The sequence below is a fragment of the Fulvimarina manganoxydans genome (assembly GCF_900176465.1).
Classification (GTDB): Bacteria; Pseudomonadota; Alphaproteobacteria; order Rhizobiales; family Rhizobiaceae; genus Fulvimarina; species Fulvimarina manganoxydans.
The window spans coordinates 1-56,866 of record NZ_FWXR01000007.1 but is presented as its reverse complement, the minus strand read 5'-3'; the positions used below and the strand labels follow the sequence as shown (position 1 = coordinate 56,866).

The 56,866-nt window shown below is 61.8% G+C and carries 48 protein-coding genes, 1 tRNA gene and 2 pseudogenes; 20 read left to right on the top strand and 31 right to left on the bottom strand.

Translation table 11 applies throughout. From position 1 onward, the window contains the following. Positions 1-360: 360 nt before the first annotated feature. From lepA to B9A15_RS22930, 3 genes are all read right to left on the bottom strand, one after another. On the bottom strand, positions 361-2,172 hold the full coding sequence (gene lepA, locus B9A15_RS09800) for a translation elongation factor 4 (RefSeq protein ID WP_425292953.1): 1,812 nt from the start codon (positions 2,170-2,172) through the stop codon (positions 361-363). A gap of 132 nt (positions 2,173-2,304) precedes the next feature. Beyond that, complete coding sequence (locus B9A15_RS09795) at positions 2,305-3,738, bottom strand: GMC oxidoreductase (protein ID WP_084409881.1); 1,434 nt, start codon at positions 3,736-3,738, stop codon at positions 2,305-2,307. Continuing rightward, positions 3,735-3,902 (bottom strand): hypothetical protein, encoded by a 168-nt coding sequence (locus B9A15_RS22930; protein ID WP_170923235.1) that lies wholly within the window; start codon positions 3,900-3,902, stop codon positions 3,735-3,737. The genes B9A15_RS09795 and B9A15_RS22930 overlap by 4 nt, the downstream gene beginning before the upstream one ends. A gap of 181 nt (positions 3,903-4,083) precedes the next feature. On the opposite strand from B9A15_RS22930, the gene B9A15_RS09790 reads away from it, so the two are divergent. Next, the gene (locus B9A15_RS09790; RefSeq protein WP_084409880.1) at positions 4,084-4,551 is read left to right on the top strand and encodes a CYTH domain-containing protein; all 468 of its coding nucleotides are present in this window, start codon (positions 4,084-4,086) and stop codon (positions 4,549-4,551) included. A 73-nt stretch (positions 4,552-4,624) separates the two neighbouring features. Beyond that, positions 4,625-5,614 (top strand): CHAD domain-containing protein, encoded by a 990-nt coding sequence (locus tag B9A15_RS09785; protein WP_170923234.1) that lies wholly within the window; start codon positions 4,625-4,627, stop codon positions 5,612-5,614. A gap of 98 nt (positions 5,615-5,712) precedes the next feature. Here the strand turns inward: B9A15_RS09785 and B9A15_RS09780 are convergent, their stop codons facing one another. After that, positions 5,713-6,375, bottom strand: coding sequence for an outer membrane protein (locus B9A15_RS09780; RefSeq protein WP_084409878.1), 663 nt, complete (start codon positions 6,373-6,375; stop codon positions 5,713-5,715). 412 nt (positions 6,376-6,787) lie between these two features. On the opposite strand from B9A15_RS09780, the gene uvrC reads away from it, so the two are divergent. Continuing rightward, positions 6,788-8,848, top strand: coding sequence for an excinuclease ABC subunit UvrC (uvrC, locus tag B9A15_RS09775; RefSeq protein ID WP_139798309.1), 2,061 nt, complete (start codon positions 6,788-6,790; stop codon positions 8,846-8,848). 153 nt (positions 8,849-9,001) lie between these two features. On the opposite strand, the gene B9A15_RS23365 is transcribed toward uvrC, so the two are convergent. Both B9A15_RS23365 and B9A15_RS23815 read right to left on the bottom strand, forming a co-directional pair. Next, on the bottom strand, positions 9,002-9,778 hold the full coding sequence (locus tag B9A15_RS23365; protein ID WP_244556881.1) for a sensor histidine kinase: 777 nt from the start codon (positions 9,776-9,778) through the stop codon (positions 9,002-9,004). A 108-nt stretch (positions 9,779-9,886) separates the two neighbouring features. Beyond that, positions 9,887-10,162, bottom strand: a pseudogene (locus B9A15_RS23815) (PAS domain-containing protein); the annotation flags it as partial. Between the two features lie 645 nt (positions 10,163-10,807). Between B9A15_RS23815 and B9A15_RS09765 the strand changes: the two are divergent. Further along, positions 10,808-11,491: a L,D-transpeptidase gene (locus B9A15_RS09765; protein ID WP_084409876.1), complete on the top strand. Its 684-nt coding sequence runs from the start codon at positions 10,808-10,810 to the stop codon at positions 11,489-11,491. A 72-nt stretch (positions 11,492-11,563) separates the two neighbouring features. Here the strand turns inward: B9A15_RS09765 and msrB are convergent, their stop codons facing one another. After that, complete coding sequence (gene msrB, locus B9A15_RS09760) at positions 11,564-11,983, bottom strand: peptide-methionine (R)-S-oxide reductase MsrB (protein WP_170923233.1); 420 nt, start codon at positions 11,981-11,983, stop codon at positions 11,564-11,566. Positions 11,984-12,238: 255 nt separating this feature from the next. On the opposite strand from msrB, the gene B9A15_RS09755 reads away from it, so the two are divergent. Next, the gene (locus tag B9A15_RS09755; protein WP_084409874.1) at positions 12,239-12,460 is read left to right on the top strand and encodes a hypothetical protein; all 222 of its coding nucleotides are present in this window, start codon (positions 12,239-12,241) and stop codon (positions 12,458-12,460) included. A 121-nt stretch (positions 12,461-12,581) separates the two neighbouring features. On the opposite strand, the gene pncA is transcribed toward B9A15_RS09755, so the two are convergent. Both pncA and B9A15_RS09745 read right to left on the bottom strand, forming a co-directional pair. Further along, on the bottom strand, positions 12,582-13,229 hold the full coding sequence (gene pncA / locus B9A15_RS09750; RefSeq protein WP_084409873.1) for a bifunctional nicotinamidase/pyrazinamidase: 648 nt from the start codon (positions 13,227-13,229) through the stop codon (positions 12,582-12,584). 282 nt (positions 13,230-13,511) lie between these two features. Beyond that, positions 13,512-13,856: a hypothetical protein gene (locus tag B9A15_RS09745; protein WP_084409872.1), complete on the bottom strand. Its 345-nt coding sequence runs from the start codon at positions 13,854-13,856 to the stop codon at positions 13,512-13,514. 326 nt (positions 13,857-14,182) lie between these two features. Here B9A15_RS09745 and B9A15_RS09740 point away from each other — a divergent pair, with 326 nt between their 5' ends. Then, complete coding sequence (locus B9A15_RS09740; protein WP_139798308.1) at positions 14,183-14,659, top strand: hypothetical protein; 477 nt, start codon at positions 14,183-14,185, stop codon at positions 14,657-14,659. A gap of 339 nt (positions 14,660-14,998) precedes the next feature. Next, on the top strand, positions 14,999-15,511 hold the full coding sequence (locus B9A15_RS09735) for a hypothetical protein (RefSeq protein WP_084409971.1): 513 nt from the start codon (positions 14,999-15,001) through the stop codon (positions 15,509-15,511). Between the two features lie 198 nt (positions 15,512-15,709). Here B9A15_RS09735 and B9A15_RS09730 read toward each other — a convergent pair whose 3' ends face one another. From B9A15_RS09730 to B9A15_RS09710, 5 genes are all read right to left on the bottom strand, one after another. Continuing rightward, positions 15,710-16,228 carry a hypothetical protein gene (locus tag B9A15_RS09730; RefSeq protein ID WP_084409870.1) on the bottom strand — a complete coding sequence of 173 codons (519 nt, stop codon included), beginning with the start codon at positions 16,226-16,228 and terminating at the stop codon, positions 15,710-15,712. A 97-nt stretch (positions 16,229-16,325) separates the two neighbouring features. Continuing rightward, positions 16,326-18,179, bottom strand: coding sequence for a succinate dehydrogenase flavoprotein subunit (gene sdhA / locus B9A15_RS09725; protein WP_084409869.1), 1,854 nt, complete (start codon positions 18,177-18,179; stop codon positions 16,326-16,328). Between the two features lie 3 nt (positions 18,180-18,182). Continuing rightward, positions 18,183-18,563: a succinate dehydrogenase, hydrophobic membrane anchor protein gene (gene sdhD, locus B9A15_RS09720; protein WP_084409868.1), complete on the bottom strand. Its 381-nt coding sequence runs from the start codon at positions 18,561-18,563 to the stop codon at positions 18,183-18,185. A gap of 11 nt (positions 18,564-18,574) precedes the next feature. Next, positions 18,575-18,967 (bottom strand): succinate dehydrogenase, cytochrome b556 subunit, encoded by a 393-nt coding sequence (sdhC, locus tag B9A15_RS09715; RefSeq protein WP_084409867.1) that lies wholly within the window; start codon positions 18,965-18,967, stop codon positions 18,575-18,577. A gap of 219 nt (positions 18,968-19,186) precedes the next feature. After that, the gene (locus tag B9A15_RS09710; protein WP_084409970.1) at positions 19,187-19,699 is read right to left on the bottom strand and encodes a GNAT family N-acetyltransferase; all 513 of its coding nucleotides are present in this window, start codon (positions 19,697-19,699) and stop codon (positions 19,187-19,189) included. 476 nt (positions 19,700-20,175) lie between these two features. Between B9A15_RS09710 and B9A15_RS09705 the strand changes: the two genes are divergently transcribed. Continuing rightward, positions 20,176-21,339, top strand: coding sequence for a GGDEF domain-containing protein (locus tag B9A15_RS09705; protein ID WP_084409866.1), 1,164 nt, complete (start codon positions 20,176-20,178; stop codon positions 21,337-21,339). A gap of 191 nt (positions 21,340-21,530) precedes the next feature. Here B9A15_RS09705 and leuC read toward each other — a convergent pair whose 3' ends face one another. Further along, a complete protein-coding gene (leuC, locus tag B9A15_RS09700) occupies positions 21,531-22,946 on the bottom strand; it encodes a 3-isopropylmalate dehydratase large subunit (RefSeq protein WP_084409865.1) in 1,416 nt (471 codons plus the stop codon). 372 nt (positions 22,947-23,318) lie between these two features. After that, a complete protein-coding gene (locus B9A15_RS09695; RefSeq protein WP_084409864.1) occupies positions 23,319-24,167 on the bottom strand; it encodes a helix-turn-helix domain-containing protein in 849 nt (282 codons plus the stop codon). Positions 24,168-24,328: 161 nt separating this feature from the next. Here B9A15_RS09695 and B9A15_RS09690 point away from each other — a divergent pair, with 161 nt between their 5' ends. Then, positions 24,329-24,541 carry a DUF2061 domain-containing protein gene (locus B9A15_RS09690; RefSeq protein ID WP_084409863.1) on the top strand — a complete coding sequence of 71 codons (213 nt, stop codon included), beginning with the start codon at positions 24,329-24,331 and terminating at the stop codon, positions 24,539-24,541. Positions 24,542-24,642: 101 nt separating this feature from the next. Here the strand turns inward: B9A15_RS09690 and rplS are convergent, their stop codons facing one another. Together rplS and B9A15_RS09680 are read right to left on the bottom strand one after the other, a co-directional pair. Further along, positions 24,643-25,101 carry a 50S ribosomal protein L19 gene (rplS, locus tag B9A15_RS09685; RefSeq protein WP_084409862.1) on the bottom strand — a complete coding sequence of 153 codons (459 nt, stop codon included), beginning with the start codon at positions 25,099-25,101 and terminating at the stop codon, positions 24,643-24,645. Positions 25,102-25,288: 187 nt separating this feature from the next. Next, positions 25,289-26,803, bottom strand: coding sequence for a L,D-transpeptidase family protein (locus B9A15_RS09680; protein WP_084409861.1), 1,515 nt, complete (start codon positions 26,801-26,803; stop codon positions 25,289-25,291). A 531-nt stretch (positions 26,804-27,334) separates the two neighbouring features. Between B9A15_RS09680 and B9A15_RS09675 the strand changes: the two genes are divergently transcribed. Next, positions 27,335-27,598 (top strand): DUF3297 family protein, encoded by a 264-nt coding sequence (locus B9A15_RS09675; protein ID WP_084409860.1) that lies wholly within the window; start codon positions 27,335-27,337, stop codon positions 27,596-27,598. Between the two features lie 300 nt (positions 27,599-27,898). Here B9A15_RS09675 and B9A15_RS09670 read toward each other — a convergent pair whose 3' ends face one another. From B9A15_RS09670 to B9A15_RS09640, 7 genes are all read right to left on the bottom strand, one after another. After that, positions 27,899-28,174, bottom strand: a complete 276-nt coding sequence (locus B9A15_RS09670; protein WP_084409859.1) for an HU family DNA-binding protein — start codon at positions 28,172-28,174, stop codon at positions 27,899-27,901. Between the two features lie 168 nt (positions 28,175-28,342). Next, positions 28,343-30,766 (bottom strand): endopeptidase La, encoded by a 2,424-nt coding sequence (gene lon / locus B9A15_RS09665; protein WP_170923232.1) that lies wholly within the window; start codon positions 30,764-30,766, stop codon positions 28,343-28,345. Between the two features lie 282 nt (positions 30,767-31,048). Beyond that, on the bottom strand, positions 31,049-32,317 hold the full coding sequence (gene clpX, locus B9A15_RS09660) for an ATP-dependent Clp protease ATP-binding subunit ClpX (protein WP_084409858.1): 1,269 nt from the start codon (positions 32,315-32,317) through the stop codon (positions 31,049-31,051). 219 nt (positions 32,318-32,536) lie between these two features. Then, positions 32,537-33,172 carry an ATP-dependent Clp protease proteolytic subunit gene (locus tag B9A15_RS09655; protein ID WP_084409857.1) on the bottom strand — a complete coding sequence of 212 codons (636 nt, stop codon included), beginning with the start codon at positions 33,170-33,172 and terminating at the stop codon, positions 32,537-32,539. 348 nt (positions 33,173-33,520) lie between these two features. Beyond that, complete coding sequence (locus tag B9A15_RS09650; protein WP_139798318.1) at positions 33,521-35,896, bottom strand: mechanosensitive ion channel domain-containing protein; 2,376 nt, start codon at positions 35,894-35,896, stop codon at positions 33,521-33,523. Positions 35,897-36,155: 259 nt separating this feature from the next. Next, positions 36,156-37,520 carry a trigger factor gene (tig, locus tag B9A15_RS09645; RefSeq protein WP_084409855.1) on the bottom strand — a complete coding sequence of 455 codons (1,365 nt, stop codon included), beginning with the start codon at positions 37,518-37,520 and terminating at the stop codon, positions 36,156-36,158. A 74-nt stretch (positions 37,521-37,594) separates the two neighbouring features. Further along, positions 37,595-37,679: transfer RNA gene (locus B9A15_RS09640), tRNA-Leu, on the bottom strand. A 665-nt stretch (positions 37,680-38,344) separates the two neighbouring features. On the opposite strand from B9A15_RS09640, the gene B9A15_RS09635 reads away from it, so the two are divergent. Together B9A15_RS09635 and trmFO are read left to right on the top strand one after the other, a co-directional pair. After that, complete coding sequence (locus B9A15_RS09635; RefSeq protein ID WP_084409854.1) at positions 38,345-38,488, top strand: DUF1127 domain-containing protein; 144 nt, start codon at positions 38,345-38,347, stop codon at positions 38,486-38,488. Between the two features lie 911 nt (positions 38,489-39,399). Then, the gene (gene trmFO, locus B9A15_RS09630) at positions 39,400-40,830 is read left to right on the top strand and encodes a methylenetetrahydrofolate--tRNA-(uracil(54)-C(5))-methyltransferase (FADH(2)-oxidizing) TrmFO (RefSeq protein WP_084409853.1); all 1,431 of its coding nucleotides are present in this window, start codon (positions 39,400-39,402) and stop codon (positions 40,828-40,830) included. 28 nt (positions 40,831-40,858) lie between these two features. Here trmFO and ribB read toward each other — a convergent pair whose 3' ends face one another. Continuing rightward, the gene (gene ribB, locus B9A15_RS09625) at positions 40,859-41,989 is read right to left on the bottom strand and encodes a 3,4-dihydroxy-2-butanone-4-phosphate synthase (RefSeq protein ID WP_084409852.1); all 1,131 of its coding nucleotides are present in this window, start codon (positions 41,987-41,989) and stop codon (positions 40,859-40,861) included. Between the two features lie 297 nt (positions 41,990-42,286). Here ribB and B9A15_RS09620 point away from each other — a divergent pair, with 297 nt between their 5' ends. The 4 genes from B9A15_RS09620 to B9A15_RS09605 all read left to right on the top strand — a co-directional run bounded on the left by B9A15_RS09620 (position 42,287) and on the right by B9A15_RS09605 (position 49,433). Further along, a complete protein-coding gene (locus B9A15_RS09620; protein WP_244556879.1) occupies positions 42,287-43,603 on the top strand; it encodes an efflux RND transporter periplasmic adaptor subunit in 1,317 nt (438 codons plus the stop codon). After that, complete coding sequence (locus B9A15_RS09615; RefSeq protein ID WP_084409850.1) at positions 43,603-46,740, top strand: efflux RND transporter permease subunit; 3,138 nt, start codon at positions 43,603-43,605, stop codon at positions 46,738-46,740. The genes B9A15_RS09620 and B9A15_RS09615 overlap by 1 nt, the downstream gene beginning before the upstream one ends. 80 nt (positions 46,741-46,820) lie before the next feature. Then, positions 46,821-47,951, top strand: a complete 1,131-nt coding sequence (locus B9A15_RS09610; RefSeq protein ID WP_084409849.1) for an anhydro-N-acetylmuramic acid kinase — start codon at positions 46,821-46,823, stop codon at positions 47,949-47,951. A 195-nt stretch (positions 47,952-48,146) separates the two neighbouring features. Further along, positions 48,147-49,433, top strand: coding sequence for a UDP-N-acetylglucosamine 1-carboxyvinyltransferase (locus tag B9A15_RS09605; protein ID WP_084409848.1), 1,287 nt, complete (start codon positions 48,147-48,149; stop codon positions 49,431-49,433). Between the two features lie 92 nt (positions 49,434-49,525). Here the strand turns inward: B9A15_RS09605 and B9A15_RS22925 are convergent, their stop codons facing one another. Next, positions 49,526-49,687 (bottom strand): hypothetical protein, encoded by a 162-nt coding sequence (locus tag B9A15_RS22925; protein WP_170923231.1) that lies wholly within the window; start codon positions 49,685-49,687, stop codon positions 49,526-49,528. 288 nt (positions 49,688-49,975) lie between these two features. On the opposite strand from B9A15_RS22925, the gene B9A15_RS22920 reads away from it, so the two are divergent. Next, positions 49,976-50,137, top strand: a complete 162-nt coding sequence (locus B9A15_RS22920; protein ID WP_170923230.1) for a hypothetical protein — start codon at positions 49,976-49,978, stop codon at positions 50,135-50,137. A 92-nt stretch (positions 50,138-50,229) separates the two neighbouring features. On the opposite strand, the gene B9A15_RS09595 is transcribed toward B9A15_RS22920, so the two are convergent. Next, on the bottom strand, positions 50,230-51,012 hold the full coding sequence (locus B9A15_RS09595; RefSeq protein ID WP_084409846.1) for an enoyl-CoA hydratase: 783 nt from the start codon (positions 51,010-51,012) through the stop codon (positions 50,230-50,232). Beyond that, positions 51,009-52,244 (bottom strand): NAD(P)/FAD-dependent oxidoreductase, encoded by a 1,236-nt coding sequence (locus tag B9A15_RS09590; RefSeq protein WP_084409845.1) that lies wholly within the window; start codon positions 52,242-52,244, stop codon positions 51,009-51,011. The genes B9A15_RS09595 and B9A15_RS09590 overlap by 4 nt, the downstream gene beginning before the upstream one ends. 188 nt (positions 52,245-52,432) lie before the next feature. On the opposite strand from B9A15_RS09590, the gene B9A15_RS09585 reads away from it, so the two are divergent. After that, positions 52,433-53,191 carry an SIMPL domain-containing protein gene (locus tag B9A15_RS09585; protein ID WP_170923229.1) on the top strand — a complete coding sequence of 253 codons (759 nt, stop codon included), beginning with the start codon at positions 52,433-52,435 and terminating at the stop codon, positions 53,189-53,191. A gap of 101 nt (positions 53,192-53,292) precedes the next feature. Here the strand turns inward: B9A15_RS09585 and B9A15_RS09580 are convergent, their stop codons facing one another. Then, positions 53,293-53,670: a hypothetical protein gene (locus B9A15_RS09580; RefSeq protein WP_084409843.1), complete on the bottom strand. Its 378-nt coding sequence runs from the start codon at positions 53,668-53,670 to the stop codon at positions 53,293-53,295. Between the two features lie 349 nt (positions 53,671-54,019). On the opposite strand from B9A15_RS09580, the gene B9A15_RS09575 reads away from it, so the two are divergent. Both B9A15_RS09575 and B9A15_RS09570 read left to right on the top strand, forming a co-directional pair. After that, on the top strand, positions 54,020-55,024 hold the full coding sequence (locus B9A15_RS09575; protein ID WP_084409842.1) for a carbon-nitrogen hydrolase family protein: 1,005 nt from the start codon (positions 54,020-54,022) through the stop codon (positions 55,022-55,024). A gap of 241 nt (positions 55,025-55,265) precedes the next feature. Continuing rightward, positions 55,266-56,157, top strand: a pseudogene (locus tag B9A15_RS09570) (substrate-binding domain-containing protein). Between the two features lie 267 nt (positions 56,158-56,424). Here the strand turns inward: B9A15_RS09570 and B9A15_RS09560 are convergent. Further along, positions 56,425-56,619 (bottom strand): hypothetical protein, encoded by a 195-nt coding sequence (locus tag B9A15_RS09560; protein ID WP_139798307.1) that lies wholly within the window; start codon positions 56,617-56,619, stop codon positions 56,425-56,427. Between the last annotated feature and the right edge of the window lie 247 nt (positions 56,620-56,866).

Below are 56,866 nucleotides of genomic sequence, written 5' to 3'. Positions count from 1 at the left end.
ATGCCGATCGGCGAAAACCCTGATATCGCAGAAAATATCCCCCTCATCCGCCCTTCGGGCACTTTCTCCCCCGGGGGGAGAAGTCGTCGGCGCTTGCTGCCGGCTACCGAGACAGATCACCAAGGTCAGTGTCATGACAATGGTCGATCGCAATCCCCGTAATACCGGCCCTTCGCAGGATGTGTGAATGTCGTAGGGACAGAGCCCGAGAATGATGATGCGTCGAAGGAATCGGCCTTTGGACCAAGTCGCAGACTGCGCTCCTGAGCGAAGTGTCGCGCACTATGGATCCTGATTCATCGCCCGACTGTTGAAAGCGAAACGCGATCAATCAGACACGCCATTTTGCCTTGAAGGTCGTCAGCTATCCATCTTCAGCGCAGCGATGAAGGCTTCCTGCGGGATTTCCACCTTGCCGAACTGACGCATCCGCTTCTTGCCTTCCTTCTGTTTCTCCAGAAGCTTGCGCTTGCGGGTCGCGTCGCCGCCATAGCATTTGGCGGTCACGTCCTTGCGCAGGGCCGAAATGGTCTCGCGGGCGATCACCTTGCCGCCGATCGCCGCCTGGATGGGGATCTTGAAGAGATGCTGCGGGATCAGCTCCTTCAGCTTCTCGCACATGGCGCGGCCGCGCCGGTCAGCCTGGGACCGGTGAACGAGCATGGACAGGGCGTCGACCGGCTCGGCATTGACGAGAATGCTCATCTTCACGAGGTCGCCCTCGCGATAATCGGTCATCTGATAGTCGAAGGAGGCATATCCCTTCGAAATCGACTTCAACCGATCGTAGAAGTCGAAAACGACTTCGTTGAGCGGCAGCTCATAGGCCACCATCGCGCGCTTGCCGACATAGGACAGGTCCACCTGAATGCCGCGCCGCTCCTGGCAAAGCTGCAGGATATTGCCGAGATAGTCGTCCGGGGTCAGGATCGTCGCCTTGATCCAGGGTTCCTGGATATGATCGATCCGCACGACGTCGGGCATGTCGGCGGGATTATGCAGTTCGATGTCCGACCCATCGGTCATATGGATCTTGTAGACAACCGACGGGGCAGTTGCGATCAGATCGAGATCGAATTCGCGCGACAGACGCTCCTGGATGATCTCCAGATGAAGAAGGCCAAGGAACCCGCAGCGGAAACCGAAGCCGAGCGCGGCAGACGATTCCATTTCGAACGAGAAGGACGCGTCGTTCAGACGAAGCTTGCCCATGGCGGCCCGAAGATCGTCGAAGTCGGCGGCGTCCACCGGAAAGAGACCGCAGAAGACGACAGGCTGGGCGGGCTTGAAGCCCGGCAGCATCGTCTTCGTCTGGCGCTTGTCCTCGGTAATCGTATCGCCGACGCGAGTGTCGGCGACCTCTTTGATCGAGGCGGTGATGAAGCCGAGCTCACCAGGCCCGAGCGCGTCCACCTGCACCATTTTCGGGGTGAAGACGCCGACCCGGTCGACCGGATATTTAGCGTCCGTTCCCATCATGCGGATCGTCTGACCCTTTTTCAGCTCACCGTCGATGACGCGGACGAGAACGATGACGCCGAGATAGGCGTCGTACCAGCTATCGACCAGCATCGCCTTCAAGGGCGCCGAGCGATCGCCCTCCTTCGGCGCGGGCAAACGATGAACGATCGCCTCCAGAACGTCCTCGATGCCGAGGCCGGATTTCGCCGAGATCATCACCGCTTCGGAGGCGTCGAGGCCGATGACCTCTTCGATCTGCTCCTTCACCTTGTCGGGTTCTGCGGCAGGAAGATCGATCTTGTTGAGGACAGGGACGATATCGAGATCGTTGTCGAGGGCCAGATAGACATTAGCGAGCGTCTGGGCCTCGACCCCTTGCGCCGCATCGACGACGAGAAGCGCTCCCTCGCAGGCCGAAAGCGAGCGCGAGACTTCATAGGCGAAGTCCACATGGCCCGGCGTGTCGATCAGATTGAGAACGTAGGTCTGCCCGTCCCGCGCCTTATAATGCAGGCGCACGGTTTGGGCCTTGATCGTGATACCGCGCTCGCGCTCGATATCCATCGAGTCGAGGACCTGGTCCTTCATCTCACGGGTATCGAGGCCGCCCGTGTTCTGAATCAGACGGTCGGCGAGCGTCGATTTCCCATGATCGATATGGGCGACGATCGAAAAATTGCGGATCCGCTCAAGCGGAGTATCGGCGGGCATGGTGCTCATGGCCCGCCGATATAGAGATTTCATTCATTCTATGGAAGCGTCAAGGCACGGGTATGAACGGTCTCGCGCCATCTTCACGCTTATCGACCGGAGGCATTCCGCCGCAAGCGGATCATCGCAAGCTCAGGCAGCGGCCTTGGAGGCCAGATGATAGCCCAATCTCAGAGCCAGAGCGGTGATGGTCGTCGTCGGATTCGCATGGCCCGATGTCGGGAAAACCGAAGAGCCGGCTATATAGAGATTGCGTATCCCATGCACCTTGCAATCGGCATCGACGATGCCGCGTTTTGGGTCGAGATTCATGCGCGTGCCGCCCATATGATGATGGCCGGCGAGCTCGGCATCGTCCGGATAGGTGCGCTTGTCGACCCAATCGGCGAGGCGAAGACGCCCGGCATCGACCGCGGCGAGCGAGCGGCCGAAAATGCGAAGGCCTTCGGACAGGGTTCGATAGTCGATGTCGTTTTTCTTCCAGCGAAGTTCCGTGCGCGGCACGCCGGCCACATCGCGCATGTCGTTAGACAAGGTGATGCGATTCTCACGATCGGGCGCCTGCTCCCAGCCGACGGAGACATGACCGCCACAGACCAGATGAAGTCCAGCCTTGGCCGAAAGCCATTCGGTCGCCGACGGCGCGAAACAGGCTAGATCGGCAAGGGTCTCTTTCGTGCCCGAATAGGGTTTTGCGATCAGCCGAACGCCGAAATTGAGGATGCCGGCCTCTTCGATCGCATTGAAGGAGGGGGAAAAGAACGCCTCGCCCTGCGCGTCGAGCGGAAAGGCGTCAGGCGCCATCAGAACCACATCGGCCGCGATGAATTGCGGATGCTCCATCCAATAGCGCCCGAGGGCGGCGGCATGCGGCACGACGCCGCCATTGGACCGCTCGTTCGACCACAAAAGCAGGCGCGAATTCTCGATTCCGCCCGTCGCCACGACGAAGAACGGCGAATCGTGGTCATGAACCTTGCCGTCGGACAGAATGCTCGCACCGGTGACCGCCGTGCCGTCACCGGCAAGCTCGGTCACATAGGTGTCGAGGACGAGCGCGATGTTGCGGCTGTGAGCGATATCGGAGCGATACTTCTTGGCAAAGCGCACCGCCGGGCTTTTGATCAGCTGGATGAGCGAGATGTCTTCGGTGATCGGCTTGTCGTCCTCGAAAGGTACGAGATCGAGAATGTCGTGGACTTCGCTGAGATAAGGCTCGATCGCATTGCGTCCGATCGGCCAACCCGTGTCCGGGACCCAGTGTTTCGCCTCGAAATCCATCGCATCGATCGCGCGGCACCAGCCGGCCCAGTGGTTCGAAGAGCCACCGAAATAGCGAAGCCGGGTCGTGTCGAGGGTAAAATACGGATCGCCGAAGGTCTCGCCCTCGTAGATCTCCTGGGACTCGGCGGTGATGTCTTCGCCGCCCGCTTCGAATATGGCGACGGGAATACCCATTTTGGCGAGTGTGCGGGCAATGGTGATGCCGGCCGGGCCGCTGCCGACCACCGTGACGCGAGGCAGAAAGCCTGACTCCTTGAGGGCGGCGTAGGTCGAGAAGATCATTCGACGTCGCTCCGCTTGAGGATCCAGCCACCGCGCTCGACGAAGCCGCTCCGCTCGATCCGCTTGAAGCGGCCGAATGGCAGGAGAAAGAGGCTCGATACGAGGCCGAACAGGACGCCGCGACGCGATGCACGTGCCTTTCGGACACGGCTCGCGCCGGTCATTGCTTTCATTTCAGGCGGCATGACACAATCTCCGAACCGACAGTCTTTGCCGGTTTCCGCAGGAGGCCATATTGCCGTCTGATCGCTTTCCAAACTGTTCCCGGCTGACAATCATTCCGTCCATTCGCCGCTCGATCGATTGCAGACACCCGGGCAGGCAGCGCAGAGGAGCCTTTTTGAATTGGCACGCGAGATCGAGCGCAAGTTCCTGGTGCGGAACGATGAATGGCGAAGGCTGGTTGAGGGGGCGGGCGCGAGGATACGCCAAGCCTATTTCTTCGTGGGCGAGGACCGCTCCTGTCGCATCAGGATCATCGATGAGACGACGGCGCGCCTCACCATCAAGACCGGACGCGGGATCGATCGGGGAGAATTCGAATATGAAATTCCCCTGCAGGATGCGGAGGATCTGGCGGCCGAGCGGATCGGCTCCTTGATCGAGAAGCGGCGCTACCGCATTGCCCATGGCGATCACGTGGTCGAGCTCGACGTCTTCGAAGGCGAATTGGCCGGTCTCGTCCTCGGTGAGATCGAGCTTTCCAGTGCCGATACGCAAATGGCGCTTCCAGACTATTTCGGAGAGGAAGTCACGGACAATCCGGCCTACACCAATGCGCGGCTCGCCCTGAACGGATTGCCGAAGAATTGAAGGGCAGACGATTGGCGAATGCGATCGCCATCATCCCCTTCACGAATGAGAGATCCCCAAGGAGTGTTTCGACGTGGCCTACAAGATCGACCCGGCAAAGCCTCTGGATGCGCAGCTTCGCCATGTGGCGATCCAACAAATCGACCGGGCCGCTGACACGCTCTCGGCGCTTGGCGACGACCCGCATGAGGCAATCCACGAGGCCCGGAAGCGCTTCAAGAAACTGCGCGGGCTTATCCGCCTTTTGCGGCCGGCCGACGAGCAGCTCTATAAGAGCCTCAATGCACTTTTCCGCGATGCGGCCAAGGGTCTTTCCGACGTGCGCGACAAGGCCGCTCTTGTCGAGGCGATCGACAAGCTCGAAGCGCACTTTGCAGGCGAAGTGGCGACGGACGCCTTCGGGCCGGTCCGAGCCAAACTGACCGCCGATCGGGACAAGGCGATGGAAACGAGCGCTGCCCATCAGGGCGAAGCGGTGGAAACTGCGCTTGTGAACCTCGCCAAAGCCAAGACCCAGATGGAAGGTTTCGTCATCGGCGACGGGCGAAGGAAGGTCAAACGTGAGGTGCAGCTCATCGCCGAGGGGATGGCGCAGACCTATGGCCGAGCGCGCAAAGCGCACAAGACGGCGAAGCGCTCGCGCCAGGCCGACGACCTTCACGAATTGCGCAAGCGCATGAAATATCACTGGATGCATTTGAGGCTCGTGTCACCGCTCTGGCCGGACGGCTTTGAGCCTGCGATCAAGCTCGCCAAGGCGATTGCGGACGATCTCGGCGACGATCATGACTATGCGGTCTTCAGGGCCGGCTTGACCGAGACGCCGGAATCCTTCGGCGATCCGCAAAGCCTGTCGGTTGTCCTGGCCCTCATGGATCGGCGTCAATCCGAGCTGCGACAAGGCTCACTGGACGCGGCGCGGCGCCTCTTGATCGAGCGCGAAGACGCTTTCGAAGAGCGGATCGAAGGCCTTTATCGTCATGGCGCCGAGATCGCCTCGCGCGATACCGGCATGCCGGCCGAGGCGCCGGATCTTGCCGAACGTCGCAGGGCATCCGCCTAAGCACGAAAAGGCGATGCGGGCCTCAAGCGAAGGCGTCATGCACGCAGGAGGCCAGCCTTTCCGCGAATTGACGACAAGGCGCAAAGAAAACCCGAAGGTTAGAATTTCAGGGCGACACCGGCCCGAACCGAATGCTCGTCGAAACCGGAGGACACCGCCGTATTGCCGAGGTCGTAATCAGCATTGCCATAGTCGGAATAGCGATATTCCAGACGTGTGGTGACGCCGTCGAAGACCTGGGCCTCGATGCCGGCGCCGACGGTATAGCCGATATTGGTCTCCGTGTCGGAAAAGCCGGAACGCGACAACTCGCTATCTGCAACGGCAAGACCCGCCGTGCCATAGACGAGGAACGGGTCTAACGCCACGCCGGCCCGGCCGCGAAGCGAACCGAAGACGTTGCTTTCGCCGCTATAGCCTTGCGCTCCCGCCCCGCGAGCATCGGACGCATCGAAGCCCGACCCGCCGATATCGGCCTCGATACCGAAGACGAGATTGCCGCTTTGCAGATTGTAGCCGCCATAGACACCGCCGACGAAGCCTTCGCCGTGCAAGGAGGCACCAGCCAGATCGTCGAAATTCGACACGTTGTAACCGACGAAGGTCCCGGCATAGGGCCCAGACCAGATTTCAACCGGCGGCGCGGCGGGCGGCTCCGCGACCCGCGCCTCTGGAAAGCGCGGCACAGCATCGGCCGCAAAGGCGGGCGCTGTCCAAAGGCCGAGCGGCCCGATCAACAGAAGGGTTCTGGCGATCCGCATGGGTTCGACTCCGAGATCCTCTCGTCCGGCTCTTGTACGTCTCCTGCAACCTTCAAGGCCGCTCGCCGAAGGGCAGGTGTCCATTTGCCGGCCGCCGCTTCGACCTTTTGTCATTCTACACGATGGAAGATGGTGGCGCAGGGGCCAGACGAAAGGTGCCGCTAGGCCTTAAGCGACACGATGGGCGAATAATCGCTGATCGTTGCGGCCCAGCAACAGTCACTGTGCGGGCGCGATGCCCGCCCTCGATGCCACGAGAAAACACGGTGAACATCGCCGGCCGGGCGGCCTATATGATGCCATGGACAAGACAGGACGCAGGCCCGGTCGGCGCCGCTCCCGCACGCGGTCGCAATCGGCTTCGCGCCACACCGGCCGCGCTCTGATGCCTCGCGCCGACATACAGGACGACATGACAGACATTCCCGAGGACGACGATTTCGAATCCGAGACGGCGGCCGAAGCCGAGCCCGACGCCGAGGCACGCGCCGGCCTCATCGCCGCTATTGATTGGGCTGATGCCGGGAAGGCCGAGACCGGTGACCTCGTCGGCGCCGATCTCATAGCCGCGCTCGTGAAGCGTCTTCCGAACCAGCCCGGCGTCTATCGTATGATGAGCGAGGATGGGGAAGTCCTCTATGTGGGCAAGGCGCGCTCTTTGAAAAAGCGCGTCTCAAGTTATGCTCGGCTCGGCGGCCACACCCAGCGCATCGCCCGCATGATCCGCGCGACACGGCAGATGGAATTCGTCCTCACGCGAACCGAAACCGAGGCGCTGCTTCTCGAAGCCAATCTCATCAAGCGGCTGAAGCCGCGCTTCAACGTCCTCATGCGGGACGACAAGTCCTTCCCCTATATCCTTGTAACCGATGATCATTCCGCGCCCGCGATCGTGAAGCATCGTGGCGCGCGATCGAGAAAGGGGAGCTATTTCGGTCCGTTTGCTTCGGCGGGCGCCGTGGATCGGACGATCAACGCTCTCCAACGCGCCTTCCTCATTCGAACCTGCACCGACTCCGTTTTCGAAAGCCGCAGCCGGCCTTGCCTTCTGCATCAGATCAAGCGCTGTGCCGGCCCATGCACGAATGAGATCCCGGAGGCCGACTACCGCGCGCTGGTGAGCGAAGCCAAAGCGTTCCTGTCCGGCAAGTCCGGCCAAGTGAAGCAGTCCATGGCGAACCAGATGGCGGCCGCCTCGGACGATCTCGATTTCGAACGCGCCGCTCTCTTCCGCGATCGCCTCGCGGCCCTCTCCCATATCCAGAGCCACCAGGGCATCAATCCGCAAGGAGTGGAGGAAGCCGACGTCTTCGCCATTCATCAGGAGGGTGGCCTGACTTGTGTCCAGGTCTTTTTCTTCCGCACTGGCCAGAATTGGGGGAACCGGGCCTATTTCCCCAAGGCCGATCCTTCGCTGGAGCCGGGTGAGGTGCTGGGCGCGTTCCTGTCGCAATTTTATGACGACAAGCCGGCGCCCCGGCTCGTGCTCTTGCCCGAACGGCTCGAGGATGCGGCCCTTCTCGCCGAGGCTCTCGCAGTCCGTGCCGGCCGCAAGGTGCGCATCGAAGTCCCCGCGCGCGGCGAAAAGCGCGATCTCGTCGATCACGCGACCTCCAATGCCCGCGAAGCGTTGGGCCGCCGCCTCGCCGAGACGTCCTCACAGGCGCGCCTTCTCGAAGGGTTGCGGGAGACCTTCGGCCTTGAGCGCACCCCTCGCCGGATCGAGGTCTATGACAACTCCCATATCATGGGCACGAATGCCGTTGGCGCGATGATCGTCGCGGGGCCCGAAGGCTTTGTGAAGGGCCAATATCGCAAGTTCAACATCAAGAGCACGGACATCACGCCCGGCGACGATTTCGGCATGATGAAAGAGGTGATGACCCGCCGCTTCTCACGTCTGATGAAGGAGCATGGCGACGAAGCCCCTGGCGCGGTAGAACTTGACGACGCACATACGAAGGCGGCGGGCGATGAGATCGAAGCCGAGGATGCAGCGGATCTGCCCTTCCCGGCCTGGCCCGACCTCGTCCTCATCGACGGCGGCAAAGGGCAGATTTCGGCCGTCCGCTCGATCCTCTCCGAGCTGGGCATTGCCGAAAAGGTCGTGACGATCGGCGTCGCCAAAGGTGTCGACCGGGACGCCGGTCGCGAACGCTTCGTGACCGGCGCGAAAGAGCCCTTCAGCCTGCCGCCGCGCGATCCAGTTCTCTATTTCGTCCAGCGCCTTCGCGACGAGGCCCATCGCTTCGCGATCGGCAGTCACCGGGCCAGGCGCAAGAAGGAGATGGTCAAGAACCCGCTCGACGAGATCGCTGGGATCGGCCCCTCGCGCAAGCGAGCGCTTCTCCATCACTTTGGGACCGCAAAGGCCGTGTCGCGAGCCGGCCTGACCGATCTCACCGAAGTGGAAGGCATCTCCGAGGCCATGGCGCGCCAGATCTATGAGCATTTTCACGAAGGACGCGGATAAGGGCCTTCGGCGCCGGCCCTGCTCTCCTGCTGCTATTCCGTCGGGCGTATGAACTGCCCCGAAGGGCGGCGCCCAAATCCGGCACCGGACTGGGACGCTGCTCGGGCTGTCGGGCGCCCAACGAAAGCTCGGCAACACCAGAGGCCATTGGCATCAGGACACTTGCGACGACAGGGCGGTGCCGTGACGATGGATAGACGTGGCGGAGCGCTCATGCGCCGATCCCGCCACCGGCAACCAGAGCATGACCGACGTGCCCTGCCCCGGCTGGCTGTCGATCCGAAAATGACCGTCGCTCCCCTCGACGAAATCACGCGTCGTGGCAAGTCCGAGACCCGTCCCTCGGCCGAGGCGTTTGGTCGTAAAGAAGGGTTCACCAGCCCTTCGCAGCGTCTCGGCGTCCATCCCTCGCCCGGTATCCCTTACACAAAGGGCGACGAAAGCGTGCCGATCGACCAAGGGATGACCCGCCGTGTCAGGCGGCAAGTCCTGCTCCGACGCTCTTATCTCGATCGAACCGTCTTCGGTGATCGCGTCGCGCGCGTTGAAGATGAGATTCAAGATCGCCGCTTCGAGCTGGCAGCGGTCACCGCGAACCAAGGGTAAATTCGGCGCGATATCCACCGACAGGCTGATGCAATCGGGAACCGCGGTGCGGATCAGCTCGACGATATCGGAGACGAGATCGCCGATGGCCAGATCCTCGGCAATGGATCGTCGCCGCCGCCCGATGGCCGAAAGCTGCTTGACGAGGGCCGCGCCCTGATGGGCGCCTGAACGGGCATTCTTGACGAGGCGCGCCAGTCTGAGATCATCGGCGGGAAGCTTCGTCTGCAATAGATCAAGATTGCCGAGAACGGCCGTCAGCACATTGTTGAAGTCGTGGGCGATGCCACCCGTCAACTGACCGAGCGTCTCGACGCGTTCCATCAGCACTTTCTGAAAGTCCGTGCATCCGTTCGCTTCAGGACAGCGGGCTTGAACGACCACCGAATAGCCGATGAAATCGCCGGCTGCCGAATGGACCGGGCGCAATGTCTGTTCCGCCTCGATACCCTGACCACATTCATGGCGGAATTGTCCGGAGTGCCGATGCACGCCGTCTCGCGCGGCACTTTGAAGAAAGCTGTCCGGAAGACCATTCCGACGATCATCTTCGAAATACAGGATCGACTGGTCCTGGCCGAGCATCCGATCACGCCCATAGCCGAAAAGCGTCGTCGCACCCGCGCTCCATTCGACGACGGTTCCGCGGCTGTCGACCCAGAAGATCGCCTGGTCCACCAGCGAATCCAAGAGGAGCCGGCACCGCATCGCTTCCTCTTCAGTCGCTCGCTTGGCCTCGACTTGCCGCATCCAGCCGCCCCCCACTTCCAGCTTCTTATAATAAGCTTACTTTTAACCATGCGCAATAAAGTGAGCGACTATATCACCGCACAGGTTGTGGGGGACAAGATCGGTAGCCATCTGTCTAGGCTTCAAATCCGCAGGCGGCAGAGGGATCGCTACCTGAAAGAGCGGCGCCGTTTTGATTGCCGCAATGGCAGGTGAGCGAAGAGTCTTGGAATACTCTGCTTTCCACTTGCCTTTCGACACCTGAGACGCTCAACGTCGCAGCGAACTGACCCTGAATCGTCCTCGCCACGCGGGCCAATGTGTCTTCGGCCGAGCCCTATCCGCATGCCAGTCGACGCGGACAATGGGGCCCTGTCTTACCCAAGGCTGTCGAGATCACAGAACTGCTGTTGCCGGCCCGTCACAAGACGGCGCCGAAACCGCGTTTCCCGTCGGCATCAGGGTTGCGGAAGCGCGGGAGGAGTGCGCACAAACGGGGTCGGTTTTCTCGGCTCTCTCCCGGCTGCGCCGCCGCGTATCTCCGCCGATGGCGGATTTATGGAGGCCCTTCATCTGCGGCGACCGAGGCGATCGAAGAACGGACATATCCGAAGGACTTTGCCGATGATCACCCGACGGTCACTCTTCCTGGGGCTTCTCGCCGGCTGCGCGCTGCCCCTATCCGCCTGTTCCAGCGTGGGTGGTCCGACGGGGCGGGTTCTTGGCTACGCTTTCGGCGAAGAGGGACTGTACGGATCCTTCGAGGACAATGGGCGCGTCGTGCCGGCCGTGCCCGCCTCCGTCCTGAAGGAGCGCAACATTCGGCGCGAGGTCGCCTGGTCCGGCTCCGAGAAGACCGGAACCATCGTGGTCGACCCGGAGAACCACTATCTCTTCCTGATCACCGCCCCTGGTCGGGCGATGCGCTATGGTGTGGGCGTCGGCAAGGCAGGCTTTGCCTTCTCCGGCACCGCGACAATTCGGCGCAAGGCGGATTGGCCCGGCTGGACGCCTACACCGAACATGATCCGGCGCGATCCCGACCGCTATGGGCCTTATGCCAGCGGCCTTCCGGGCGGCCTGGGTAACCCGCTCGGCGCTCGTGCGCTCTATCTCTATCGCGGCGGCAAAGACACCTATTACCGCATTCACGGCACAAACGAGCCTCACACGATCGGCCAATCGGTCTCCTCCGGCTGCATTCGTATGATGAACCAGGACGTGATCGATCTCGAAAGTCGCGTCCCGGTCGGAACGACGGTCATCGTCCGGCGCGGGGCGGCGGACATGGCTGAGGTCGTGGCCTAGCTTCGAGTTCGCAAAGACCGATGCGGCTCCGCAAAAGCATGACGGAGACGCATCGATCAGACCGCAAAGGGGTCAGCTCTCGGCGGGCTCGAAATTCATCGCCACGCCATTAATGCAGTAGCGCAGCCCCGTCGGCGGCGGGCCGTCGGGAAAGACGTGCCCCATATGGCTGCCGCATTGGCTGCAATGGACCTCGGTGCGCACCATGCCGTAGCTGCGATCGACGGTTTCTTCCAAGGCACCTTCGATCGGCGTATCGAAGCTCGGCCAGCCGGTTCCGCTCTCGAATTTCGTGCCAGAGATGAAGAGCGGCTGCCCGCAGCCGGCGCAGGTGAAGGTGCCGGCACGTTTTTCGGCTAGCAGGGCGCAACTCCCGGGCCGCTCCGTGCCATGTTCGCGCATCACGGCATATTGCTCCGGGGTCAGCATCTGGCGCCACTCGGCATCGGTTCGCGTGACTGGAAAATCGGCGTCTTCGCTTCTCATATCCATCGTTCTCGTCTCCCGTCGAAAATGGGCTCCTGCGTCCGGGCCTCGCTTCGGCTCCGGCGCAGCGCTCCTTATGCTGTCCTGTCGATGCCTGTCGCCTCTATGTGGCGAGCCCTCCGCGCACCACAAGGCGTCGAATGGGATCGGCACGCGGAACGCAGACCGGGTTCGGCTGGTTTGTGAAGAAAGGGCTCATCGCCATCCTGTGTCGGAGCGACCGGGAAAGCGCCCTGATCGAGCAAGCAAGAGGACGACATTATGAGTAACGCGCCGGATAAGTTCGACAATCAGCAGAACCAGTCGGATGTGCAGGATCGCGATCAGGATCTTGGCTATCGCAAACAGGCGCCGAAAGCCCGCCCGAGCCAGGACAATGCCTTCGACCGCCCTGGCAGCGTCGACCCGCAGGGCGCCGAGATCGAGCGTCGGCCAGCCGAGGCCATGGAGGCGGGTGACGAGAGCGATCAGGGCCGGTCGTAAGAGAAGTGTCCGGTTAAGAAGTCTTCTCGGGAGAAGCTTTGTCCCTTCAATCGGAGCCGGTGCGCGAAGTCTGCATCGGCTCCGTCAGCGTTCATTCAAACGCTTCGTCTTGCAGCACGGCTCAGGCCGAGGCGGCACCTTCAATCTCATCGATCGTTAGAAAATGACAGCCGGCAGCCGTCATGGCTTGGCGCGCGGCTTCCACCGATCCGTCGAGATCGATCCCTCGGCAGGCATCTTCGATGACGAACACCTCGAACCCCGCCTGCGCCGCATCCTGGGCGGTCCAGTTCACGCAGAAATCTGTTGCGAGGCCGCACACGAAAACGCGTTTCACGCTGCGCTCGCCCAAATAGGAGGCCAGCCCGGTCTTCGTCATACGGTCGGCCTCCTGAAAACCGGAATAACTGTCGACTTCCGGGTGGAAGCCCTTGCGGACGATCAGTTGCGCCGCGCGTTGATCGAGCATCGGATGAAATTCGGCACCGGACGTCCCCATCACGCAGTGATCCGGCCAGAGGACCTGCACGCCATAGGCCAGCTGCGTCATCTCGAATGGCGTTTTCCCATGGGTGCTGGCGAAGGATGCGTGGGCGGGCGTGTGCCAGTCCTGCGTGAAGACAATCACGGGAAAACGGACGGCAAGATGGTTGATGGGCTCGACCACCGCGTCGCCATCCGGTACGGCCAGGGCTCCCCCCTCGCAAAAGTCGTTCTGAACATCGACGACGATCAAACAGTCGCTCGGTTCAATGGCGATCGTGGTCATGCATGCCCCCGCGAGTCCCGGAAAACCCCTTTATCTCAGTCGGAGTGACCATGCCGATTCCGAGGCAGGGGAAGCAAGCCTTCACGCAAGCGCGCTTCTGGACACCTGATTGCAAGGTCGGCACGCTCAAGGGCTTTGTAATAGCGCACAGGTCTCCAAACGGGGTGCAACGAGCCCCGCAATCTCTCTGAAGCGAGAACGAGCGAACCGGCAGCACCCGGTTCACTCGTCAAAACCCGTCCAACAGAGGCCCTTTGAAGCTGCTCTCGATTGGAATCGGTCTCAATCAAGCATGAGGGACGCACGCAAATCGGCGCCTGGCGCCAGATGCAAGCGATCGCCGAGCCGCTCGATGACGAGGGTCCGAGAAACTGAACCCGCCTCGCCGGGAACTTCAAGCCGCAAGGATTGACCGTCGCGCAGGAAGGCCACGTGACGCACGGGCGAAGCGCCTTCCGCGCCGACGGTGGTGACCACTCGGAACTCCTGGTCGTCGGCGGTGTAGTAGATCGAACCGTTCACGCCACCCAGTTCGAAGGTGCGGCCAGTTTGCGGGAAGAGCTCATCGGCGAAGCTCGGGGTGGCGGCCATGGCGCCGAGCGCCGTTGCAATGAGAAGTGCCTTCATGATCTTTCGTCCTATTTGCCCTAAACAACCATCGCGCGGGCTTTGGGTCGATTGAGGACCGGGCCCCGATCAGACGGGACAGGCAGCGTCCTTTACGGTTGCGCTCACTAGGCTATGCATAGATGCTGCAGTGCACAATGGTTGGGCCATGCCATTTCGGAATGCCTGCATTGCACAGGCACAATCGAAAGAAATTGGCCGGATCGCTCGCTCCCGATAGTCTGCAGGTCATGTCGGAATTTTGCAGTTCGGGACTGGCGAGTTGCCCAGTTTGCCCAATCTTGTGCTGCGAAGTTCGGTCACGAAATTTGGTTTTGCGGAGCAGCATGATGAAATTCATACCCAGCGCCATTGCCGCGGGGATGGTATGGGCGACTTTCGCGATCGCGCCGGTGGCGGCACAGTCGGACAACGGCGAAAGCAGCGCGTCCAGCGCGACCTCCCCTCTCGAAACGCCTGTTGAAGCTCTTCTACCGCCCGAGGAAGGCGGGATCCAGAGCACCGTCGAGGTCTCGCTCGGCGATTGGGACGTGCGCACGAAGATCGCCGAAAGCCTGAACGCCTCCGTGTCGGACGTTCCGCTGACGGTCTCCGTCGAGCCCGATCTCGCAAGCAAGGTCTGCCCCGTTAAGGAAACGGATCTGGAGCAGCAGGCAGTCACGAGCCCGACACGCACCTGCGCGGCAAAATCCGCAATCCCCGAATTGATCGAGGCCGTGAAGAAGGATCTGGCTTCGGGAGGCGGCGGAGAGAGCGAAGCGCCGGATCCGCTGGCCCCGGTCGATCCGCGAACAGGTTCGTGACCGACCAATCGCTCGAAGCCTCTCAATTAATTGAGGTCCCTTGAAGCGATCGTACGGGCTTAATGAGACAAATCGGCAACGCCTGCACCCGAATCTTAGCGCGACGATCGTCCGGTCACAGCTTTGCCGGATTCCCGCCTTCTCTCAGACTGCGATCGCTGCACCATCCTTCCTCTTTCGGTTGGCGGCGCCGAGAGGGAGTTGACCGTCTCGCGACAAGCCACGTGCCGCCTCATTAGGACATTTGTCGGGTGGGGTGCGATACGCTCTGCAATCCGCATATCCGCGTCGCCAACGTCATTGATGAGGCGGCGCAACTTCGATCAGGGATTTTCGATCATGCGAATACCGGCTTTGGCGCTTTGCAGCATCATGCTTGCGGGCTGCGTCAGCGACGATGGCGACGTCGTCACGGAAACCCTGAACGTCACCGCCTATGAGGACGACGCGCATTGCAAGAGCCTGCTTCTGAGGCCCGGCGAACTCGTCTATGCCCAGTGCCGGCTGGCCATGGAGCAGACCTATTTGAAGAACTACAACACGCGGAAGGCTGCAATCGAAGCCGAGACCGGCGCGCCGATCTCGGAAAGCTTCGAACGGGCTCTGCGGACCGACGCCTTCTGCAATTACGACGAGAGCATGAAGGTCGCTCCGAATGCATTCGACGAGGCCGTCGCCGCCAATCTGGCTTATGCCAATTGCGAACAGACGCGATCGGCCCTGGAGCAGGAGATCGCAGCTCTCGGTCGCGACCCGATGACCTTCACTCTCGGCGAGCAGCCGACAGTGCTGAAGCACAATCTCGAGACGATCCGCGAGACGAAGTCGGTTATCAACGGCCCCGGCGCTTAGAGCAAAATGTCACAAATCGGAATCGCGATTTCGCTCTCGGTGTTTGTTTTTGCCGCGTGATGTGATCCGAAAGTTCGTACAACTTCTCGCCATGATGGTCCAACAATCGTCGGTCGACCTGCCATCGCGATCGGCGGCAATCTCATCCAATCTCGTCATAAGGAAAAGGCCTCGATCACCGACCGAGGCCTTTTTGATTCACTGCGCGTTCGCCTTGCCGTCCGCGGCAGGCGACGAAGCGGCGCCTTCGCCGGCATCCGGCGCTTCGGCTCCGCCCGGCGAACCGGCCCGGCACTGATCCGACTGGGTGTTGAGGAAGGTGAAGATCGTCACCTGATCGCTCTCGCCGACACGGCCATCCTTCAGCATCCGATCGGCGACCGGCGGCGCGACCACGGAGGCGATGAGATAATCGCGCTGCGGGTCGCTCAAAGCGCCCATGGCGCTCTCGGCGAGGCAGGCGCAATCGGCTTTCGTCATGCCCTTCATCTGGACGCCGCAGAGCCCCGTGATCAGTTCCACCTGATTGTCGCCGGACACACGCGGCAATTCAAACTTGTCGCCCACCGCATTGCGCGGCTGATCGCTCGTCTCGGTCTCCTGGGACGGAGCAGGCGCAGCCCCATCCGAGTCCTGCGCGAAGACCGGACCGGCTACAATCGAAGCAGCGAGAAGTGCGGCGATCGCGAAAGTCGACCGCGAAGTCGTGGTTTTCATTTGTCCTCCCTTGTCCTGCCGGCCTCATTTTGTGGGCCGGCCAAAACGACGAACGCCGATCGAGGATCGGCGTTCGCTCGCATGGCATCATGTCGCGTCAGTAAACGCGCTTCTTCGGCGCCATCTTCTCGGCCGGCATGCCCTCGGCGATGAAGTCCGTATGGACGCCCCGATAGCTCAGATCGACCTTGCCGTCGCTTGACAGCCGGGCCAGGGAATGCAGGCGCCAATTCTCGTCGTCCCGCTCCGTGAAGTCCTCCCGGGCGTGAGCGCCGCGCGACTCCTTGCGCGCCTCGGCTGAATAAACCGTGGTGATGGCGTTCGCCATGAGGTTCTCGAGTTCGAGAGTCTCGACGAGATCCGAATTCCAGATCATCGAGCGGTCATTGACCTTCAGATCGGAAAGCTCACCCCAAATCGCAGAAACACGCTGGCAGCCATTCTCCAGCGTCTCCTGAGTCCGGAACACCGCGGCGTCTTCCTGCATGGCCTTCTGCATCCGCTCGCGAACATCGGCGGTCGCATGTGAACCCGAGGCATGACGAATTGCGTCGAAACGGGCCATGATTTTTTCGGACTGGCCTTCGTCGATCGACGGCACAGCGGAATTTCGATCGATGACCTGCCCCGCCTTGATGGCGGCGGCACGGCCAAAGACGACCAGATCGATCAGCGAATTGGAGCCGAGACGATTGGCGCCGTGAACCGAGGCGCAACCCGCCTCGCCCACCGCCATGAGCCCCGGAACGATCCGGTCCGGCTCCTCGGCAGTCGGATTCAACACCTCGCCCCAATAATTGGTCGGGATGCCGCCCATATTATAATGGACCGTCGGCAGAACCGGGATCGGCTCGCGGGTCACGTCGACACCGGCGAAGATCTTGGCGCTCTCGGAAATTCCCGGCAGGCGCTCATGCAGCACGGCCGGGTCAAGATGGTCGAGGTGAAGGAAGATATGATCCTTCTCCTTGCCGACGCCCCGCCCTTCGCGAATCTCCATGGTCATGCAGCGCGAGACGACGTCGCGCGAGGCCAGATCCTTGGCCGATGGCGCATAGCGCTCCATGAAGCGCTCGCCTTCGGAATTGACGAGATAGCCGCCCTCGCCGCGTGCGCCTTCCGTGATCAGACAGCCCGCGCCGTAAATGCCAGTCGGATGGAACTGGACGAATTCCATATCCTGGAGCGGAAGACCGGCGCGTGCGACCATACCGCCGCCGTCGCCGGTGCAGGTATGGGCCGAGGTCGCCGAGAAATAGGCGCGTCCATAGCCGCCCGTCGCAAGCACCACCGTCTTAGCGGCAAAGCGATGGACCGTGCCGTCGTCGAGATTCCACGCGACGACGCCTGTGCAGCGACCGTCTTCGCTCATCATCAAATCGATGGCGAAATATTCGATGAAGAACTGGGCGTTGTTCTTCAGCGATTGGCCATAAAGCGTGTGGAGAATGGCGTGGCCAGTCCGGTCGGCCGCCGCACAGGTGCGCTGGACCGGAGGGCCTTCGCCGAAATTCTGCATATGGCCACCAAAGGGGCGCTGATAGATCTTCCCCTCTTCGGTTCGCGAAAACGGCACGCCGTAATGCTCGAGCTCATAGACGGCCTTCGGCGCCTCCATGACCATATATTGCATGGCGTCGACATCACCGAGCCAGTCCGAGCCCTTCAACGTGTCATAGAGATGCCACTGCCAGGAATCCGGGGTCATGTTCCGCAAGGAGGCCGCGATGCCACCCTGGGCGGCAACGGTGTGCGAGCGGGTCGGAAAAACCTTGGTGATGCAGGCCGTGCGCAAGCCCTGCTCGGCCATGCCGAGGGTCGCGCGCAAGCCCGACCCGCCGGCGCCGACCACGACCACGTCGAATTCGTGATCGACGAATTCATAGGCTTTGCCGTTCTGCGAAGGCGCCGTGCGGTGCGGCTGGCCCCCATTGGATGCGTTGGACGCCATGGATCAGACTCCGAAGCTCATCTTGACGATCGCATAGAGGCCAAGCCCCGCGATCAGGCAGGCGAAGAAGATGTTGCCGATCGACAGCGGCCACTTCATCGGCCCATGCACGTAGTCCTCGATGATGGTTTGCATGCCAAGTCGCATATGGACGCAGGCCGAGACGATCACGAGCGCGGCCGCGACGCCGACAATCGGATTGCCGAAGGTCGCCCTCATGCCCTCATAGCCTTCGCCGATGAGCGAAATGATCACAAAGACGAAGATCGTGAGCAGAATGAAATTGGAAATCGCCGTCAGCCGCTGCTGCCAGAAGTGATCGGTGCCGCCATGGGCCGAGCCCATGCCGCGGACGCGGCGAAGCGGGGTGCGCATATCGGACATGGAAAGCTCCCTTATGCGAAGAGGACGATGCCGAGCCACATGACGACGGTCAGCCCGAGGGAACCCGCCAGCGTCGCCTGAGCGAGCTTGGTCGAGGTTTCCTTGGACAGGCCATGGCCGGTGTCCCAGACGAAATGGCGAAGGCCGCCAAGCGCATGATGGAGCAGCGCCCAGCTATAGCCGAAGAGGATCAGCTTGCCGATGATGGAATCGAAGAACCAAGCGGCCGTCTCGAACGCCTCTGGCCCGCTTGCAGCCGCGACCAGCCACCACACGACCAGAAGCGTGCCGAAATACAGGGCACCGCCGGTGATGCGATGCATGATCGACATCGCCATGGTCGGACGAAACCGATAGATCGTCAGATGCGGGGACAGAGGTCGGTTGGATTTCACGTCGGACATGCGATGCCTTCCAGTCCTCGGGTCGGATGTTGAAGGCCGTCGAAAATCACCCTTCCGATCGGCGCTTCACGTTCTCGTCAGTTTATGTCGGTTCTAAAAGAGAGATCGCGCCTGCGAATGCAAGCCTCTCACTGAGCTGATCTCGCGCGCATGAACCGATTTGCACCCTTCAATCGATTCGACGCGGCAACCGACCGCACGGAATTTCGCTGCAGTGCGTCAAAGCGTGTCAACTCCTCGCTCGCGATTGTCCGGTTCGCGATGGACAAAGCGAATCACATAGCTGCGCCAGTCGGCCGCATCCGCGACCTTCTCATAGAGCTGCCGGCCCGTCCCCGGATTGCGCGGCGCATGAAGCACTAGCTTCGACCAGCCGCGTCCGTCCGATTCTTCGGCGAGAAGATCGATCATTGCCTTGGCGATGCCTTTGCGGCGATGGCGGTGATCGACATAGATGTGATCGGCGAGCCCACAGCGCATGCCCGTCCACAGATCCGGGATGTCGTAGAAGAGGATGAAGCCGACGAGGTCGCCGTTCAGCCGCGCTCCGAGGACCTCAGCCGTGCGATCCTGCAAAAGCTGCTCGGCATAATAGGTGTCGGGGGCGCCAGGCGGTCCACGAAAGAGCGATTGGTTATAGGCCGAAATGAGCGGCGCGAGCTCTCGAGCGTCGGACAATCTAAGCCGGCGGATCTCGATATCGGGTGCCTGGTTGGGTGCGGCCGTTTCCATGCCTCGTTGATCGGCGCTCAGGAGCGCCGCGTCAAGCATCCCTGCTGCTGTTCTTCACGCGCGTTCGGTTCGACTTCCACGTGAGGCCTTATCGGATCGGGAGAGGAGGGCGCGCCGCGTCAAACGAAACTCAGGACGTTACGCCGCCTCCTACCGGGCAGACACTTTGAGAGCAATGGCGCGCTTGTGTCCTCTGAGGCAGCCCGTCTGATCACGCAAGGTGAGCAACAACACTCAACCACCGGGCATAGAGACGGCGCGTCGATCAGTGAGATTCTTAGGTGCATGCAACTTCAGATTTCTTTTTGGACCTCGAACCACTCGATATTTCACCAAATAAGCTGTATTTAGTAGCAATCGTTTCGGTCGAGAACGAGTCGCATGAATGAGGCGCGCTCTCCCGGCATTGTTGGGCATTTCCGTCTTGTGCATATGCCGAGTCAGCCGCATTCTCTCGGGGAGCCTCTATTCGATCCATGACCCACAGCGATCTGTTGGAATGGTGCGTCCCCCTGCTGCTGGCATGCCTCGGCACAATGTTCTATTTCCTGAAGCTTCCGTTTGGGCGAAGCCTTGGGGCGGCCTATTTTCTATCGGCAGTCGGCTTCACCCTTGCGATCTTTCCAGTGCCGACAACAGGCGGCTGGATAAAGGTCGCGATCGAAGATTTCTTCTTCCTTTCTGGCGTTGCCGCCTTCGCCCACGTCCTGGCGCTTCGCTCCGGGGTGCATTCGCCGATCCGCACCTTGACGATCTTCACTCTTCTCGGGACCGCCCTTGCCGCCGTCGCCATTGGATATTTCGACAGTTTGCGGCTGGAGGCGGCGGGCACAACCGCCATTTGTGCCGCTTTTACGGGGATCGCGGCCTTCGCGCTTTCCAAGCGGATGGTGCACCGGATTGACAAGCTTCTCTTCGCGGCGACGGTCCTCTTTGCCCTTAATCTCGTCGCTCAGATGACCAATATCGTCCTTTCGGCAGACGCCCATATGACGGTGACCGCATGGCGGGATTCCCCCTGGGCCTTCGCGCTTCAACTGATGGGAGCGATCTTCGGGCTGGTCTTTGCGTTCATTTTCATCTTGGCCATCGGGCTCGACGTTCTCGAAACCCTGCGCTCGGAGTCAGAGACCGATAGTCTCTCGGGGCTTCTCAACCGACGCGGCTTCACGAACCGCATGGATCAAAGACGCCATGAGGTGGGCGTCCTGCTCATCGCCGATCTCGACCATTTCAAGCGCATCAACGATCGTTATGGCCATGACGCCGGAGACTGCATCATCGCTGGCATCGGCACACTGATCACGGGAATGGCAGGCAAAGACGGTTTCGGCGCCAGGCTTGGCGGCGAGGAGTTCGCGGTTTTCATGCCAAGCCTCCTCGAACCGGAAATCCTTGGAGAGAGACTGCGCGATGCCCTTATGCGGACCCGCTGGCCGCATCCCCTGAACGGCGTCGAGGTCACCATCAGCATCGGCGCGACGCGAATCCTGCCCGATGAGCGCCTTCCAAACGCCTATCGCCGCGCCGACAGTTTTCTCTACGCGGCTAAAGATGCTGGCCGTAACCGCGTCTTCAGCGATGGCAACCAGTCCGCAGGCTTTGGCGACGGAAGGAAATGGGCGATAGCAGCGCAATAAAGCGAATTTCGATCGATCGGGATCGGCAACCCGCACGAACCTCCTGCCTCGCCGGATGATGGTGCAGGAGAAGAGGTGCAACACGTCCGTATAAAGCTTGAGAAAGCAAAAAGCGCCGGCGGAATGAGCCTCCCGCCAGCGCTTCGATGATCATATCGGTTCGGGGGGCATGATGCCCTTGCCGCTCGGCGTTAGCGCCAGGAGCGAATGTCGACGAATCGTCCCGCAATGGCCGCAGCGGCCGCCATGGCCGGGGAGACGAGGTGCGTGCGACCCTTAAAGCCCTGCCGGCCCTCGAAATTGCGGTTCGAGGTCGAGGCGCAGCGCTCATAAGGCTTCAAGCGGTCCTCGTTCATGCCAAGGCACATGGAGCAACCCGCCTCGCGCCAGTCGAAACCGGCATCCTTGAACACCTTGTCGAGACCTTCGGCCTCGGCTTGCGCCTTGACGAGGCCGGACCCGGGAACGACCATGGCGGACACACCCTCGGCGACCTTTCGGCCTTCCACGATCTTGGCCGCCGCCCGAAGGTCTTCGATGCGGCCATTGGTGCAGGAGCCAAGGAAGACACGATCGATGGTGATGTCGGTCATCTTGGTGCCGGGGGTCAGCCCCATATAGTCAAGCGCCCGCTGCTTGGACTTGCGCTTGTTCTCGTCGGCGATCTCGGCCGGGTCCGGCACCACGCCCTCGACCGAGACGACATCCTCCGGCGAGGAGCCCCACGTAACGATCGGCGGCAGATTGGCCGCGTCGAGCCGCACGATCTTGTCGTAATGGGCGCCCTCGTCCGAGACGAGAGAGCGCCAATAATCGACCGCCATCTCGAACGCCTCGCCCTTGGGCGCGCGCGGCTTGTCCTTGATATAGGCGAAGGTGGTCTCGTCCGGCGCGATCAGGCCGGCGCGGGCGCCGCCTTCGATCGACATGTTGCAGACGGTCATGCGACCTTCCATGGACAGCGCCCGGATCGCCTCGCCCGCATATTCGATGACGTAACCCGTGCCGCCGGCCGTCCCGATCTCGCCGATGATCGACAGAATGATGTCCTTCGCCGTCACGCCTTCGGGGATCGTGCCATTCACCTCGACCAGCATATTCTTGCCCTTGGACTGGACAAGCGTCTGGGTGGCGAGGACATGCTCGACCTCCGACGTGCCGATGCCATGGGCGAGCGCCCCGAAGGCGCCATGTGTCGAGGTGTGGCTGTCGCCACAGACGATGGTCATGCCCGGAAGGGTGAAGCCCTGCTCGGGGCCGATGATATGAACGATGCCCTGGCGCCGATCGGCCGCATCGAAATATTCGATGCCGAATTCGGCGGCGTTCCGGGCAAGCGCCTCGACCTGGATACGGCTTTCCTCATTCTTGATTTCGTGGACGCGCGCCGCATCGGTCGGCACGTTGTGATCGACGACGGCGAGGGTGCGTGTCGGATGACGCACCTTGCGGCCCGTCATACGCAGCCCCTCGAAGGCCTGAGGGCTCGTCACCTCATGGACGAGATGACGATCGATGTAGAGGAGAGAGGAGCCATTCTCGTCGGTCTCGACCAGATGCTCGTCCCAGATCTTGTCATACAGCGTGCGCGGTTTGGTCTGGCTCATAAGGGTCGGTTCTTTCACATCGCTGCGCTGTCGAGCCGGATCGGCGACCTCGCGCAGCCTATCAAAAAAGGAGAAAATCGGATCGGATCGCTCGAGCGCATGCGCGCCGTCAATCGTCCGCCTATCGTCGCACTCTTTTGTCAGTCATGCGCCGACTGGAGGCGATAAAAGAAGCGGCCCGGCAAACGCGCGCGGTCCGACAGCTTGGCAAAGCCCTCGCTTGTCGGCAGCCGTCGGCGCATCTTCAGGTCTGCGATCATGATCATGGACGGAAAATAGCAACAGGGCCGCGCCGGCACAATCACCCTCGAACGGTTCCATACCTTGAGAATTCGGCGGTCATGCCGGGTTTTGCACTCCCTGTGACGACTGTCAGCCCATCCCCTCGATCAGTCCTTCCACGAATTTCGGCGTATGCCGGGCTTCAAAGGCGGCATCGCGGACGAGACCGTCGAAATGCCGGGAGAGTTCCAGGATCTGTCGCCGGTCGCGGAAGACCAGATACATCCGGCCCACATAAATCGTTGCCTGAAGCGTGCCGAAAACGCTGATCGGCGCCGAAAAGACCTTCTTCCGGTCGAAGAGATAGAGGCGAAGCGAGGGATAAAGTTCATCGGTCAAGCGGATGAGCCGTTCCAGCTGTTCGCGGCGCAGAGCGGGCTCGAGGCCGTGCCAATAGGTTTCCCCGCCCGCAAAACCCTCCAGCGCGTCGATCGGCATGGCGATCTCGTAATCGGTGTCGGGCGCGCGCAGGTAAGCCAGGCGCTCACGCATATCCGCGACCGCCTGATCCGAGGTGCGGCCGACGAAATCGCCATATTCGAATCGCAAGACCGCCTCGGTCTTCAGCATGTCGGGCAAGGTCGCTGGCACATGGCGGATCTTCGTTCCCCGCGCCTCTTCGTGCCATCGGAAAATGGCATCGTCCGAGGGCGCACGGGCCGCGCTCTCCATCCGCAGCGCCGCTTCCAGAATGTCGGCTCCGCTTTGCCGCCTGTCGCTCAAGCCTAGCAGCCAATCGCTGCTGACGCCGAGCGCCGTGGCGCATTCGGCCGCGACCTGGGCATTGGGAAGACGCCCGTCATCGGTCGACAGGATCAAAGAGACGGTCGAGCGATCGGCTCGGATGGCCCGCGCGAGAGCGCTGATCGAAAGGCGACGCTCCCTCATGGCGCCGGACAGGCGCTCGCGAAACAGCCTCGATCGATCCCGTTTGTCCATTGCTGATTTAAATCCTAGTCCGTGAATTTAATCAACAAACGAGCTGAAAATCGAGAAAATTATGGAAATCAACAGGCTGGATCGGAGGTGTTATCACAAGGCTGTGAAATGAAACCGCGTCGAAGACGCTTCCCACACTCCCGATGAAAAAGGTGCAATCCATGGACTCCCGCCGGCGCAGCCTCGCTAAAGCCGCATCCTGGCAGCTTTCCGGCCTTGCGACGATGACCGCCCTCGGCTTTGCCTTTACCGGCTCGGTGACGGCAGGCGGGACATTGGCGCTCGCTTCCGCAGCTGTGGGTTTCGTCTGCTACCTCGCCCATGAGCGCGTCTGGGCGTCGATTTCCTGGGGCCGGGCCCATAGCCGCCAGTGAGCATTGAGCCCTTCAGTCCCCTACCGCAAACGCAAAAAGGCGGCCTCTTGGACCGCCTTTTGTCATCTCTTCAAACTTGAGCCCTGTCGGGCGAGCAACGATTACTCGGCGGCGGTCTTCGCCGCTTCCTTCTCGGCCTTCGCCTTGTCGCGCGCCTCGGCGGCGACCTGACGGGCCTCGTCGTTCAGCTTGCGCGCGCGGGCATTGGTGGCCTCGACGATACGGGCCGACTTGCCGCGGCGATCGCGCAGGTAATAGAGCTTGGCGCGGCGGACCTTACCACGGCGGACCACATCGACCGATTCCACCAGCGGGGAGAAGGCCGGGAAAACGCGCTCGACGCCTTCACCGTAGGAAATCTTGCGAACCGTGAAGTTCTCCTGCAGGCCCTTGCCGGAGCGCGCGATGCAGACGCCCTCGAAAGCCTGGACGCGGGTACGCGTGCCTTCCGTGACGCGGACATTCACGCGAACCGTGTCACCCGGGGAAAATTCCGGAATGGTGCGCTGTGCACTGATGCGCTCGACCTCTGCGGCCTCGAGCTCGGCGATGATATTCATGGCATAGCCTCAATTCGTTGCATCCCGGGGCAACCCCGACATGGCCGACCAAACGGCGCTGTTGTTCTGAGGAAATCGAGGGGTCGCATACACCAGGCAGGGGCGTTTGTCACGCCCCCGTCATAGACTTTATGCGGCAGCGCCATAGCGTCCGCGGACGACACAGGCTGTTTGGGCACGAGCCGATCTAATCGACGAATTCGACCGTCACACCCGGCTTGACCATCTTGGCGAGTTCAAAGGCGTCCCAATTGGTCAGACGGATGCAGCCATGACTGTTCGTCTTGCCGATCTTTGAAGGCTCGGGCGTCCCATGAATACCGTAGGTCGGTTTCGACAGGGCGATCCAGATCGTACCAACCGGGCCGTTCGGACCCGGTGGGATCGTCAGAACCTTGTCGTTTGCGCCCTGTTTGAAGTTGATCTTCGGATTGTAGGTGTAGTTCGGATCGAACGCGATGCGGTTCACCTGGACCGTGCCGGAGGGCGAAGGCGTCGAGGAGGAGCCGATGGTGGACGGATAGGCCGCGACCAACTGTCCTTGGGCATCATAGGCCCGCACCTGCTCGCGGCCCTTGTCGGCGATGATGCGCACCACATCCGCCTTCACGTTGGGCCCCACATTCATGACCTTGATTCGCGTTCCGGCGCGGGAGAAGTCCGCACCGGGATTGATCGCCTTCAGATAGGCCTCGTCCATGTGGAAGCGTTCGGCGAGCTTCTCGCTCGGCCGCTCGAAGCTCATGGCGGGCAATTGCGCCTTTTCCGCATAGTCCGATGGGATCGACGCCACATAGGGGCCTGCCACGTCCTCGGCCGTCAGCTCGTAATTGATGACGGGAGGCCCTCCGGTCGCGTTCAATTCGTCGGCAAGCGCCCGGCTGTCGCCTGTCGGCAGCTTGCGTCCGAATTTCTCTTCATAGGCGGCGACGGCCTTATTGACGTTCGACCCCATCTGCCCGTCGATCACGCCGGGGCTCATTCCCGCCCTGTCGAGTAGAACCTGCAGTGCGGCGACCTCCGCCTTCTGATTGGCGCCATGCGGGGTCGCCACTTGAGGCGCTGGATCGGACTCGATGATGGTCTGCCCCTCGGCCGGCCCACCATTCGGCATACCAGCGCTTTCTCCCGGCACCTCGATGATGGAGGCGCCAGGCTCCGGCAGATCGAGGCCCCCGCCGGGCGCCTGTTCAAGACCAGGCTCCTCCGAGCGAGGCAACTCCGCTGTCTGGCGATCTTCACCGCCCGGCGTATCCGGCAGGGGCAAAGCCTCGATCGTCTCGGAGCCACCGGGGCTCTGGTAAGGGTCTTCTCGATCGTAAGGATCGATGGTTTGCGGCCGGCCTGCATTCGCTTGGCCGTCGAAGTCGTCGCGCGGGGCGTCCTCGAAGACGCCTGGCGGCACCCGATTCACGGGCCCTTCCAACGTCACGCCTGGCGGCGGCGGACCATCGAAGATGCGCGGTCCATTCGGATTGTCGCTGAAATCGCCGCGACCGCCCTGCCCGCGCTGAACCACGGCGACGATGCGGCCATAGGCGTCGAGATAAACTTCTCGGCCATATTGATCGACGAAGCTTTCGACCGCGCTCGGCGGAACGCCATATCCATCGAAACCCTGCGCCAGAGATGGGCTGGAATCAAAGGGGATCGATCCGGCGACGAGAAGTGTGAGACAGGTTGCGCGCCATCTCGTTCTCATTCCGGTCGTCCTCTTCAATGTCATCGCGCTCATATCCCATCAGCCCGGAGCGAACCGTTGGCGACGGCCCACTTATTCAGCCTTCATTCGCCATACTCTCTCCTCCATGAACCCGACATGAAAAAGGCCGTGAGCAACCTTGTGTCCCCGTCCTCACACAAGCTTCGCCAGAAGCTGGGGGGCATTCTAGCGGCGTCATACCGTGTCCAACTGCTTTGGTCGGGCTCTGTATCAAAGCCCGCGCGGCGCTTGCGCGGCTTTAAGAATCGTATCGCGAAGCGATCAGACGGATTTCGTATCAGGGACTCAGAATCGCGGCGGCAATCGGGACAAGTCGAAGTGCGAAACAGGATACGGTCTACCAACCCATCTTGCCGCAACCCGGCTTCAGGCGATATCGAGCCCATTAAACATCCGATCACACCTTCGGCCGAAGGCGAGGAGCAACAAGCATTCGTTTGCCCTCGCGGGCCCGATGGACACGCTCGTCCGTCCGATCGGGACATGCACCGAAAACATGGAGAAATTCGAATGACCTCAGAAATCCCCGACCGGCTGTCCATTGATCCGTCGAGCCCGCACTATGATGCGGATGCGCTCACACGTGGCGTCGGTATCGTCTTCAAAGGTCAGACGAAGACGAATGTGGAGGAATATTGCATTTCTGAAGGGTGGATTCGCGTCCAGGCCGGCAAGTCGAAGGACCGTCACGGCAACCCGCTGACGATCAAGCTCAAAGGTCCGGTTGAGGCTTACTTCGAGGATGAACAAGAGGCGCAGGCCGAAAAGGGCTGAATTCGCCGCTCACATGTCCGGCAGGCGCGAATGCCCGGCCGGACGGCTTTCTATGATCTCGTGGCTATCGGCGCATTCGCTTACCTGCGCCAATCCACCAGGCGCGACGGCCTCAGCCAATGAGGATGCTCGCTCAAGGCGGGCCTAAAGTCACAACGTGGCCGCCCCCCTGAGGCAGGCCAGAAAACTCTTCAAACCGTAACTCAATTCGCACGGCCACCGCCGCGACAAGCTCGAAGACGCGTGACACGCTGAGCCTCGAAACCTGTTGCGGCGGATGACGGTGGTCGAAGCGACGCCTTATTTGTTGACGGCGTCCTTCAGGCCCTTGCCGGGCGTGAACTTGGGAACGTTGCGGGCCGGAATGTCGACCTCGGCGCCCGTCGAAGGATTACGGCCCTTCGAGGCGGCGCGATGCGTGACGGCGAAGGTGCCGAAACCAACGAGACGAATGTCGCCACCGTCGGCGAGGGCCTGCTGGATCACCTCGAAGGTGGCATCCACGGCGGCATTCGCCTGCTGCTTCGAAAGCTCGGTCTTCTCAGCGACCGCCGAAACCAACTCGTTCTTGTTCATTCTCTCATACCCTCCAGGCTCTTGGGTAACACGACTCTCTCGTGTTCGGTCGCGCGACTCTGACGCAATCTGGCCGAGCCGGCAACGTCCAAACCCCGGAGAATCAAGGCTCCTTAAAAAAATGCCGCCCCGAAGAGCGGCATTTTTCGATAATTTAGCTCAGTGCCGTCAGTGGGCAACAGCCGTAGCGCCCTCATCTTCCAGAGGCGAGCGTCCCTTGAGCGGCTCCTCCTCCTCGGACCATTCGACAGGAACCGGCTGCTCCAAAAGCGCATGCTTCAGGACCTCGCCCATCCGCGACACGGGAATGATCTCCAGACCATTTTTCACATTGTCCGGAATGTCGGCCAGATCCTTGGCATTCTCTTCGGGGATCAGGACCGTCTTGATCCCGCCCCTGAGAGCCGCCAGCAGCTTCTCCTTCAGACCCCCGATCGGCAGAACGCGGCCGCGAAGGGTGATCTCCCCCGTCATCGCGATATCCCGGCGCACCGGAATACCGGTGAGGACCGAAATGATCGCCGTGCCCATGGCCGTGCCGGCGGATGGTCCGTCCTTCGGCGTCGCCCCTTCTGGCACGTGGACGTGGATGTCCCGCTTCTCGAAAAGCGGCGGCTTCACGCCATAGTCGAGTGCACGCGAGCGAACATAGGAAGCCGCCGCCGAGATCGACTCCTTCATGACATCCTTCAGATTGCCCGTCACGGTCATCTTGCCCTTACCGGGCATCATGACGCCTTCGATCGTCAGGAGTTCGCCGCCAACCTCTGTCCAGGCCAGGCCCGTCACGACGCCGACCTGATCCTCGAGCTCGGCCTCGCCGTAGCGATAGCGCGGAACGCCGAGGAAGTCGGAGATGTTCTCGGCCGTCACCTCGATCTTTTCCGCTTCGCCCTTGAGGATACAGGTCACGGCTTTCCGCGCGAGCGTCATCAGCTCGCGCTCGAAGCTGCGCACACCGGCCTCCCGGGTGTAGCGACGCGCGATCTCGCGAAGCGCATCATCGCCGACGGAAAACTCTTCCGGCTTCAGGGCATGGTCGCGGATCGCCTTGGTCAACAGATGGCGCTTGGCGATCTCGACCTTCTCGTCCTCGGTGTAACCCGCGATCCGGATGACTTCCATGCGGTCCATCAAGGGGCCGGGAATATTGAGCGTGTTCGCCGTCGTCACGAACATGACGGGCGATAGGTCGTATTCCACCTCCAGATAGTGATCCATGAAGGTCGAGTTCTGCTCCGGATCGAGCACTTCGAGAAGCGCCGAAGACGGATCACCACGGAAGTCCATGCCCATCTTGTCGATCTCGTCGAGCAGGAAGAGCGGATTGGCCTTCTTGGCCTTCTTCATCGACTGGATGATCTTGCCAGGCATCGAGCCGATATAAGTCCGGCGGTGACCACGGATCTCAGACTCGTCGCGCACGCCGCCCAACGCCATGCGGACATATTCACGACCCGTCGCCTTGGCGATGGATTTGGCGAGCGAGGTCTTGCCGACACCCGGAGGTCCGACGAGGCAGAGGATCGGGCCCTTGAGCTTCGACTGACGGCTCTGGACCGCCAGATATTCGACGATCCGCTCCTTGACCTTTTCCAGCCCGTAGTGGTCGGCGTCGAGGATCTCCTCGGCCTTCTTGAGGTCGAGCTTGGCCTTGGAACGCAGGCCCCAAGGCAGCCCCAGAAGCCAGTCCAGATAGTTGCGCACGACGGTCGCTTCCGCCGACATGGGCGACATCTGCTTGAGCTTCTTCAGCTCCGCATTCGCCTTGTCGCGGGCTTCCTTCGAGAGCTTGGTATTCTTGATGCGCTCCTCGATCTCGGCCATCTCGTCACGGCCGTCCTCGCCGTCGCCAAGCTCCTTTTGGATCGCCTTCATCTGCTCGTTCAGATAGTATTCGCGCTGAGTCTTCTCCATCTGGCGCTTGACGCGCGAGCGGATGCGCTTCTCCACCTGAAGGACTGAGATTTCGGCCTCCATGAAGCCGAGAGCCTTTTCCAGCCGCTCGCGCACGGAGACGAGCGTCAGCATCTCCTGCTTTTCGGGCAGCTTGATCGCAAGATGCGAGGCGATCGTGTCGGCGAGCTTGGAATAGTCCTCGATCTGGCTGGCGGCGCCGACGACTTCGGGCGAAATCTTCTTGTTGAGCTTGACGTAGTTTTCGAACTCCGAGACCACCGAACGCGCGAGCGCCTCGACCTCGACCGGGTCGTCCTCGGCGTCTTCGATGATGACCGCGCTCGCCTCGTGCCACTCCTCGCGGCCAGAGAACTCCTCAATCCGCGCTCGCGCCATGCCCTCGACGAGCACCTTCACGGTGCCGTCGGGCAGCTTCAGAAGCTGCAGCACATTGGCGACGGTCCCCATCTCATAGATGGCGTCGGGATCAGGGTCCTCGTCGCCCGCATTCTTCTGCGTCGCGAGCAGGATCTGCTTGTCGGCGCCCATGACCTCTTCCAGCGCCTTGATCGACTTCTCGCGCCCGACAAAGAGAGGCACGATCATGTGCGGGAAGACCACGATGTCGCGAAGGGGCAAAACCGGATAGAGATTCGCCTCGATCCGATCCCGGCTTTCCGGCATGTTGGACATGAGTTTTCCTTTCTACGGCTGCCTCAGCCGTCCTTTGGCCATCCGCTCGGACCCTTCTTCGAAGCGGTCGGATCAGACGCCGTTTTCGAAGTGGAATGTGGGTCTCAACCGCCTGAATTGCAAGCGTGTGACAGAACAACCAATGTGCATCACGAGGCTTGCTGCAAGCCGGACGCCGGCAAAGCCAAGCGGGCGTCCAGCGACAACCGATCGAAAACGAAAAACCCGCCGCGCCGGCGACGGCACAACGGGTTTTCGATTTCCTATCAGAAGTGGAAAACGTCAGGCGCTGACGTTTTCTTTCTCCTCGCTGCGCTCCGCGTAGATGTAGAGCGGGCGTGCATTACCGAGAATGACATCCTCGGAAATGACGACCTCCTGAACACCTTCCAGCGTCGGCAGGTCGAACATGGTGTCGAGCAGCATCGCCTCCATGATCGAACGCAGACCGCGAGCACCCGTTTTGCGCTCGATCGCCTTGCGGGCGATGCCGCGAAGCGCGTCCTCATGGAAGGTCAGCTCGACGCTCTCCATCTCAAAGAGACGCTGATACTGCTTGACCAGGGCGTTCTTCGGCTCGACCAGAATCTGGACCAGAGCCGCCTCGTCGAGGTCTTCCAGCGTCGCCAAAACCGGCAGACGACCGACGAATTCGGGGATGAGACCGAACTTCAACAGATCCTCGGGCTCCACCTGACGGAAAAGCTCGCCGGACTTGCGGTCCTCCGGCGATTCGACATTCGCCGCAAAGCCGATCGAGGTCTTGCGACCACGGTCGGAAATGATCCGGTCGAGGCCGGCAAAGGCGCCGCCGCAGATGAAGAGGATGTTCGCTGTGTCTACCTGCAGGAACTCCTGCTGGGGATGCTTGCGCCCACCCTGGGGCGGCACGGAAGCGACCGTGCCCTCCATGATCTTAAGAAGCGCCTGCTGGACGCCCTCGCCCGACACGTCACGGGTGATCGACGGATTGTCCGACTTGCGGGAAATCTTGTCGATCTCGTCGATATAGACGATGCCGCGTTGAGCCCGCTCGACATTGTAGTCGGCCGACTGCAGGAGCTTCAGGATGATGTTCTCGACATCCTCGCCCACATAGCCTGCCTCGGTCAGCGTCGTCGCGTCCGCCATCGTGAAGGGGACGTCGAGGATACGGGCCAAAGTCTGGGCGAGAAGCGTCTTGCCGCAGCCCGTCGGGCCGATCAGCAGGATGTTCGACTTCGCCAGTTCGACATCGTTATTTTTGGCTGCATGGGCCAGTCGCTTGTAATGGTTATGCACCGCGACCGACAGGACCTTCTTGGCGTAGGCCTGACCGATGACGTAATCGTCCAGGACGCCGATGATCTCCTGCGGCGAGGGCACCCCGTCGCGCGACTTCACCATCGAGGATTTGTTCTCCTCGCGGATGATGTCCATGCACAGTTCGACACACTCGTCGCAAATGAAGACCGTCGGCCCGGCGATCAGCTTGCGGACTTCATGCTGGCTCTTTCCGCAGAAAGAACAATAGAGCGTGTTCTTCGAATCGCCGCCGCTCGTTTTGCTCATTCGTCTTTCCTTCCAATCCGGACTGCCGCTGGTCCTCGCAATACCGTACCGGCCTCAACCTAATCGCAATACGGCACCTTGGCAAAGCCAGTGACGATTTTGCGACGTTTCGCCTGCTTGCCGTCAGGTCAATATCCGACCCTATCCGGTTCCGCTTGAGCAGCCCTTAACACCATCCGTCCAATCGCAGGACGGATGGAGAGGGTTCCTTCGCGTCGATCAGCTCTTGGCCGTCTCGGTCTCCAAGGCCTCGCGGGACGAGTAGACCTTATCGATAAGACCGAATTCGCGCGCTTCGTCCGCCGTCATGAAGTGGTCGCGGTCGAGCGTGCGTTCAATGGTTTCGTAGTCCTGGCCGGTATGCTTGACATAGGTCTCGTTCAGCCGGCGCTTCAGTTTGATGATGTCCTGGGCGTGACGCTCGATGTCCGAGGCCTGGCCCGAGAAGCCGCCCGAAGGCTGATGCACCATGATGCGGGCATTGGGCGTGGCAAAGCGCATGTCTGCATGGCCGGCACACAGGAGAAGCGAGCCCATCGAGGCGGCCTGACCGATGCAAAGCGTGGAGACCGGCGGCTTGATGAACTGCATGGTGTCGTAGATCGCCATGCCGCTCGTCACCACGCCGCCCGGCGAGTTGATATAGAGCGCGATCTCCTTCTTCGGATTGTCGGCCTCAAGGAAGAGGAGCTGCGCGCAGACCAGCGTCGCCATCGAGTCCTCGATGGGCCCGGTGATGAAAATCACACGCTCCTTCAGAAGGCGCGAGAAGATGTCGTAGGCTCGTTCCCCGCGGTTGGTCTGCTCGACCACCATGGGCACGAGGTTCATGGCGGTTTCGACGGGATGCTTCATGGTCAATTGATCTCGCTGGTCGGAGCTTTCGGGTCGGGCGTGCCGATCCGAGGCGAATCGCTTCGTCTGGGTTCGATCGACAGATATGACCGACGCCTAGGGGTATGCAAGGCGAGCGCGGGCGAGAGCGCCGATCAGGCGGCGCTAAGCCCAATTTCCTTCGCGCGATAGTGAATTTTGTCGATCTCGCGCGTCAAACGTCCCCTCGCCGGAGGACGACGATCGAATTTCACCCGCATCGTTCCGCCCAATTTGGGTCACGCCGGGTAGGATGCCACCCATCCCGCCCGGCCTGTCAGCTTCATTGGCGAGCGCAGCGTCCGACGAAGACCCGCGTCACGATGTCTATCAGCCGCGACCGCCGCCAGCGCTGTCGATGTCGCCCTGGTCGGGCGGGATCGGCCGACCTTCGGAATCATGAATTCCGTAAGCGTCGTCTCCGCGTCGAGGAGCCTGATTCGTCGTTGCCTTTCCGTCTTCGAGCTTCGGCTCCTCGGCGATCCGGGCAGGCTTCGCCGTCGTCGCAACGACGTCCTGCGCCACATGGATCGGCGGGGCCTTGCCCTTGCGGTCTTCGCCGAACCAAACCGTCATGTGCGGGAACGGAATTTCGATGCCGCGCTCGTCGGCCATCCGTTTGACGATTTCGCGATAGGCGCGGCCGACGCCCCATTGGGTTCCTGGCTTGGTCATGACGCGGCCGCGAACCACGACGGCAGAATCGCCAAGTTCATTCACACCCCACATGTCGAAGCCACTGAGGAGATTGTCGGCGACAGGGCCCTCTTTCATCTCGTCGAAAGCGTCCTGCATCAGCTGTTTCACGTCGTCGACATTCTCACGGTAAGCAACGCCGAGATCGGCGACATAATAGGCGAAGTCCTTGGAGAAATTGGCGACCTGATCCACCGATGAGAACGGGATCAGATACCAAGTGCCGTCCAGCGTTCGGATGCCGACGGAGCGAACGGTAAGTTGTTCGACCGTGCCCGACACACCGTTCACCTCCACGATATCACCCTCGTTCATCGCATTCTGGATCTGGATGAAGGCACCGGTGATGATGTCCTGAACGAATTTCTGAGCACCGAAACCGACCGCCAGGCCGACGACACCGGCACCGGCGAGAAGCGGGGCGATATCGATGCCAATCTGACTGAGCACAAGCATCGCGACGACAACCACCATGGTGATGGTGAACGCGTTGCGGAACAGGGACAGGAGCGTGCGCTCGCGGGCTGTCGGCACCTTTCCGAAGTTCGGATTGAGCCGGTATTCGACCCACGAAGAGACGGCGAGATAGATCGCGACGCCGACGCAGAGGATGATGCCGGCCCCGATGAAGCCGCCGACAAGGCGCTGGCCAGCCGATGTCGCCAACCAGTCGCTGTAATGAAGCAGCGACCAGGCCTCCAGGATGTAGGCAAGGACGGCGATGACGGCCACGAAGCGCAGGACGGTCAGCGCGTTCGGAATGAAGCTGTTCACCCGACGCTCGAGCAGCGGAAGTTTAGCCTTCGTGCTTTCGGGGATGGGGATGCCGCTGGCGATCCAACGCGTCAGGACCGAGACGATCAGCCCACCGACAGCCATCGCCGCGATCGATTTCAACGTCGCGAGCGTCAGGAAACGCAAACCCTCTTCCGGGCTGCGGAGCCAGACGATGAAGGCCGCCAGCACGAAACCGATGGCAACGGCCCACCAAACCTGTCCGATAAAGGCGTTCACATGGGCGCCGAAGCTGCTGTCTCCATTCTTATGAGCGCGCTTCAAGCGTTCGCGGACCGTGCCTCGGTTCTTCAAGATCAGGGCGATCATCAGGAGAACCGAGAAGATCACGACGGCAAAACGGACGGCATCCGCCGCCTGCGGTGAGGACGAGCTATGAATGACCGGTGCGACGAACAGAAACGTATAGCCGAGAAGCGAAATCAGCCGAGAGAACCAGAAATACCAATAGCTGGCCTGCCGATTGGAGAATGGCGTCAGTCTGAGGGCCGGATAGTTCGGCGAAACGAAAATGCCGAGACAGACCTTGATCATCTCGATCAAGAGGAAGGCATTCAGGAAAAGCTGCTGATTGATACCCGGCTGGCCGTTGAAGAAAACAGCGGCCGCAACGATACCCGATGCCCAGGCGAGGACGATCGATAAGGCGTCGACGACGCCGGAGACCACCAGCAGAAACAATTTGCGCAAGGGTCCGGCCTCGGTGGTCGAAGCGGACAGGCCTCTGAAGATCGGCGCTTTGATGATGCGTCCGAGACCCAGAACCAAGAACACGACAATCGCGACGAGGCCGACGGGAAGGATCGCCGTCAGAATATCGGGAATATCGATCGAGCCCGCGCCCGATAGCATCACCATCGATGAATCGAGGCTGTCGAGAACGTCCTGACCGGTATCAGCGGCCGAGCCGATGAAGGATCGAACAGCATCCGCGATCTGGCCCGGCAGGGTCTGGGGCACGTCTTCGGCCGCGGGCGCCTCGGCGGCTCCAGCATCCGTCGGAGCGGTGTAAGCGGCAGCCTTCAAGGACTCCAGGAGCTTTGCGCGTGTGTTCTCATTTTCGAGGATGGCGATGAGATCGTCGAGCGAGGGTTCGCCGGCCTGCCCCGAAGTGTCGCCGGCGCTTTGCGAACTCGTGAGAGAATCCACCCCTTGCGCGAAACTCGGCCCGGCGAACGTCACGAGACTCGCAACGATCAGCACAAGCCATGCCATCATCCTTCGATGCATAAAACCTTCCTTCACGTGGCTTAAAGCGGTCTGGGCGGCACATAGGGCGCGGATGAAAGAATGGCGCGCCTGGCCCATCTGTGAGCGATCCGGCGGGTTATGCGCCCCGCTTTGACGAGAACATGACGACGGCTAAAAAAATCGGGCCGGCGATAAGCCGACCCGATGATCTTGTTCAAATTTTTCGGCCGAGGCGAAACGGGGTCAGCGCATGGCGGAATCACGCGCCATGCGTCCGATTGCCTCAGGAGGCGAGAGCCTGCGGCCCCTCGTCCTCATCCTCGGCGAGCAGCTCGTCCTTGGTGACGACCTTGTCCGTCACGTCGGCATTGCCGAGGAGGTGATCGATGACCTTCTCCTCATAGATCGGCGCGCGCAGGCTGGCGAGGGCATCCGGGTTCTTCTGGTAGAACTCGTAGATCTCGCGCTCCTGGCCGGGATAGCGGCGCAGCTGATCGAACATCGCCCGCTGCATCTCCTCGTCGGAGACCTGAACGCCGACCTTCTCGCCGATTTCTGATAGGACGAGACCCAGGCGAACGCGGCGCTCGGCCAGCGCACGATATTCCTCGCGCGCCTTATCCTCGGTCGTGTCCTCGTCCTCGAAGCTCCGGCCCGAACGCGACAGCTCGGCCTGAACCTGGTTCCAGATATTGTTGAACTCGGCCTCGACGAGGCGCTCCGGCAGCTCGAAGGAATAGGTCTCGTCGAGCGCGTCGAGGATCTGACGCTTGACCTTCTGACGGGTCATCTGGCCGTACTGGCTCTCGATCTGCTCGCGAACCACGGTGCGCAGACGCTCAGCCGACTCGAGCCCCAGCTTCTTGGCGAGATCGTCGTCGATCGCCATCTCGGTCGGCGCCGCGACGGCCTTGACGGTCGTCTCGAAGGTCGCTTCCTTGCCGGCGAGATCGGGGGCGCCGTAGTCCTCCGGGAAGGTCACGACGACGGTTTTCTCCTCGCCCGCCGAGACGCCGACGAGCTGGTCCTCGAAGCCGGGGATGAACTGCTTGGAGCCGATCACAAGGTTGGAATCGGTCGCCGAACCGCCTTGGAACGCCTCGCCGTCGATCTTGCCGACGAAATCGAGCGTGACGCGGTCGCCCTCGGCGGCCGGGCCGTCCTTGGGCTCGTAGTCGCGCGCGTTTTCCGCTACGCGGCGGACCTGCTCCTCGACTTCCTCATCCTCGATCTCGACGATCGGGCGCTCGATCTTCAGACCGTCGGTGTCCTGAAGCTCGAAGCTCGGAAGCTTCTCGTAGGAGATCGTGAAGCGGAAATCCGACTTTCCAGCCAGCACCTTCTCGGCCTCGCCCTCGTCCTCGCTCATGCCGATCTCGGGCTGCATGGCGGAGCGCTCGTTACGCTCGGCGATCACGCTGCGCGGCGTCTCGTTGAGAATCTCGTTGACGATCTCGGCCATCAGCGACTTGCCGTACATCTTGCGCAGATGAGACACCGGCACCTTGCCAGGGCGGAAACCCTTGAGCTGAACCTTGTCCTTGGCTTCGTGCAGCCGGGTCTGAAGCCGGGCTTCGAGGTCCGAGGCAGGGACGACGACCTCGATCTCCCGCTTGAGGCCCTCGGCCTTCGTTTCCGTCACCTGCATTATCAAAAACCTTCTTCTTCTTGTCCGGCGCGCCCGGCGGGCGCGGCCGTCAATCCATGTCCTTTCGATGGAACTGGTGCGGGTGGAGGGACTTGAACCCCCATGCCTCTCGGCGCTTGGACCTAAACCAAGTGCGTCTGCCAATTCCGCCACACCCGCATGGCACGCCGGCGCAAACCGGCATGAGGCGCGCGCCTCTATATCACCGGCTCCCATGTCACGAAAGAGTCGGAAACGGTCAATTTGTGCCGACTCTCACCCCTTTCGCGCGCCTTTTTCACGAAGGCGGAGCGAAATTCGGCCGAAGGGCACGCGCGTCGCACTCTTCTTATATGGACAAGCGCGCCGCGCAACCGGTCAAAGACTCGATTCCCTTCAGTATCTCAAAATTCGTGAGGGTCAGTCGCGTGATACCCGGGATCGGCCGACCACGCTTCGCAGCTGACTTAAAATGGCTTGCCCCGAATACCAATCGGTCGTCGGATTGGCTTTGCGAGGATGAACGGACCGTTTTCCGGCGAGCAGGAGACCAGGCAAAACACTCTCAAGGCGCTTCGCCGAATGCCGAAATAGGAGGAATGCCGCCCGCGCAGCGCCACTCCTGCAGCCTGCGGCACCGGGTTGGCGGAGCTTATCGCAGATATCTGAAGCAAGACTGACTGGAGCGTCATTGTGCATCGCACAAAATGCATGGCTCCTATGCAGCCCAACGCCTACCGGAATCGATCAGCCGAGACTAGCTTCTGGTCAACGAAGCGACACAGACGAAACTGCCGCTTCAATCGATTGAAACCAGTCAACTGGTCAGGAAAAGGCAAGGAACTATGGATATCGTTCGCTCATACAACAACTGGCGGCGTTATCGCGAGACCGTCAACGAGTTGAATCGTCTTTCGCAGCGCGAACTCGCCGATCTCGGCATCTCGCGATACGACATTCCGACGATCGCACGTCGCACCGTCGGCTGACCAAACATAAAATTCGAATTCGCGGCAACCTCTCCTCCTCCCAATGGTTGCCGCGATGACAAGGACCGCCACTCCTCCTCCCAAAGGTGGTCCGTTCCTATGAGGCCCGCCGGTTCCTCCCACCGGCGGGCACTCAAGGGGTCTAGAAAGATATACGGTTTGCCGAGGACCTCCTCCTCCCAATCCTCGGCGAAAAGAGGCCTGCACCTCCTCCCAAATAGCAGGCTTCGAACTCACGGCGCTCGTCGGCACCTCCTCCCGCCGATGAGCGCCGACAGAATTGACGGTTTGCCGGGGACCTCCTCCTCCCAATCCCCGGTGAAAAGAGGCCTGCACCTCCTCCCAAATCGCAGGCTTCGAACTTACGGCGCTCGTCGGCACCTCCTCCCGCCGATGAGCGCCGACAGAATTGACGGTTTGCCGGGGACCTCCTCCTCCCAATCCCCGGTGAAGAGAGGCCTGCACCTCCTCCCAAATCGCAGGCTTCGATCTTCGGGCGCTCGCTGGCACCTCCTCCCGCCGGTGAGCGCCCACGAAATTTTAAGTTTTGCCGAGGACCTCCTCCTCCCAATCCTCGGCGAATAGGAGCCTGCAACTCCTCCTCCCAAATGCAGGCTTCACTCAAACGACACCCGCCGGTTCCTCCCACCGGCGGGTGTTGTCGTTTGGGGCACCGCTGCCTTGTGGCGCTCACTTCTAAAAAATCAATTCTACAGTGCAGAGTGCCCATCGAGCGCACCAGCTGAGCGATCTGAAACCCGCTCGCTTGAATGGATTGGTCTGATTTCTCCCCAGCGACGAGCCAAGGCCTTGCGGTCTTCAAGGCCGATCCGCGAATTTTGATGCTCATTCCTGGACGCCCTGTCAGCGATGCCCTTCCGCAGAGACCTGCGGATTGTTAAATCCTTCGCATGACCGATCATCCTATTCATATCGTCGGCGGTGGCCTCGCCGGTTCGGAAGCTGCATGGCAGGTCGCATCGCGCGGCGTGCCCGTGGTGCTGCACGAGATGCGCCCTGTACGCGGCACGGACGCCCACAAGACCGAGAACCTTGCAGAGCTCGTCTGCTCCAATTCCTTCCGCTCGGACGATGCCGAGAGCAACGCGGTCGGTGTGATCCATGCCGAGATGCGGCTAGCCGGATCGCTGATCATGTCCTGCGCGGATCGCCATCAGGTGCCTGCGGGCGGCGCGCTCGCGGTCGATCGCGATGGCTTTTCCGCGGCTGTCACCAAGGCGCTGGAAGACCATCCGCTGATCACGATCGAGCGCGGCGAGGTCGAGGGGCTGCCACCCGAAGAGTGGGGACCGACGATCGTCGCGACCGGTCCGCTGACGGCACCAGGCCTCGCGGCGGGCATCGCCGAGGCGACGGGCCGCGATGCCCTCGCCTTCTTCGATGCCATAGCCCCGATCGTCCATTTCGACACGATCGACATGGACAAGGCCTGGTTCCAATCGCGCTATGACAAGGTCGGCCCCGGTGGCACGGGCAAGGACTACATCAATTGCCCGCTCGACAAGGACACCTATGAGCGTTTCGTCGCGGCGCTCGTCGAGGGCGACCGGACCGAATTCCGCGAATGGGAAGGCACGCCCTATTTCGACGGCTGTCTGCCGATCGAGGTCATGGCGGAGCGCGGCCCGGAAACCTTACGCCACGGACCCATGAAACCGATGGGTCTGACCAATGCCCATCAGCCCGACATCAAGCCTTATGCCGTCGTCCAGCTGCGCCAGGACAATGCACTCGGCACGCTCTACAACATGGTCGGCTTTCAAACGAAGCTGAGATACGGGGCCCAGGCCGAAATCTTCCGTATGATTCCGGGCCTCGAAAACGCGGAATTTGCGCGACTCGGCGGGCTACATCGAAACACCTATCTCGATTCGCCCCGCCTTCTGGACGACCGGCTTCGGCTGAAAGCGCTGCCACGCCTGCGCTTTGCCGGGCAGATCACCGGCTGCGAAGGCTATGTAGAATCGGCGGCCGTCGGCCTGATGGCCGGTCGCTTCGCCGCATCGGAGGCCCTCGGTCTAGAGATCGCCCCGCCACCGGTGACGACCGCGATGGGCGCCCTTCTCGGCCATATCACCGGCGGGCATCTCAGCCACGAGGAAGACGGCGGCAAGCGCTCCTTCCAGCCGATGAACGTCAATTTCGGCCTCTTCGCGCCGCTGGAGCCGGGCGCGATCCAGAAACCCGAAGGTCAGAAGCGATTCCGAGGCAAGGAAAAGGCGATCGCTAAGAAGAAGGCCTTGTCTGCCAGAGCTCTCAGTGATTTTCGTGTATGGCTTGCGCAGCACGAGACGAGCGAGAAGAGGGTCGCGGCCGAATAGGCCGCGCCCTTCTCCCCTCGCGGATCGCCTATTCCTTGACCAGGATCGTGCCGCAGACTTCGATGCCGAAGCCGGTCAGGCCGACATAGGCGCGTTCATGGGTCGCGATCTCGCGAATCGAGCGGACCTGAAGATCGCGAAGAATCTGGGCGCCGACACCGACCTCACGCCAGCGCTTGCGGCGTGAGGTCGCCGATTGGTGGCGCTCGCCGTCCACATGATCGGCCGCAACCTCCTCCTTGGTCACGAAATCGTCGACCTCGGGCGTGCGCAGAAGCATCAGCACGCCATGGCCGATCTTGCCGATCTCGTCGACGGCGATCTCCACCCAGGTCTTGGAATTGCGCGTTCGGCCGAACAGGTCCGTGACCGGCTGTTCGCGATGAATGCGCACCGGCACGCTGTCGCGCTCACGCACATCGCCGAACACCGCGACCACGTGCTGCACCTCGTCGAAGGGCGTTTCATAGACCCGGATCGTACCTTTGAGCCCGCCGATCATCATCGTCTCTTCGCGCACGGAGCGAACGAAGGATTCGCGCCGCACGCGCCAGGCGATCATGTCCTCGATGGAAACGATCTTCAGCCCGTGCTCGCGGGCAAAGGGAACGAGTTCTGTCAGCCGCTTCACCGTGCCATCGTCATTGACGACCTCGGCCAGGACGCCCACCTCGTCGAGACCGGCCAGACGCGCCAGATCGGTCGCCGCCTCCGTATGGCCCGAGCGAGTCAGGACGCCGCCACCTCGCGCAATCAGCGGGAAGATGTGTCCGGGCCTCAGGAAATCGGCCCCGACCGCATTGTCATTGGCAAGCGCCCGCGCCGTATTGCAGCGTTCCTCCGCCGAAATGCCGGTTGTCATCCCGACCTTGTAGTCGACCGAGACCGTGAAGGCGGTCCGCATCGGATCGAGATTGTTGGCGACCATCGGCGGCAGATTGAGCTTCTCGGCACGCTCGCCGGTCATGGGGACGCAGATGATCCCGCTCGTATGGCGGATCATGAAAGCCATGGTCTCCGGCGTCGCCCTAGACGCCGCCATGATGAGATCGCCCTCGTTCTCCCGATCGGCATCGTCGACGACGACCACGAGTTCCCCGCGGCCAATGGCTTCGATCGCATCCTCTACGGGATCGAGAGTGAGGTCCGTATCGCTCATAGTCTGCCTTTGCTCGAAGATCGGCGGGTCCTTGCTGTCACGAATGCGGCTTAGAACCTTTTTCGCCGCTTTTGAATGGCCGTTCGGCCGGAATTCCCCTCAACCTCGGCTCTGATCTCACCGTTGCTTCGCGAAGCTGTGAACAGCTGGAAGCCTTCCGCTTACAATTCGTAACCCCATCGTCTTGGTGTCTGGGTTAGGTCAAAGTCGCCGAAACCCTTTTGCGCCGGCTATAGGTCAATCCGAGGCGCCTCAAACCCGATGGTATTCATGCTCGCAGTCTTGAGACAGATCATCGTGACCGCTTTCGTCGTCATTCTCGGCGTCGGCGCTCTCGTCGCGGTCAAGCCCGAGGCGGGCCGCGCTCTTCTGAGCTCCGATCTTCCACTTCCCGGGGTCGCGCGTGACGCCATCGTCTGGATCGCGCCCGAGGCCGGCGAGCCGGCTAAGGATCTGGCGCAAGGTCCAGGACCCGGCAGACGCGGAAGCGGCAAGATCGCGGCAGTCGTCTCCCCCGTCGTCCTGGAAGAGAGCCAGTCGGATATGCGCGCGCTCGCAAGCGCCGAGGCGGTGCGCTCCGTCGTCGTTCATCCCGACAGCACATCCGGCCTCATTGAAGAGGTGCTCGTCTCATCCGGCGACGTGGTCGAAGCAGGAGCACCGCTCGTGCGCCTGGAACAGGCGAGCGAGAGCGTGGCGGTCGATCGGGCGCGCCTCGCCTTGGCGGCGGCCGAGGACAAGCTCACCCGATACGAACAGCTGGTCCGGCGTAATGCGGTGACGAATGTCGAAGTCACAGACGTCACGCGTGAGCGCGACGCGGCGCTGCTCGATCTACGAGCCGCCGAGATCGCCTTGCGCAAGCGCGAGGTGAAAGCGCCAATCGCCGGCCGAGTGGGGATCGTGACGGTCGAGAAAGGGACGATGGTCGATGCATCCACCACGATCGCGACAATCGACGACAGGTCCGAATTGAAGCTTGTTTTCTATATGCCCGAACGGTTTTTATCCGACATTTCGATCGGCACACCGGTTCGCGCGACATCGATCGCCCGGCCGGACGCGGTCAATGAAGGCAAGATCGTCGCCATCGATAGCCGCGTCGACGAGGAGAGCCGCACGGTGCGCACAGAAGCGCGCATCGATAATGAAGATGATCGTCTGCGACCCGGCATGTCCTTCGCAGTGACCGTCGCTCTCGAAGGCAAGGATTATCTGGCGACGGACCCGCTTGCAGTCGTTTGGGAACGAACGGGGCCCTTCGTCTGGAAAGTGGCGGGCGGCAAGGCCGAGAAGGCGCCGGTGCGCATCGTTCAGCGGGATGTGGACCGGGTGCTCGTCGTGTCCGATGCCTTGCAGCCCGACGATCTCGTGGTCGTCGAAGGCATCCAGGCCATGCGGCCCGGTGCTGATATCGAGATCGAATCGACCGCGCCGCCGGCAGCGCCAAGCGAACCTTCAGGGCCTCTCGCCGCACGGGATGTCGAAGGCGATAGCGCGGAGGCGAAGCCGACAGATGCAGCTCGCTCTTCGACATCGCTCCCCGTGATCGGCGAGGCTGCCGCCGGCGAGCGGGCAGCCCAGCCCAGTCCGGCCAATCGGAGCGGTTCCTGATGAGCGCCGAGCCCCCCCGCCCGAGCGCGTTGGGCGGATTTGCGAGCCTTGTCGTTCGCCGACCCGTCCTGACGATCGTCGTCAATCTTCTGATCGTCGTCGCGGGTCTCGCCGCCTTCAACGCGGTGGAAGTGCGCGAATTGCCCAATGTCGATCGCCCGGTCATTTCGGTCAGCGTCGAATTTGAGGGCGCCTCGCCAGAAACCGTCGACCGCCAGCTGACCAGCCAGATCGAAAGCGCGGTTTCGCGCGTCTCCGGCATCGCCTCGATCTCTTCGCAGTCGGAATTCGGCGAAGCGCGAGTCACCATCGAATTCACCGATTCGACCGACCTGAACGTTGCCGCGAGCGATGTGCGGGACGCCGTTGGCCGTGTCGCCAACCAGTTGCCCGACAATGCGGAGGAGCCGCGCATCGTCAAAGCCGATGCCGACGCCCAGGCGATAATGCGTCTTGCGGTGACCGCACCGCAAATGGCGATCGAGGATTTGACGACGCTCGTCGATGACCGGATCGCCGATCAGCTAGCCGCCGTCGAGGGCGTGGCCGACGTCCAGATCTACGGTGAACGCGAACGTCAGATCTTCGTCGATCTACAGCCCGACCGTCTGGCAACGCGAGGTTTGACCGTTGGCAATGTCGCGACCGCGCTCCAGAACGCAGCGCTCGACGTTCCCGCCGGCTCGCTCGAATCGCCATCCCAGGAACTCGTCGTTCGCGCCGATGCCAATGTCTCCGACCCGGAGGAATTCGAGGCGATCTGGCTCGACGACAGGACGCGGCTCGGAGACGTGGCGAGCGTGCGCTTCGGACCGGATACGGCAGCTTCCTCCTTGCGCGTCTCCGGCGTCACCGGGATTGGCCTCGGCATCGTACGCCAGGCCGGCTCCTCCACCCTCGACATCTCGAAGAATGTTCGAGCCGAAGTGGATCGGCTGAATGGTAGCTTGCCCGAGGGCGTCCATGTGGAGGTGAACAGCGACGACGCGATCTTCATCAATGGCGCGATCGAAGAGGTTCAGCTGACACTTGTCCTCGCCGTGCTCATCGTGACCGCCGTCATCTTCCTCTTTCTTCTCAATCTGCGCGCGACGCTCATCCCGGCCATCACCATGCCGATCGCGCTGATCGGCGTCATCGCCTTCATCTATATGGCCGGCTTCTCGATCAACATCCTGACGCTGCTCGCCTTGGTCCTTGCGACAGGCCTCGTCGTCGACGACGCCATCATCGTCTTGGAAAATATCGTCCGCCGGCGCGATATGGGCGCGGCGCCCCGCGCGGCGGCCGTGATCGGCGCTCGGGAAATGTTCTTCGCCGTCGTCTCGACAACCGCGACACTGGCTGCCGTCTTCGTGCCAATTTCATTCCTGCCAGGCCAGGCCGGCGGCCTCTTCCGCGAATTTGGCTTCGTTCTGGCTGCTGCCGTCGCGATCTCGTCCTTTATCGCATTGACGCTGTGCCCCATGCTGGCGGCCTATCTCCTGAAAGATCGCGAGCGCGAGAAGAAGCCGGGATACATCGCGCGCTTCATTCAAGGGATCGGCAGCGTGCTGGCCGGGCTTTACGCGATCACGCTGAGAGCCGCGCTCGCCTTTCCGCTCGCCACGGTCGGTCTGGCCGCGCTGTTCTCCTTCGCCGCTTATCTCACCTTCCAGTCCCTGCCCCAGGAGCTCACTCCGCAGGAGGATCGCGGCGTCGTTCTGATGCGGGTCAGCGCGCCGCAAGGAGCGAGCCTCGGCTATACGGACGCGCAGATCCGGAAGATCGAAGATATCTTGATGCCCTATGTGGACTCTGGGGAGGCGGTGAACGTCTTCGCGATCTCCGGTCGCGGCGGGGCGAATTCGGCCTTCATCGTCGTGCGTCTCGCCGACTGGGCGGAGCGGGCGCGAAGCCAGAACGAGATCGTCGGCGAGATCAATGGCAAGCTACGCCAAATTCCCAGCGTGCGGGCCTTCGCGATCCAACCCAACTCACTCGGCATCCGAGGAGGCGGCGAGGGCCTGACCTTCGCGGTCGCAGGCCAGGATTTTGATGAGATAGCCGACAGCGCTGACGCGCTCGTCACGGCGATGCAACGAGACGGTCGGTTCGGCCGGGCCCGTCTCGGCTCGGAGACGACACAGCCGCAACTCTCCGTCACGATCGACCGCGAACGGGCCTCCGATCTCGGCATCGATATCGATGGGCTGGCCGGCGCGATGCAGGCGCTGCTTGACGGACGGCAGATCGGCCAGACTTACGTCGGCGATAAGGAAGTGCCGATCCGCTTGATCGCCTCGGTCGATCCGATCAACGATCCCGGCGATCTCGCCAATGTCTTCGTGAAAGCCGGCGACGGGCGCATCGTACCCCTATCAACCATCGCCTCGGTCTCCGAGGAACCGATCGCGCCCGAGCTCAATCGCGAGAACCGCACGCGGGCAATTTCAATCTCGGCTGATCTGCCGGACGGTTTTGCGATCCAGGATGCCTGGGTCGCGGTCCAGGAGCTCGCCGAAGGTGTCCTGACCGACAACCAAAGGCTGATCCCGCTTGCCGAGGCGCGCACGATCGGCGAGACGAATAATGGCATGGCGCTGGTCTTCGCCTTCGCTCTCGTCGTCATCCTTCTTGTACTGGCCGCTCAGTTCGAAAGCTTCATCTCGGCGCTGATCATCATCGCGACCGTGCCCTTGGGGGTCGCCTGCGCCGTCTTCGCTCTGCAATTCTTCGGGACGAGCCTCAATCTTTATAGTCAGATCGGGCTCGTGCTCCTCGTCGGTATCATGGCCAAGAACGGCATTCTGATCGTCGAATTCGCCAATCAACTGCGCGAAGAAGGGCGAAGCGTGCGTGAAGCGGCCGAGGAATCCGCGCTTTTGCGCCTGCGCCCCGTGATGATGACGATGATCGCGACCATTGTCGGCGGCGTGCCGCTGATCCTCTCCTCCGGGGCGGGATCGGAGGCCCGCGAGGCGCTCGGCTATGTCATTGTCGGCGGGCTGGGCCTCGCAACCTTCTCGACGCTCTACATCACGCCCGTCGCCTATCTTCTTCTCGGCCGCTTCGTGACGCCGAATGCCGAACGCATGAGCCGGCTGGAACGCGATCTGGCCGCCGCCCAGACAACGGGGGCAGCGCCCGCGGAGTGAAGCTCGGCGTGCGGCGGACTTTGCCTTGGTTCCCAAAGCTCTCCATGCTGCGCGGATGATTCGGCGCGAAGGAGAGATGGATGGCGGCTGATCGGATGGGCTGGGCGATCGGCCTGATGACCGGAACGGTGCTCGACGGCAATATCGACATCGCCATGATCCGCACCGATGGCGAGACGGTGGCCGAGCTCGGTCCCTTCGCCTTTGCGCCCTACCCAGCCGAGATCCGCGCGCTTCTCGTCGAAACCCTGGCGGTTGCCCGAGAGTGGGGGTTCTCCGGCCCCGAGCCGGAGATCTTCGCCAAGGCTGAGGACGCGATCAGTGTTGCGCAGGCCGAAGCCGTACTCGCCCTTCTGTCCGCAAACGGGTTCGCGCCGAGCGAGGTGGCGGCCATCGGCTTTCACGGCCAAACGGTGCTTCACCGCGCCCCTGAAGCCGGGCGCCCGGGTCGCACGCGCCAATTGGGCGACGGTGCGAGAATGGCGGCGATTACCGGCATCGACGTCGTCTATGATTTCCGTTCAGCGGATATGCGCGCAGGCGGACAAGGCGCGCCGCTCGCCGGGATCTATCACAAGGCACTTCTCGAGCGCATCGATGGGCTCGACGATACGGCATTTCTCAATCTCGGCGGTGTCGCCAATCTCACCTTTGCTGGCGCTGGCCCGCTGATCGCCTTTGACACCGGCCCTGCCAATGCGCCGGTCAATGACTGGATCGCCCAGCACGGGCTTGGGGAGATGGATAGGGATGGCAAGATCGCAGCCTCTGGCAAGGTGGACGAAGCCCGCCTCGCAGAGCTGCTCACTCATCCCTATCTGACGCGGCCCTTCCCGAAATCGCTCGATCGTTTCGACTTTCCCTCAACCATGGCTCAAGGCCAGTCGCTCGAAGACGGCGCGGCGCTTTTGACGGCCTTCACGGCCAGCGCGGTTGGTAAGGCGCTCGACCTCCTGCCGAAGCGGCCGCGCCGCCTCGTCGCCTGCGGCGGCGGGCGCAAGAACCCCACGCTGATGGCCGAGATCGCGAAACGTGGCAGGGTCGAAGTGGTCGATGCCGATGCGCTCGGCCTTCGTGGCGACGCGATCGAGGCAGAGCTGTTCGCGCTTCTCGCCATGCGCACCATGCGCGGTCTCCCATCGAGCTTCCCAACGACGACAGGCGCAGCCGAACCGACCGTCGCCGGGGTCATCGCCAAGGCGCCAGGGTGACGACAGAGCCGGCCGCTCCGTTGGTCAGTGAACCCGACCCTCGTGTTGCCCGATCGCGAAGCAGGGTGTAGAGGCGTCGCGCATTGCGTTGCACAAGGGCGCGGCTTGGCTTCGAGCCCGATCCGCGATGCGGGAATGAGAGCCCAGGGAAGAGCTGGGCGCAGCGACCGATCCACCGCCAAGGAACAGAGCGATATGAGCGAACTGATCGTCAGAGGCGGAAAGCCGATTTCCGGCGAGATCAAGCCGTTCGGCAATAAGAATGCCGTTCTCCCGATGCTGTGTGCCTCGCTGCTTACCGACGATGCGACGACGATCGAGAATGTCCCGGAGATCAGCGACGTCGAGAAGATCCTCGACTATTTCCGGCGCTGCGGATCGGATGTTTCCTGGGACCGTGACGCTGGGACGATCTCCGTGCGCCACGACCTGGCCCAGCTATCCTCGGCCGAGGCGGAGCTGCCGCTGGGTATCCGGTCGGCAGTCCTACTGCTCGCGCCCGTCATCACGCGCGCCAAGAAGCTCTTTTTCGACACCGATGCCAAGGGCTGCGCCCTCGGCCTTCGCGAGATCGACCCGCATCTTCATATTCTGAGCCGCTTCGGCTGCACGATGCGTGAGACGCGGCCCTATCGCATCGAAGGCGCGCCGGTGAACCGGGCGCAGCATATCTGGGCCGATTATGCCTCGGTGACGGCGACGGAAACGTTTTTGATGATGGCGGCGACGGCGGAAGGCATCTCGACGCTGACCAACGCCGCTTCGGAGCCGCATGTCCAGGCGCTCTGCCGGATGCTGGAGGCGATGGGCGCGAAGATCGAGGGCATCGGCACTTCGCGCCTTACGGTGACGGGTGTTTCCCATCTGTCCGGCGCCTCCGTCGTCGTTCCCGACGATCATCACGAGGTGGCGACCTTCCTGGCGATCGGCGGGGTGACTGGCGGACGTATCTCCGTGCGCACCGATGTCACTGAGCACATGGTTCTGATCATCCGCCAGTTTCAAAAGCTCGGCCTTCAGATCACCGAAGGCGACGGGGTTCTAACCGTCGATGGCTGGAATCGCGAGATTGAGCGCCCCTATACGGTGGAGATGCTGCAGAAGATCGAGGCCGCGCCGTGGCCGTATTTTCCGGCCGATCTCCTCCCCCAGGCGATCGGCGTCTCGATCGGCTGCACCGGCGACATCATGTTCTGGAACAAGATCTATGAGGGTGCGCTGGGATGGAGCGCGGAGCTGAACAAGTTCGGCGCCAAGGTCCATCTGTCGGACCCGCATCGCCTGATCGTCTTCGGCGGAACGCGTCTGCGCCCCGCCATCGTCGAGGCGCCCTACATCATCCGTGTGGTGCTAGCCCTCTTCATCGCAGCCATTCAGATCGACGGGGAGTCGATCATCAAGAACGCCGATCCGATCCGTCGCGCTCACCCAAAATTCGTCGAGCGCCTGAAGGAGCTCGGCGCGGATGTGGAATGGCGATAGCGCCGAGCCCATCGCCCAATTTCAGGCGCTCCGTCCGCCAGAGCGCCGCTGTCCAGGCATCAGGCGCGCTTCGAAACGAGCGCGCTGACGGCTCAGAATTCGCGCGTAAAGGTATCGCGATTGAGACCGAGCGTGCGCAGGGCTTCATCGGACGGAACGCGGCCGGCCTCAAGAGCACTCGCGCAGGCCCGGGCGGCGCGGACCTGATTGAAGAAACGGCCGAAGCCACCGGCAAAGCGAGAAACGCGGTTCATCTGTTCTGATCTCCTGATCGGTCTTACGAATGTGTGTGACCCGGAGATAGGCCTTGCTGCAGCGCAATAGAAGCGCAGCTGTGCCAGCCCAGCCATGCACAAATCGCATGCAGGATTGTTTAACCCTATCCATCGCTTCAACGATGGTTTTGGGGCTGCCCTCTCAACCGTAAGCCACCGCGCGCCCACTGAAGGAACCCAGCGGAACGCTTAATGTCTTGCCTCGTTATTCTGGTGGGACGAAGACATCGCGTATGCGCGATGCTTAAGGTTTGACAGAGACGAACCATGCAGCTCGGCGAAAAGCAGAAGGCGCTCCGCAGCCCGCGAGCCATCTTGGCGAATATGACGGCCGTTGCCGTCCTGTTGAGCGTCATTGCTCTTCTGGTTTTCGCATTGGTGATGCGGGACGAGGTGGTCACGATCGCCACCTATGGCCTGTCCAACTGATCGGCCGAGGCCTTGGTCCAAACGGAGCGAGGCTTTTCGCCTCCTCATCTTCGCTTGATTCGGGCGCGTCCGAATAAAGACCGGATCCTTGATCAGCGCCCTGTCCATTGCGGCTTCCGTTTGGCCAAAAACGCTTCCATCCCTTCCCGAAAATCAGCGCTCATATAAGCCGACACGATCAGGTCGCGGTCTTCGGCGCCCGCGCCCTCCAAACGCAGGCGCCGAAGTGCCTCCTTCGTGCTCGCAAGCGTCAAGGGCGCATGGCCGGCAATCGTCTCGGCGAGATCCCTCGCGCGCGCCATCAGGCTGGAATGGTCGGGAAGGATTTCGGAAACGAGGCCGATCGCCCTCGCCTCCTCCGCCCCTGCGAGCCTTGCGGTGAAGATCAACTCCTTCGTGCGCCCTGCGCCGATCAGTGCGACGAGGCGGGACAGGTTGGCGATCGACAGGCAGTTGCCGAGCGTCCGGGCGATCGGAAAGCCGAAGCGCAAATTGGCGTTCGCAAGGCGCATGTCGCAGGCCGCTGCAATCGCCGCCCCACCGCCCGTGCAGGCCCCCGCGATGGCCGCGATGGTCGGAACCGAACAAGCCTCGACCGCCCCCATCACGCGATCCATCTGCGCCTCATAGGCCAGCGCGTCCTCGTCCCGCGCAAAAGCACGGAATTCGCTCATATCGGTTCCCGCGGCGAAGGCTTTGTCACCGGCCCCGGTGAGGACCAGGCATCGAACCGGTCCGCCGGCTTCGAGGGAAGCGCAAATCGCTTCGAGGCGGTCATACATGTCGAGAGTCAAGGCATTGCGGGACGAGGATCGATTGAAGGTGATCCAGCCAATGCCGTCACGCGTCTCAAAGAGAAGGTCCGCCTCGCTCATTCGGCGGCCCTGGCCGGCGCTTGGCCTTTGGCAAGAGCTCTGAGATCGAACCCTGCCGCCTCGATCGCCTCGCGGGAGATCGGCGTCTCGCCGGCCAGGAGTTTGCGCGCCGCCATATGTTGACCGGGCTGGTTGACGGTCTCCACCGAAACGAGCGTTCCAGCCCGGAAACCGAAAACGGTATCGACGGTCTCCTCCCCCAAAGAATGGAAATGATCCGCCCCTTGGGAGAGGCCAGCGATCTGCAACTTCAGACTGCCCTGATCGCTCCAGAACCAGGGAACGGCCTGATAGGTCTCCCGACAGCCGGTGACGAGGCGGCGTGCAAGATGGCGGGCCTGATCTGTTGCCGCCTGAACCGATTCCAGTCTGAGATGAATGCCGAGAGGCCCGGGCACGGACGCGCAGTCGCCAATGGCGGAGATCGTTTCGTCCCCGGTCGACAGGCTCTCATCCACTGTAATGCCATTCAGAACGGCCAGCCCCGCTGCCTCGGCCAGTTCGACATTCGGCTTGACCCCTGTGGCGACCATGACGAGATCGCCCATGATCTCGCTGCCATCGGCGAGAACAACACGGTCGGCAGCACTGCCCGTGGGCGCGAGGATACGAGCGGCCGGCGCATCGAGAAGAACTTCGGTGCCCGCCGCCCGGTGGAAGGCCTTAAACCGCTCGGAAATCGCCGGCGAAACCGCACGCGCCATCAGGCGAGGTCCGGCTTCCACCACCGTGGTCGCAACGCCCGCGGCCTCTGCCATGGCGGCAAATTCCAGGCCAATGAAACCGCCACCGACAATCACCGCGCGCCGCGATCGAGCCAGGCGATCGCGGATATCGGCCGCATGGGCAAGCGTGCGCAATTCCACGACGCTCTCGTGATCGGCGCCCTCGATCGGCGGGCGCGCATTGCGGGCGCCGGTTGCCAGAACCAGATGGTCATAGGCGATCGTCTCGCCAGTCTCAGACGTCACCTGGCGCCCCGCGCGATCGATCTCCTTCACGCGCAGCGATTCCCGCCTCTCGATCCTGTTCTTCTCAAAGAAGCTCTGCGGCTTGAGGATCAGCCGATCGGCATCTCCTTCCTTCATGTAAGCCTTGGAAAGCGGCGGACGTTGATACGGCAGGCCCGGCTCGTCGCCCAGAAGGACGATCTCTCCCTCGTGCCCCTCCTGCCGCAAGCTCGCAGCGAGCTGCACAGCGGCTTGCCCGGCGCCGACGATGACGATTCTCATGAGACACGCCCTTTCACGACATTCGCCTCGTTGGTTTGGACGAAGTCGATACGGGGTGCAAATCTCTCAAGCCTTCGCGGCCCACAAACGGCCACATGGCCTCGGCAGCTTCCCACCTGTCAAAAGACTCAAAGAGGGGAAGCGGTCGACGCGATCCTTGCCCTGCCCGCTCGAATGGAGTTTCGCCCGTGTACTATCTCTTCTCGGCCCCATGGTTCCGCCCGCGGGCAGGCCTTCTTGCGGCCCTGTCGATCGCTTGTGCCCTGGCCGCATCGCCGAGCCTCGCCCAAGACACGGCGCGAAAGGGCTCGATCATGGTCGAAGGCCATGGCGAAGCCAGCGCGGCGCCGGACGAGGCGCGGCTTAGTTTCACCGTGGTCAAGAGCGGCGAAACGGCAAAAAGCGCCGTCGCGGCCGCAAGCGAGACGATGCAGGCCGTGCTTTCGGCCATGCGCGATCTCGGCGCTGAAGACCGCGATCTGCAAACCGCCTATTTCCAGATATCTCCGCAATATAACTACGAGGATCAGAGCCAGCCCCGTCGCGAGCCGCAGATCGTCGGATATGAGGCGCGCAATTCGATCATGGTAACGGTTCGCGAGATCGCCTCGATCGGCGACTATCTCGACCGAGCGGTCGAGGCAGGCGTCAATCAGGGTGGCGATATTGCATTCTCCCTCGCCGACCCGACCGAGCTTCTCAACGAAGCTCGGCGAAAGGCCGTCGCCGACGGACGCGCCAAAGCGACCCTTTATGCCGAGGCCGCGGGCGTCGAGCTCGGATCGATCCGGAAGATCACCGAACGCATGGGCGAAAACCCGAGCCCGATGGCCAAGGGCGGCGTCATGCGGGCCATGGCCGAGGCGAGCCCGTCTGTCCCGGTCGAGATCGGCGAAGTCACCGTCTCGGCCGATATCCGCCTCGTCTATGGTATCGGCGGTTCCTGAACGGATGAGACCTCGGGCCGCGATGAGCCGCGACCCGAGGTTTTCCACGTTGATCTCAAACCATCCGCTAGCGGAAAGGCTTTGGCGTTGCGGAGGCGAGTTCAGCCACGAATGCGGAGCACCGGGCATCCGGGTGCGCGGGCGAAGCGAACCAGCGTGCGATCACCGCGCGAGCGGCCGGCGACCGCCACCGATCGATGGCCCACATCGACGACGCGGGCCCGATGAATGCCGATGCGGCGGGCCTTATGGACTGCTTCGCGCGGCGAGCAGCCACGACCGTAATGCCCCCGGCCACGACGATGGCCGCGATCCCAGCGATCACCGCGATGACCGGCCGGCGTCAAATGACGCGGTCCGTCGCCGATCGTGATGCCGAATCGGAAACCGTCGGCCGCCGCTGGCGCCGTGCCGATCGCCGTTGCACCGGCAGCAAGCGCCGCCACGAGACAAATTGTACGAGACAGGGTCTTGAACATCGGGCCATCTCCTCTTTCCGGCCAAGCACATCGGGTGCGATGACAGGAAGATTGCCTCCGCGGCGCTGAATGGTTCTGGAAGCTGACGTTCAGCAGGCATTCAGGCTGCAAGGCGGGGCGCGTCGCTCGCCAGGACGATAAGGAGGCGATTGACGACTCGCGGGATGGCGGTCATGATTTCGGCCAAGGCAACGCCCGACGCCCAACCTCTTCCGTTCCGCCCCAGCCGGTTCGTCAGTGAGAGGCAAAGGGACCTTCAAGGTCTCGGGCGATAGTGGATCGGCCCGATCGTCTCGACGTGCATTGCTGGGGAAATGCGCGTGCGAGACCTGAGAAAGGTCCGGCCACCATGACCCGCAATCGGCGATTCAAGTCGCTTGTTCGCGCACGCGCCGCCAAAACCGGCGAATCCTATTCCACAGCTCTCAGTCACCTGCGAAAGATCGTGCTGACGAACGAGGGGGAGTGCTCTAGCGTCCCGTCGCTCCGCATTGCGGTCGCACAGTCGCCTCTCTTCAACAGTTTGTCGGACAGATCCGGGCTCACCCAGCATGGAGAGCGGCTTCGTAATTTGATGCGAGCCGCGCGAGGCGCAGACGCCAAACTCATCCAATTTCCGGAAACATCTCTGTTTCAACCGGAAAAGCGGGCGCTTTCCGCCTCAGGGCCAAAAGAGATCGGTCCGGCGGACTGGTCGCGCGTCGATTGGAGCGCGTTGCAGGCGGAATTCGAAAAAATCCGCGCCGAGGCCCAACATCTGGGACTCTGGACGGTCATCGGCCTTCCTTACCGCGACGACGGATCGACGCGGCCCTTCAACAGCCTCTTCGTCATATCGGCTGATGGAAAGATCACGATCCGTTACGACGAGCGGATGCTCTCCTACACGAAAACCAGCTTCCTGTATGCGCGGGGCAACCGGCCGCAAACCTTCGATATAAGCGGCCTTCGCTTCGCCTGCGCCCTGGGTACGGAATCCCATTATTCCGAGATCGCGATGGACTACGAGGGACGCGATGTCGACTGCCTTCTCGTTTCGACGACGGGCGGGACGAGCGAACGCCAACGTGCCTTCGAGGCCGAAATCATTGGCCATTCGGCGAGCCTTGCATTCTGGACGACCTTATCCGTTCATGCCTTTTCTGGCCAAATGGCTCGTTCCCTGATTGCAGCACCGCATGGCCATGTCGCCGCGATCGCGGACTCGAATGCTTCGCCCAGCCTGATCTTTGCCGACCTGACCGAGACACTGAGCGATCCTGCACGAATTTGGCGCCGGCAGATTCGCGCCGATCTCCACCACCACCCCTTCAACGTAAACGTGGATGGCCACACCCCGCGCCCTCTCAAATAACGACCGAGAACAGGGCGATCAGTCAGAATCAATCGCGCAGGACACGACGCTCGGCCGCAGGTGGTGAGTTGATCGTGAACCCGATATCCTCGACGCTTCGGTCAATCGTCAGCTCTTTCCATCTGACAGACAAGAACGAGCGGCCGACGAAACGATGTCCGCCTGATCCATCCTCGCAGCGATCAAGACCGGCAGGGTTCGCGTGCGGCAGGGCTCAGATGGACCGGACCCGAAAGGACGGATGCTGAGCGCAGGCCGCGCAAACGCAATCGGCGTCGCGACCATGGAACCGCTTGCCTACCCATTCGAAGACCCTTTTGCCCGACGCCTCATGGCTGCGATCTCACAGGCGTGGCAGGAAAGAGGCATTGGACTTTCGCTGATCTCGGGAAGCCGCGAAAAGGATATCGCCTGGACGATGGAAAGCGCGCTGGTGGACGGCTTCATCCTGTTCTGCCTAACCGGAGCGAAGAAGCTCATTCAACGGTCTCGAGATCGTCGCCTCCCCTTCATAGCCCTCGATCTCGGCGGTTCCGACGACCGCCTCCCGAGTGTCGGGATCGACAACCGCGCAGGCGCTCACACGCTAACTCAGCATCTCCTCGATCTCGGACATCGCCATTTCGCCGTTCTCGCCATGGAAATGGCTGCAAATCGCTTTCAGCAAATCGAAGTGGGCGAGGATGTCGCCTATCACGCCTCGAAACGTCGCCTCGAAGGTACGTTCACCGCCCTTCGTGAGCGGAGTGTCGAACCCGCGACGGTGCCCGTCATCGAGACCTTGAGCGATGAAGCCACCATCCATCCCGCACTCGAAGCACTGTTTGCCGCCAAGTCGCATCCCACGGCGATCATCGCGCAATCGGATCTAATCGCGCTAATCACCCTCGATTGGCTGGCAAAACGGGGGATCGCCGTCCCCACAGACGTCTCTTGTCGGTTTCGACGGCCTTCCTGAAGCCGCCGCTGCGTCACCGCGCCTGACCACCATCGCGCAACCAATCGCAGCCATCGGACGCCGGGCCGTCGAAAAGCTTCTGGAGGCATCAGCGGATACCCAAAATCCGGCACCCGAATGTCTCGAGACGGAATTTATCGTCGCCAAGACGACGGGCCCAGCGCCCGACCTTTGATGGGACTTGGCTTCGATCCAAACGCGGCCAGCCGCCCAATGCGAGCTGTCGCGGAATGCTCCATAGGGCTGCCCGTTTGATCCACACGAGTTGGGCTGCCGTCTCCGGATCCGGAACGCTCGTTTTGCCGACGGGCTTGTGAAGCCATCGCTTTTACAGGCCCCTCGGCAGCCCTGTAAGGGAACCGTCCTGCCGAGGTCGCCGCCCAAGGCTTGATTCAAACGGCTTTACGGGAACTGCAGCACGAGGAGCGGAGGATCGCGATATTCAGGCGTCCGTGGTCGGACGCCCTTCACAGCGGATTTTCTTCACCGACCAGGCCGGGCGGCCTTTCAGATGTTCGGCGGCGGCTGCTTGGCCGAAGAGGGCGCATTGCATCATCGAGCCCTGAAAGGCCACGTTTTCACGATGGCAGTCTTCCGGCACGCTCTTCAGGCAGAGAAGGAGAGTCATGGCAATCATCGTTCGGTCCCCTTGATGGTTACCGGCGGCCGCCTCCCTCGCCGCCGCTCGCGACACCACGCTTCGAATGATACATCGAACGGTCGCGATCACCTGACCTTACGACATTTGCCGCACTGCACAATACCAAAATTTAGGCATGCCTAGACAATTAGAGCGAGATGATTTTACCTCGGTGCATAACCTGAATTGGCGAGATAGTTTGAACATTCGCGATTTGTGACGGTCTCGAGAATTTCGCGGATCG

What these genes read in the sequence shown, in the direction of transcription:
- lepA (WP_425292953.1), bottom strand. Translation starts at nt 2,172, where the DNA reads ATGCCCGCCGATACTCCGCTTGAGCGGATCCGCAATTTTTCGATCGTC.
- B9A15_RS09795 (WP_084409881.1), bottom strand. Translation starts at nt 3,738, where the DNA reads ATGATCTTCTCGACCTACGCCGCCCTCAAGGAGTCAGGCTTTCTGCCT.
- B9A15_RS22930 (WP_170923235.1), bottom strand. Translation starts at nt 3,902, where the DNA reads ATGACCGGCGCGAGCCGTGTCCGAAAGGCACGTGCATCGCGTCGCGGC.
- B9A15_RS09780 (WP_084409878.1), bottom strand. Translation starts at nt 6,375, where the DNA reads ATGCGGATCGCCAGAACCCTTCTGTTGATCGGGCCGCTCGGCCTTTGG.
- uvrC (WP_139798309.1), top strand. Translation starts at nt 6,788, where the DNA reads ATGACAGACATTCCCGAGGACGACGATTTCGAATCCGAGACGGCGGCC.
- B9A15_RS23365 (WP_244556881.1), bottom strand. Translation starts at nt 9,778, where the DNA reads ATGGAACGCGTCGAGACGCTCGGTCAGTTGACGGGTGGCATCGCCCAC.
- B9A15_RS09765 (WP_084409876.1), top strand. Translation starts at nt 10,808, where the DNA reads ATGATCACCCGACGGTCACTCTTCCTGGGGCTTCTCGCCGGCTGCGCG.
- msrB (WP_170923233.1), bottom strand. Translation starts at nt 11,983, where the DNA reads ATGGATATGAGAAGCGAAGACGCCGATTTTCCAGTCACGCGAACCGAT.
- B9A15_RS09755 (WP_084409874.1), top strand. Translation starts at nt 12,239, where the DNA reads ATGAGTAACGCGCCGGATAAGTTCGACAATCAGCAGAACCAGTCGGAT.
- pncA (WP_084409873.1), bottom strand. Translation starts at nt 13,229, where the DNA reads ATGACCACGATCGCCATTGAACCGAGCGACTGTTTGATCGTCGTCGAT.
- B9A15_RS09745 (WP_084409872.1), bottom strand. Translation starts at nt 13,856, where the DNA reads ATGAAGGCACTTCTCATTGCAACGGCGCTCGGCGCCATGGCCGCCACC.
- B9A15_RS09740 (WP_139798308.1), top strand. Translation starts at nt 14,183, where the DNA reads ATGATGAAATTCATACCCAGCGCCATTGCCGCGGGGATGGTATGGGCG.
- B9A15_RS09735 (WP_084409971.1), top strand. Translation starts at nt 14,999, where the DNA reads ATGCGAATACCGGCTTTGGCGCTTTGCAGCATCATGCTTGCGGGCTGC.
- B9A15_RS09730 (WP_084409870.1), bottom strand. Translation starts at nt 16,228, where the DNA reads ATGAAAACCACGACTTCGCGGTCGACTTTCGCGATCGCCGCACTTCTC.
- sdhA (WP_084409869.1), bottom strand. Translation starts at nt 18,179, where the DNA reads ATGGCGTCCAACGCATCCAATGGGGGCCAGCCGCACCGCACGGCGCCT.
- sdhD (WP_084409868.1), bottom strand. Translation starts at nt 18,563, where the DNA reads ATGTCCGATATGCGCACCCCGCTTCGCCGCGTCCGCGGCATGGGCTCG.
- sdhC (WP_084409867.1), bottom strand. Translation starts at nt 18,967, where the DNA reads ATGTCCGACGTGAAATCCAACCGACCTCTGTCCCCGCATCTGACGATC.
- B9A15_RS09710 (WP_084409970.1), bottom strand. Translation starts at nt 19,699, where the DNA reads ATGGAAACGGCCGCACCCAACCAGGCACCCGATATCGAGATCCGCCGG.
- B9A15_RS09705 (WP_084409866.1), top strand. Translation starts at nt 20,176, where the DNA reads ATGACCCACAGCGATCTGTTGGAATGGTGCGTCCCCCTGCTGCTGGCA.
- leuC (WP_084409865.1), bottom strand. Translation starts at nt 22,946, where the DNA reads ATGAGCCAGACCAAACCGCGCACGCTGTATGACAAGATCTGGGACGAG.
- B9A15_RS09695 (WP_084409864.1), bottom strand. Translation starts at nt 24,167, where the DNA reads ATGGACAAACGGGATCGATCGAGGCTGTTTCGCGAGCGCCTGTCCGGC.
- B9A15_RS09690 (WP_084409863.1), top strand. Translation starts at nt 24,329, where the DNA reads ATGGACTCCCGCCGGCGCAGCCTCGCTAAAGCCGCATCCTGGCAGCTT.
- rplS (WP_084409862.1), bottom strand. Translation starts at nt 25,101, where the DNA reads ATGAATATCATCGCCGAGCTCGAGGCCGCAGAGGTCGAGCGCATCAGT.
- B9A15_RS09680 (WP_084409861.1), bottom strand. Translation starts at nt 26,803, where the DNA reads ATGAGAACGAGATGGCGCGCAACCTGTCTCACACTTCTCGTCGCCGGA.
- B9A15_RS09675 (WP_084409860.1), top strand. Translation starts at nt 27,335, where the DNA reads ATGACCTCAGAAATCCCCGACCGGCTGTCCATTGATCCGTCGAGCCCG.
- B9A15_RS09670 (WP_084409859.1), bottom strand. Translation starts at nt 28,174, where the DNA reads ATGAACAAGAACGAGTTGGTTTCGGCGGTCGCTGAGAAGACCGAGCTT.
- lon (WP_170923232.1), bottom strand. Translation starts at nt 30,766, where the DNA reads ATGTCCAACATGCCGGAAAGCCGGGATCGGATCGAGGCGAATCTCTAT.
- clpX (WP_084409858.1), bottom strand. Translation starts at nt 32,317, where the DNA reads ATGAGCAAAACGAGCGGCGGCGATTCGAAGAACACGCTCTATTGTTCT.
- B9A15_RS09655 (WP_084409857.1), bottom strand. Translation starts at nt 33,172, where the DNA reads ATGAAGCATCCCGTCGAAACCGCCATGAACCTCGTGCCCATGGTGGTC.
- B9A15_RS09650 (WP_139798318.1), bottom strand. Translation starts at nt 35,896, where the DNA reads ATGGCATGGCTTGTGCTGATCGTTGCGAGTCTCGTGACGTTCGCCGGG.
- tig (WP_084409855.1), bottom strand. Translation starts at nt 37,520, where the DNA reads ATGCAGGTGACGGAAACGAAGGCCGAGGGCCTCAAGCGGGAGATCGAG.
- B9A15_RS09635 (WP_084409854.1), top strand. Translation starts at nt 38,345, where the DNA reads ATGGATATCGTTCGCTCATACAACAACTGGCGGCGTTATCGCGAGACC.
- trmFO (WP_084409853.1), top strand. Translation starts at nt 39,400, where the DNA reads ATGACCGATCATCCTATTCATATCGTCGGCGGTGGCCTCGCCGGTTCG.
- ribB (WP_084409852.1), bottom strand. Translation starts at nt 41,989, where the DNA reads ATGAGCGATACGGACCTCACTCTCGATCCCGTAGAGGATGCGATCGAA.
- B9A15_RS09615 (WP_084409850.1), top strand. Translation starts at nt 43,603, where the DNA reads ATGAGCGCCGAGCCCCCCCGCCCGAGCGCGTTGGGCGGATTTGCGAGC.
- B9A15_RS09610 (WP_084409849.1), top strand. Translation starts at nt 46,821, where the DNA reads ATGGCGGCTGATCGGATGGGCTGGGCGATCGGCCTGATGACCGGAACG.
- B9A15_RS09605 (WP_084409848.1), top strand. Translation starts at nt 48,147, where the DNA reads ATGAGCGAACTGATCGTCAGAGGCGGAAAGCCGATTTCCGGCGAGATC.
- B9A15_RS22925 (WP_170923231.1), bottom strand. Translation starts at nt 49,687, where the DNA reads ATGAACCGCGTTTCTCGCTTTGCCGGTGGCTTCGGCCGTTTCTTCAAT.
- B9A15_RS22920 (WP_170923230.1), top strand. Translation starts at nt 49,976, where the DNA reads ATGCAGCTCGGCGAAAAGCAGAAGGCGCTCCGCAGCCCGCGAGCCATC.
- B9A15_RS09595 (WP_084409846.1), bottom strand. Translation starts at nt 51,012, where the DNA reads ATGAGCGAGGCGGACCTTCTCTTTGAGACGCGTGACGGCATTGGCTGG.
- B9A15_RS09590 (WP_084409845.1), bottom strand. Translation starts at nt 52,244, where the DNA reads ATGAGAATCGTCATCGTCGGCGCCGGGCAAGCCGCTGTGCAGCTCGCT.
- B9A15_RS09580 (WP_084409843.1), bottom strand. Translation starts at nt 53,670, where the DNA reads ATGTTCAAGACCCTGTCTCGTACAATTTGTCTCGTGGCGGCGCTTGCT.
- B9A15_RS09575 (WP_084409842.1), top strand. Translation starts at nt 54,020, where the DNA reads ATGACCCGCAATCGGCGATTCAAGTCGCTTGTTCGCGCACGCGCCGCC.
- B9A15_RS09560 (WP_139798307.1), bottom strand. Translation starts at nt 56,619, where the DNA reads ATGATTGCCATGACTCTCCTTCTCTGCCTGAAGAGCGTGCCGGAAGAC.